Origin of the sequence: Ruminobacter sp. RM87 (assembly GCF_000701925.1) — a bacterium.
GTDB classification, from domain to species: domain Bacteria; phylum Pseudomonadota; class Gammaproteobacteria; order Enterobacterales; family Succinivibrionaceae; genus Ruminobacter; species Ruminobacter amylophilus.
Genome location: NZ_JNKD01000025.1, coordinates 1 through 41,959, shown reverse-complemented (window position 1 = coordinate 41,959; position 41,959 = coordinate 1). Strand labels below are relative to the sequence as shown.

The following is a 41,959-nucleotide window of genomic DNA, read 5'->3' as shown; positions in this document are numbered from 1 at the left end:
CTTATTTAACTTCACGGAGAACGGAGCCGATGTCAGTGCCGGATACTACACCATCATCCAGACAGCGATAGCCAACGGTCTGGCTCCGTACAAATATCTTGAATGGCTTCTTACGGAAATCAGTTCGGTAAGACCGAAGAACGTACTCAGCAACATGAGTCATCTTCTGCCGTGGTCAGACAAGGTTCCCGCAGACTGCAGGTCAAATAATCTGGAAGACCTGCGTAAGGCTGAAACAGCTTCCGAGGACTAATCCAATAAATCTTAAAAACTCACTGTGGTAGTAGCACAGTGAGCTTCAATTTTAAATAACCCTATTTGCTTACACGCATACGTTAAAAGGATACGGATTAAGAGGTGTAAAAAATCAAAAGTATTAAAAATATACTTAATATTTTTTAACCTGGTTCAAAAAATCAGTTTGTTTTTTAGATTGTTCAAAAAAATCGAGTATAATTATAGGTGCTGTGGCAGGAAACGGAGCCTGACAGATAATTCACGGATTTCCGAATCTTTTCCACGCCCCGCAGCAATCCTTATCATAACCAACAACAGTTTTCAGGCTCTTGAACGCGCTGATGCCGAATATGAGGACTATAGAGTAATCAAGTTTGACTACTACGATTACGACGTAATCGAATTAAGCAATCAGGGAGCACCTTTTATGAACTTACGGCTGACAAGCCCATGCTCCTGACTGTCCGCCAGATCCCCTTTCGTCTCTGACACTGTTTATGATTTACTGTTTACATAAGGATTTATCATGGAAAATATCAACACCGGCATTGGCAATATCGTTACCGTCAACGGCAAGAGATATCGCGTTATTTTCGAGGAAATCAAGGACGAGCACCTCAAGAGACTTCTCTCCATAAAGGAGGTATGCTCCATTTACGGCATTCCGCGAACCAAGATTTACAACATGATCCGCACTCATGCCTTTCCTGAAGGCGCTGTCGTAAAAATGGAAGGAAGAGCAACAAAATTCAACGCGGAAATCGTTAACGACTTCTTTGTAAACGAATACTAGTCCTCAAATGAAAAAAAGGCCGAGAAGGCCTTTTTTTCAACAGTTTACAGGAATAATAACATTTCTATCTTATTCCACGTTGTGAGTTTTTTTGAATACCCTGTATTCTTCAATCTTTTCCTCATTACCTGAAAGTCTGAGCGTTCTCTCAAGAATCTGAGTATAGAGCGGTCTGCCCTTAAGCAGGGCTGCAGTCTGCGTTGCCGCCACTACGGCTATCATCATCGGCAACAGGAACTGGAAATTATTCGTCATTTCACAAATCAAAATGATTCCGGTAAGAGGAGCTCTCACGGAAGCCGCAAAAAAAGCACTCATGCCTACGATTGCCAGAATTCCGGGATCGTAATTGAGGATTCCGAAATGAAGCATGCTCATGCCGAATACCGCACCGAGCAGAGCTCCGAGAGAAAGCGACGGTGCGAATATTCCGCCGGGTATACCGCAGCAGAAACAGAGCATTACCCCCATAAATCTCAAAAACAGAACACCGGCAAGCAGTTTCAGGGAAGAGGAAGTCATAATCCACTCACTGATAAAATGCATCCCGGATCCGGTCACCTGAGGTTCAATAATGGAAGCAACTCCGTATAATCCGCCCACGACGGCCACAATCATAACCGAGCGCCACAGTCTGCCCCTGAAGACAGCAGTATAGAAATCCTGCATCCTGCCCACTGCCCTGTTGAATACCACGCCTGCACAGCCGACCAGAATACCGAACATCAGGAAATCAAAGAAATTACGGATATTGACTCCGTCAAACATCGGCAGATCAAAAACAGGATCACTGTTACCGACTATAAATGATCTTGCTGCCGTGGACACGATTACCGCCATGGCAACGGCCTGCACTGCGGAAAACCTGTACTTGAACTGCGGACGCATTTCCTCAAGAACAAACAGCATACCGGCAAGAGGAGCATTGAAGGCACTGGCAAGACCTGATGCCGCACCTGCGGCCAGCATGACGTAAAAATCCTCTTTTTTTATTTTCAGGAGAGAACAAACTGCTGCCCCGAGATTACCGCCTATCTGAATGGATGGACCTTCCCTGCCGAGAACCATGCCTGAACTGAGAGAGAGAATTCCACCGAAGAATTTCACCGGAAGAACTCTTTTGTATCTTACCGGTCTGAGATCAACCATCGCACCTTCGATTTCCGGAATTCCCGAGCCGCCGGCTTCAGGTGCGTATTTTCGTGTGAAATACATGGCGATTCCGGCCATGATGAAACTTACGGCAAAAGCGGCAAGTGCAGCCGTAACCATTCCTGATTCATTGTCTAGCAGAGCTGAAAGCGAGGATGTTCTGTACTGATTCAGCATATTGGGTATCATCTCGAAGAAGGCACACACCATTCCCGTAACCCCGCCTATAATCAGTGAAGACAGCGTAAGCTTCAACGGTACATGAACATTGAATCTTCTCCGAAAAAACGCCGCTCTCTTCAGCCTGCTCATATATGTTTTAGGATTTCTCACAACCTGTTTCACCTCATGCCTGTCATGTTGTCCGCACTTTTACGCGTCACGGCATTATTTATTCTTTTTATCCCAGTGATTCTTACCTACATATGTCAGAACAATTCCTACCACAATAAGAAACATTTTAAAGAGAAAAAATCCGAGAAGGAAGCAGATAATCCCTGACAGATACCAAATTATACCGATAAAACCATCCATCTGACGATCTTTTTCCCTGTAGTAATCCAGTCCTCCGGGATTATCATGCGATTTATGTCTGTACTGATTTCCGGCGTAATAATCCCTGCCGCCATAATCCGTACCGCTGTTGAAATGCTGATCATTCTGCTGAGTCGCGGAATCTGTTTTTTCCACTGAATAACCGTCATCCCCATCAGAAAACTCATCCGACCTGTCGGGTACTGATTTATCAGTCATATCTGCCTGATTAAAATCATCAGTCTCAACGTTATCTGTTCTTTCAAAAGTTTCATCAGCATCATTTAATCTGTGTGCATCCTTTGCGGAGGAAACAGATTCATCTTTACCTGACGGAGTATCGTTCGAAACATTTTTCTCTGGAGAAGGAGGTTCCTGTGCAGCGCCGGGAACTGTGGCGGTGACGGCAGACGCGATCCCTGATGATGCTCCGGCATACGGCCAGATTTCATATACATAGTCAAACCCTAAAATTTCGGCCTTGGTATGCTGTTCATCCGTGAGAGTAAGCCCGTTTGGAAGATATACGGAACACAGATCCTGAACCAGCTCCTCAAACATGCATATCACGCCTTCGGAATTGACCGGGTATTTGCATTCGGTCTTATCGGCAAAACTGTAGGAATTTATTTCGGTAACCGTCCCGGTCTGACTGTTCAGGTATATTTCAAATTTTCTCGGGAAACTGAAAAAGTCGTATATGAATAGGTAATCCTCATCTATATGTATACCGCTGTCCCTGAATCCCAGAATATTCAGCAGCACTGCCGTTCTCTTTTTGAAATTCCTGTTTTTAAGTTCATTGAAAATACACTGAAACAGAATCAGCTGTGATTCTGATGCGGGAGAGAAGGTCTCAAAGGAGAAATTCGTATCATGGGAAAAACCGAAACTGCCGGAACTGACAAAGCGCTCTCTGTCGGATTTAAACGTCCCTGTTAGCTTGTCATGATTAAAGATATTCATGCCTTCAGCAGGTCTGTTTCCATCCTCGCTGAAATGAGCAATGCCGTAGTTTACTCCCGGAATTGCATATGAATAGGTGCTGCGCTGCTGTGCATTATAGTAGAACATTGTTTTCCTCCGACATTCTGCATTGACCGGGACAGAATAAACACTTCATCTTCTGCCTCGATACGCTTCGTGATTATATCATACGACGCCTGTCAGATATCACGACAGATACAGAGTTATCAGGAAAAGTGTGCCGTCTGCGAAGTTAAAACAAAAACGCCGTCATGTCAGACATAACGGCGCTATTTAAGGATAAGTACGGTCTTTACAGAAGTAAGATTGAACGCAACGGCAAGCAGTTTACAGACTTCCCAGTCTACAAGAACAATGCAGACCAGATTACACATGTGCTGAAACTCGAACATCTACATGAAATGTTTGCGAACGACCTGAAACGCATGAATGAAATGCACCTGACATTTGATGATGCAAATCAATCCAAGGACTTCACTTTCATGCAGAAAAACCGATTGAACATTATCAAGAACAAACTCTTCGAACAGTGCAATCAACTGATCTGATTTTTTAATAAGGAACAGGAGGAAATCCTGTTCCTTTATTCAGTTTTATTTAAGAGGATGGACTAATGAAATACATAAAAGACGATGCTGGAAATCTTTACGAAACATACAGCACTCCTGAATCTGAAGCTTGCTATGAAGCAATCAAGAATTATTTAACGCTTTAATCAACAAAAGGAGTAAAACAATGAATTACATCATAAGCAATGATGAACTCAAGCAGATTGTGGCTGAGATAGCAGTCAAGCAGCCGAAAAAGACCTGATTAAAAATGCCAATTCAATCATAAACGGAGCAACTGAGCATTTTGCCAATATCGTTAAGTCTGAAATTCAAAATATAGAAATACCAAAGGACAATATACTCAGACACACAGTATGGAGACTGGCACTATTAACTATTTTGAATTTGCTCCTGACGTTATTTTTAGTTTGTAAATTATTCCTAATGTAAAAAAAGCCATATTCTTTTTTGAATATGGCTTAATATTTTGAGAACCTAGAACAAGTCACTGTGTGTGCCTGTTCTAGTGAGATAAAGAATAAGCTCATTATCAGATACTTCATAGATCAAAAGCCAGTCTGGCGTGATGTGACATTCTCGACAGCCTTTGTAATTTCCTATTAAGCTATGGTCTTTGTGCTTATCTGCCAAACGTTGTCCATTGGCAAGAGTGTTAACCACATTACTTAGCAAAGATAAATCATATCCTCTCCTTTTGGCCAATTTCAGGTCTTTTTTGAACATTGAAGTGAGAACAATGCCGTACTTTGGTTGGCTACTCATCGTCTCCTAACTCCTCCAATACCTCATCGAACGAGCTGTAAACTTTCTTGTTCGGATCATTTTTTAAGGCATCAGCCTCCTGAATGGCTAATATAGTGTCAGCATTAGGGGTTTCATACTGAATAACGCTCTGCATATACTTTACAATACTTCCCTTGACGTTTTGTCCATGCTTGCTGATTATGCTCTTAAATGTATTGTACACATCTCTATCCATGACGAACGAGCAAGTAACTGTACTAGATTTCATATACTGTTCCTTTTACTTAGTAAGATTACTATGTTTACTAAGTAAATTATACAAAATAATTTTATGTCTTTCAAATCATAACTTACTAGTCGATGTTCCTTCTTTTGGCGATTACCAAATCATTAAATATTTTTTTGATAAACGAGAACAACAGTGTTCTTACAATTGTCTGTTATTGTTCCTGCTCTATTCTTATTTATTCCTGTTTTGTTCTTGTCTTATTCGTATTTTGTGCTTGATTGAAAGGCTTGTTCCTGTTGAGTTCTCTATTTGTTCCTACTCTGACACTTTGGTAGGCGTAAACGAGGTATGTAATTACTTCAAAGATAAGTGCTCAATCGTTGTATGGGAGAATGAATACTTCTTAATCATCCATGTACTTGACACCTACAATCAGATAGCTGACCATGGACCAGAGGGTAAGAACGGTGGCAATCAGCATCAGAACCAGGGAAAGGTTTGCCATCCAGTTGTCTCTGAAGATAAATACCTGGTCTCTCCAGATTAAACCTGCTATGGACATCATCTGAATTGCTGTTTTCCACTTACCGATCCAGCTTACGGCAACCAGCCCGCGTTTACCGATTTCAGCCATCCATTCCCTCAGGGCGCTGATTACTATTTCGCGTGAAATGATGATTACGGAACAGATGGTCAGAACAATTGAGAAACCTGAAAAGTATTCGGACTTGTGTGAACTGAACCAGCCTACCAGCATAACCAGTGCCACACATACCATAATCTTGTCCGCAACCGGATCCAGAAAAGCACCGAATTTGGAGCATACGTTCCACTTGCGGGCCAGATAACCGTCAAGAAGATCGGTAAAACATGCTATAACGAAAACCAGTGCTGCGGCCAGATTGCTCCAGTCATACGGCAGCAGAAAGAAAACAATATAAATAGGTATTAAAAAAACTCTCAGCAGAGTCAGAACGTTGGGGATTTTCTTAAACATTTTACAATCTGAACATCGAAATCTATTATTCAATATCACGGTCCGATACTAAAATCTTCTATAAAAAGGACATGAGAACCTTTCCATAACTCAATATTATAATAGTAGGATTGAATAAAGGCAAAGGAGGGAAGCAAAAATAATGGAAAATGCAAAAACAAATCTGTTTAAATGTTCATGTTTTGACTCATTCAGGGATTTCAGAACTGAAGAATAACACTCTGCACCGGCAAAAAGAACGGGCGGGTAATGACCCGCCCTGCCCGAAAAAAAGCTACTTTGGATTCAGCCACCATTTTTTCGCATTCTTTTTCGGCTCGCAGCCGTATTTTGCCACTGTTTCATTTGCCAGCTCATAAGCCTTTTTCTGCTGGGATTTGTCTACTTTGCCGTAATAATACCTCAGCTTGGATACGACATTGTCATATCCGCATGAAGCGTAGGCGGAAGACCAGACATATGCGGATAAATAATCCCCTGTGGAAGCCTTGAGAACAGACATGTTGAAAAGAGACGCATGATTACCGTTCTCTGCTGATTTGATATACAATTCCTCGGCTTTTTCAAGATTCTTTTCCACACCCAGACCATTAAGATAAATATTGCCGAGGTCGTTGTAGGCATCAATATTACCCTCATCGGCCACGTGGGTGAAAATACGGTGCGCCTTTTCAAAATTAGGAGATGTTCCCAGGCCATGCAGGTACATTGAACCAACAATCAGATTATTTTCAGCAAGTCCCGAGGTTACGGACTTTTCAAACATCTGAAGAGCCTTGGAATTGTCATGCAGCTCACTTTCATCCATGGCATAGATATCACCGAGTTCGCCGGCGGAATCAGCATCACTGTCGGATATAGGAAGAAGCAGCGCTTCAGCCTTTTTCACGTCTTTCGGCTGATCAAAGGCTCCGTAGGTGTATATGGAGGCCAGTGCTCTTCTTCCAGAAACCAGAGCCTCATACTCATAACCGTTTCTGCCGACAGTCTCAGGATCCACAGAGGCGATTCTGTTGAGATACTCAATGCCCTTGGCATAATCCACCGGAACGTCAGAACCGTAACTTGTCTTTCCTAGATAAATGAGAGCAACTTTGAACTGTGCCATAGGATCACCTGACTCGGCAACCTTTGAAATCAGATTGAAGGCTCCCTTGTACTGCTTTTCGGCATACATAACGTCGGAAAGTTTTATCGTGGCTGCGGAAATTCCCAGTTCGGAAGCCTTGTTCAGCCATTTCTTCGCTCCGGGAAGATCATTTTTTTCCAAATCATAGCTTCCGAGAATATATGCTGATTCACCGTCATTGTCACCTGCCAGCTCACGCAGTACAGTCAGTCCGTATTCGGTATCGGTATCCTTTTCCTTACTGTCCAGAAGCGCAACGGCATACTCTCTCAGTTCATCAACGGAAGCGACGCCGGATCTTGAACGGCTGGCGACAAGTTCCTTGAATCTGCTGATGTTTTCAGGTGATTTATCAACCATGCCGTTCATGAACATGGCGACCTGATAATACATGGCATCCAGATCTTTCATTTTTGAGGCTTCGTCAAGATACCGCCACGCCTTTGCATAGTCCGGCTCCGTTCCTCCCCACCCGTTTATATACAGGTTGGCAAGAGCACGATAATTCTGACTGTTCCTGAATTCTGGACTGTCTATGACTTTTTCAAAAAGATTAATGATTTTCTTTGCCTTGTCCGGATGCCTGCCGAGAAAATCACTGTCATTTGAGAGTTCTCTCAGAACATCCAAGGCATACGGATAGTCCGAAAAACTGAGTCCCGGTACAAACAGGAACCTGTAAAGGTAATCAAGACCTTCGTCTCTTTTGATTTCTATTCCGCCCAGACCTTCCGTAAGAATACGTCCCATAATATACAGGGCATCAGGCTGGCTTATCGCCTTGCTGCGCTGACAGTATTCCATGGCATTGCTGTAATCGGCTTCGTCATATGCCATGTTACAAAGTTCAATATCCGATTCGCCACAGGCGGTAAGAGTGGAGAAGACAGCCAGTAAAACGGCTGATGACAATACTTTAGGACTTTCCATAGCCATAACCTCAAATGTATGAGTTAATCCTAAAAAAGCTTGGTACCGAACATCCGTTCCACTGTGTACAGCACGGATATTGAAAGCCAAAAGCCTCTTTTACAGTCAGGACAGAGTCTGATTGTCTTAAGCGGCATTGATACTGAATTCACTGCAAGTGGTGGCCGGCGATATCAGAAGCTGACATGAACCGTACGTAAAGCTGCTGACATACATTAAAAAAACAGGCCGAATTTTTATCATACCGAAACCTGGACAATCAGTACGACTTATTAAGCACCGACACTTTCATTATAAGGCCTGCATGAAATTACTGTTGCGAGATAATTCATGTTTAGTGATTAAAATTTAGCTAAAGATGACATTTATCAGTCAGTATTGGACATAAATCACACAGATTTACAGAAAAATTATATAAGAATCATTAAAATCATTGATTTTTCTAAAGACGGAATAAAAACACGGCTTTAAAATTTCAGCATGAATGTCTCTGCCGGTATATCCGGCAAACGTGTTTTCATCAGCATGAGAGGGAAAAATTTTTCTTTCCCGGCGTTACTGTTCGGATGGTGTTTTTTCAGATGCTTCAGCTGTTTCGGCCTCAGCCTTCTTTTTTGAGGATTTCTTTCTGGAACTGATTCTGCCCAGTATTTCCATAATCTCCTCGCTGTGACGGGCAATCTGGAAGGATATTTCGTCCTTTATGTTTTCCTTAACTCCGTCCAGCTCCTTGATGCTGCTGAACAGGCTGAAGATTCCATCGGCCGCATCCAGCATGCGGTCGTATTTACGAGCTTCCTCAATGTCCTGAAATCTAGCCACTTCCTTACCTTCTTCATCCTTCAAAATGTATTCAACTTCTATAGTTCTTTTCATAATTTACGACTTTCCAAATAAATTTCTGCCATAGGACTGAATTCGACCGTAATAACAGCTGCACACATGTCTGATTTTTCACCAGAAACATACCGTACAGATTCATTATACCGCTGTAAAACAAATTCAAACAACAAATTATTTTTATAGCGTATATATTTTATTATATCAATATTTCGGTTGCGGTCAACATTTTTAATGCTCTGACCAGTAAGAAAAGCAGACTTTTTTGCCGCATCTGTCTTATTTATTTATCTTTTTTCTAGGTAAAATACATCAGCATACGGTTAATAAAACAGGAACAGGATGGCTGTACATAAACAGTCATCAGGGAAAAAAAAGGAAGAAAATAGAAATGAGCAGCAGCTACAGAACCGACGACTACACCCCGCAGAATCTTCGCGACGCGGCAATGTGCAGTTTCAAGTCCATGCAGCATACAAAACTGCCGGCATGTCCCAGATGCGGAAAAGTCGGCAGTTACAACCGCGGAATACTGGATTCGTCTTTTGGTAAAAGGATCAATGACGCATATCATGGACACGATATTTTAAGCCGCAGACCCGGCCCCGTGCTGCAGTGCTGTACAAAGTGCGGACAGATTTTCTTCAATCCCGCAAACAGAGAGATAGCCATTACAGGTCATCCTGACAATACGGCCGTGCTTCTCGGAGCATTTCTCTTGATGATTCTGACAGTGGCGGGATACGCTGCATATCTTTACTTTTCCGGAACCTACGTATGTCTGACAGGAGAATCGTCTCTGTGTACGTCACGCACTGTTTTTACCATCGTAACGGTCTTGTGTTCATTAAGTCTGATTTTTCTGGTTTATTATACCTCCAGATATACTGATGACGTCAGAAAGGAATTCGAACGTTCAGCGGCCAGACTTGGAAATACCGAGTATCTTAAAGCAATGGCAAGATTCGGCGTCAGACTGCCGTTAAAATACCGAAACCTTATAAATTCCAGAGATAATGCAGAACATGACATTGCGGCTTCAGGCCGTGATGAAAACCGCAATGACATCTATCTCACTGAAGACAACTGCTGCAGCTACTGCGGTTGCCTTCTTGACAGACATGCTCTTTTTGAAGACAGCATCGGACCTGCAGTAATCAGATGTCCTCAGTGTCACAGCAGTCTTTACAACGACAACGCGATTGAACTTGCGGCAGTTCCAGAATTACTGCGGTCATACAGATACCGCAGTTTCCGAAAATCCCAGATACGCGCAGTTATTTTATTTTCCGCACTGTCAGTGCTTTCTCTTGTGGTCATTTCTATCGCCGGATATTTTCTTAAGGACAGTCTGGAAGAACTGATTCATACAGGTCTGCGTTTCGGTTCCGGTTCGCTTAACTTTAAACTGATTGTCATTGAAACAGTAATGATATGCCTCGCCATACTGACGCTGCATAAATTCCTGACCGCCATATTCAGACTTCACAGGAGCGCTCCATTCCTGAAAAGCTTCGGTACACTTCTCAGTGAATCTGAACACAGAATGAAAAACTCAGGCTATGCCGAAAAGGTAAGTAAAGGCAGAAAACTCATGGAAGAAAGGAATAAGGAAGAAACATCACGGAAAAAATAAAAAATGGAACGCCGGAAGCTGTTTCCGGCATCTGATGACAGCCTGATGATTATTAGCGGAAACCTCTTTTCAATTTGTGAGATTAATCAAAATTCATCACTGTATCCCGCTTAAATGATATAATTGCCGGAACACGCAGTTTTACACACACGACGCGGTAAAGCAGCCTTATGCACCGCAGATTATCCACGGCAGATACAGTCATGATTAAATTCGTAAAAACCTATAAAGAAAATCTTATTCTCCTGCTGGCTCATTTTGCCACTGACATAAATCAGGGGTCGGTAAGCGCGGCTCTTACCGTCATGCTGAATTCCGGAGTTCTGCACAGCAAACAGGAAATGTCCTACCTCGTTCTGGCCTCAACTCTGGTTTCATCACTGATTCAGCCGATCGTAGGCTACATCAGTGACCGCAAGCCGAGACCTTATCTCATGAGTCTCGGAATCATCATCTCAGCCCTCGGCCTCATGTTCATAGGCTTTATCACGGATTTCTCCCTGCTGTTTCTGCTGCTTACCACCTCCGGCATCGGCGTGGCCATATTCCATCCTCAGGCCGGTAAAATAGCCAACAGCGTTTCCACCACCAACAAGGGAAAAGGCATGAGTATTTTCTCTGTGGGAGGAAATCTCGGCTTTACGGCCGGGCCCTGTCTTATATCCGGAACCACACTCCTCTGGGGACTTCCGGGAATCGTGGTTATCGGCATTCCGGCATTCATCATGTCAACATGGCTGATACTGCGCAACCGCAAGTATGTTGAATACACCAGAACAGAGGAAAAGAGACAGCAGCTCAACGCATCAGTTGAACAGGAAGACTACAGAGGCTTTGCCATGCTGACCGCCATGATATTCTTCAGATCCATGGTGCTGTTCGGCCTTACCACGTTCATTCCGGTATACTTCATTGAAACCTTCGGTCTAAATTCCCAGCAGGCTAACCTCAATCTGAGTCTTATTGCCGTCTGCTCGGCATTTGCCAGTCTCGCCGGAGGGATTCTCGCTGACCGCATAGGGTTCAAGAAGGTGCTTTTCTACAGTGCCGCCTCATCCGTGCCGTTCCTGCTGATGTTTAATCAGGCATCCTCAAGCATAGCAGCCTCCCTGCTACTTATTCCGGTAGCCTTCTGTATCTACGGCACGCTGAGCGTATCCATGGTTCTGGGACAGAAATTTCTCTGCCGCCACGTAGGCTTTGCTTCCGGCATAACCATAGGTCTCGGCATCAGCTTCGGAGGCCTCACCTCCCCGATACTAGGATATATCGCCGATACATACGGCATCGCCTACACCATGTACACCATCACCGCAGTAGCCTTCGTTGCCGCCCTGCTGGCATTTCTGGTTCCCGACATTGATAAAATCAGAGCTGACAGAAAGGCACGTCTGGAAAAAACCGAAGCCCCGGCAGAAAGATAAAACAGGAGAACAGATGAGCAATCAGGAAAAATCAGAAAGTCCGGAGCTTACTCCGGTTGCGGCTCCGGCTGATTATCAGACCGGAGAAAACGTCAGCAGGGTTGAACTGCCTCTGTCACTTGAAAAGGTGGCTGCGGGATTTCCGCTGCCGAACAACGGATATATTGACAGCTCACTGGATCTGAACGAATTCTGCATCCGTCATCCGGCATCAAGCTATATCTTTCAGGTGGAGGGAGAATCCCTGATTGATGCGGGCATCCAGCCGGGAGACTACCTTATTGTGGATCGTTCACTGCCGCCGAGAAACGGAGATCTGGTGATAGCCGCAATTCACGGGGAATTTACGGCCAAGTTTTTTAAGGACTACCCTAATCCCCAGCTGATACCGGCAAATCCGAAATACCGTCCTATTCCGCTCACTTCTGATCTGGAGTGTGAAATAACCGGAGTCGTTGTCACCTCCTTCAGAAAATACCGCCATTAAACAGAAAGCTCTCCGTCTTTATCAGAGGAGAGCTTCTTTGTTTCATAACGTCATTCTTTTTACGCCTGACAGACGATTGAGCTTCTGGTATCTCTGAATACCGGTTCAAGTCCGTTAAGACGCAGGGCATCGGTAACTTCCTTCACGGAACGGTCATCACTGATGATGAACTGCGGCAGGTCGTGTCTGTCCACCGCATACCCTCCTGGCTGAGTACTTGAAGCCGCGCTGATGGAGGTTATGGCAATCGGAGTAATCACGTCTCTGAATCGGGCGTTTTCCCTGGTGGAAATGGATATCTCCAGCATATTGTCAAAAAGACGCCATGCACAGATGGTCTGAATAAGATCCCTGTCCCCTATAGGATACTCCGGTTCAAAACCTCCGGCAGCAGGTCTGAGTCGCGGGAATGAAAGACTCATTCTGGTCTGCCAGTAATGTTTGCGCATGTACATAAGATGCATCGCCAGGGCAACGGTATCGGCACGCCAGTCATAAAGTCCGAGAAGAGCACCTATGCCCACCTTGTCCATTCCGGCATCACCCAGACGTTCAGGAGTTTCCATGCGATAGCGCATGTCCTTTTTCCTGCCGCGGAGGTGATTACGGTCATAGCATTCAGGATCATAGGTTTCCTGATAAACCATAACGGCGTCCACTCCCAGACGCCTGAGTTCAGCATACTCGTCAGTATCCATAGGCTGAACCTCCATCATCATGTATGAGGCATACTCGCCCACCACAGGAACCATTTCACGGAAATAGTCCATACCGCAGCGCTGGGCGTTTTCTCCTGAAACAATCAGGATGTTTTCATAACCCATTTTACGGATTGCCTCGCATTCGATTCTGGTTTCCTCAGCATTCAGAATACGACGCCTGAACTTGTTGTTGACGGCAAAACCGCAGTAACGGCACTGATTGGAACATGAGTTGGTCAGATAGAGAGGAACATACATGTTGACGGTATTACCGAAACGGCGACGTGTATACTTCTGAGCAAGAACAGCCATGTCTGAAATATACGGTGAAGCCTTTGGCGAAATCAGGGCCATGAAATCCCCGAGATCCAGCTGTTCGTCATTACGGCTTTTGGAGAGGGCCGCGTCAACTTCCCTTTCTGATTTATTAAGCACTTCGGCTGAGAGATCACTCAGTCTGTATCTGCCGATTTCATCAAAAAAACTCATGAATTTCTCCTATAAGTCGTAGTCCTTGAGGAACGCTTCCAGAGGGCTTGTGGCATGAGCGGTTTCGGAAACAGGACCAAGACCGGAGAGATAAGCCTTTCTGCCGGCCTTCACAGCCATGGCAAAGGCTTCGGCCATGGCTACGGGATCCCTCGCAACGCTTATGGCTGTATTGACCAGTACGGCATCGGCACCTATTTCCATGGCCAGAGCCGCATCGGAAGGTTTGCCGATTCCGGCATCAACAACAACCGGAACGGTCTTCTGAGCAATGATAACCTTCAGCATGGACATGGTGGTAAGTCCCTGATTGCTGCCAATAAGGGAACCGAGAGGCATTACGGCCGCGGCACCTGCATCTGCAAGCTTCAGACAGAGAACCGGATCGGCACTGCAGTACGGCAGAACGGTAAATCCCTGACTTACCAGAATTCTGGTGGCTTCAAGGGTTTCCACCGGATCCGGCAGCAGATAACGCTGGTCCGGGTGAACCTCAACCTTTATGAAGCTGGTTCCCAGAGCGTCACGGGCGAGATTGGCGGCAAACACAGCTTCCTTCGCATTGCGGGCACCTGATGTATTTGGCAGAAGATTCACGCCGGGAAGCTTTTTTAAAGCCGGCAGAATGGCATCCGACTCATTTCTGAAATCACATCTTTTAACAGCCATGGTCACCAGTTCGGATCCTGAGGCTGAAACAGCCCTGCTTAAAAGATCCGCAGTTGCGAATTTACCGGTTCCGGTAAACAGTCTTGAGGAAAAACTCTTTCCTCCGATTACTAATTCATCACTCATTTTAATTACCTGATATTCAGAACATCCGGAAAAAATCCGATACCGGATGTTTTCAGATATGTTAAGTACAATAATTCCGGTGCGGTGCAGGAGAAATTCTCCTCTTCTCCGTCTTCACTGAACAGGCGCCCCATTCAGTGAAGTATTCTCCTAACCGCCCTGCATAAAGGCGAAAACCGTAATACGATCGTTTTCCTTAAGCACGCAGGAGGCGTAGGTTCCGCGGGGTACAATCTCATCATTCACGGCAACGGAATAATATTCCGGAAGACCTTGAAGACCTGAAAGCAGTTCCTCAAGGCTGGATGCAGATGTTTCCACTTTTTCGTCATTTACAAAAACAATCATAAAACTCTCCGTCTAAGCGTTATCCTCTGATGTCTTTTCTGTCTTTTCCGACCGGCCTTTTCTCCGGGCTCTTTCCTTTGCCGAAGTTCCGGCGGCAGAGGCTGATCTGCCGGTTCCCGTCTTTTTTGCTGAAACCGTCCTGCTCTTTGATACACCGGTTTCAGATCCGGATGAAGTCTTTTTAACGGTTCTGCCCCGGCGTTCTGTCTTAACCGCAGGATCCGAAGAACCTGCTCCCACGGCATCAAGCCATTCCCTTACGGCCGCTGCGGGATCCGGAGCGGCGGTAATGGCGGTTATGACTGCCACGGAACCGACACCGGAAGATTTCACGTCACTTAGATTATGCAGCTTGATGCCGCCGATGGCCACGGTAGGATATGCCGGGTCCACCAGTGCCACGTAATCGGCAAGTCTTGAAGGTCCCTGAGGTCTGGAGGCCATAACCTTTGAACCAGTCGGATAGATATGTCCGAGAGCTATATAGCTTGGTTTCAGCAGACATGCCCTGGCGATTTCCGCATAGCCGTGAGTGGACACGCCCAGTCTTAAACCAGCTTCTCTAATCGGATTAAGCTTGGCGTCTATCAGATCCTCCTGACCGAGATGCACGCCGTAGGCCTTATGCCTGATGGCAAGCTCATAATAGTCGTCAATGAAGAGACGGGCGCCGTATTTTTCACAAAGTTTCACGCTCTTGGCGATTTCCTGTTCAAGCTGTTCGGATGATTCAGGCTTCTTGATGCGAAGCTGCATGGTTTTTACCCCGTTTTCGCAGAGAATACCAATCCATTCTGAACTGTCCACCACAGGATACAGTCCCAGATCGTGGGCACACGGTGCAAATCCACTGTTTTCCGCAGGATTGCAGATAAGCTCCAGTTCCGAAACGGTACGCGCCATATAAGGGAAATACTGCAGCATTTCACTGTTGTTTATATACCCGTGTCTGAACAGACGGCTTCTGGCTCCGACGTCCACCGAATTTTCAATGCCGCGTGTCATGTACGCCTTGGCATAGGCTATGGCATCGACGGCGTTGTATCCTTTGGCCAGCATGGCGGCAACGGCACTTGCCATAATGCATCCGGTACCGTGAACACCGGTACTGTTTGACGCACCGGCAAACCTGCCGCAGCCGAAGTAATAAACATCATTGTTCTCACCGCTGACGACGACATCATAAATGTAGGATGTCAGCTTTTCAAATTCGGAAACTCCCTGCTTTGACGACCTGCCCTTGGCGGTCTTCTCATCCTCGTTTATGAGAGCAGGCAGATGGCCGCCTTTAAGATATACGGTTCCGGCACCGAGCTTCCTGAAATAGAGAGACAGCTGTGTAAGACTGTCCATGCAGTTCTTAAGACCGGAGGTATCAACTTCAAATCCCTCACACAGAGCCAGAGCTTCGTTTAAATTAGGAGTGAACACGTCAACCAGAGGGAGAATGATGTGCAGCCACAGGCTGTAATTTATCTCCGAAAGCTCTCCGCCCGTCCCGGCAACAGCAACAGGATCCCATACCACAAGAATGTCGGGGTTGAGTTTTTTCTGCTCCCTGATAAAGGTAACCGTGGTTCTTAAAATCTTTTCGTTCGGGATTAATCCCAGCTTTATCACCTTGATTTTCGGCATGGAATCAGCTGAAAGAGCCTGCAGTTCCTTGGTAAAGATTCTGTTCTTGACAGGCTTGACCGCCAGAACCTCGTTCAGATTCTGGGCGGTAACCGCGGTAATGGCGGCAACACCGTATACACCGAAGAAATTAAGGGTGGCAAGATCCGCCGTGGTTCCGGCACCGTTTGAGCTGTCGGTTGCGGCAATGGTCAGTACTGTATCCAACATATTTATCACCGTTATCCTTGCAAAATCACCGGTTTATTTACCGGCGAGTTCTTTGATTTCTTTGCTTATGCGCATGGAGCAGAACTTCGGTCCGCACATTGAGCAGAACTCTGAAGCCTTGTGGCAGTCCTGAGGAAGGTCCTCATCATGGAAACGCTTGGCAAGTTCAGGATTGATGCTGAGTGCGAACTGATCATCCCATCTGAATTCAAAACGAGCCTTGCTCATTGCATAGTCCCATGCCGTACTTCCCGGATGTCCCTTTGCCAGATCAGCCGCATGAGCCGCTATACGGTAGGCCATGAGACCTTCACGAACATCGTCCTTTTTAGGAAGGCCGAGATGTTCCTTCGGAGTAACATAACAGAGCATTGAGGTACCGAACCATCCAATCATGGCCGCACCGATGCCTGAGGTAAAATGATCATATCCCGGAGCGACGTCGGTAACCACAGGACCCAGGGTATAGAAAGGAGCCTCATGACAGTATTCAAGCTCAAGTTCCATGTTTTCCTTTATGCGGTTCATAGGAACATGTCCCGGACCTTCAATAAGAACCTGAACATTCTTTGCCCAGGCACGCTGAGCCAGTTCTCCCAGTACTTTGAGTTCTGAAATCTGAGCTTCATCATTGGCATCATGAATAGATCCCGGTCTCAGACCGTCACCGAGTGAAATGGCGATATCATATTTCGCACAGATATCGCAGATTTCATCAAATCTTTCATAAAGGAAGTTCTGTTTCTTATGAAACATGCACCACTTTGCCATGATTGAACCGCCGCGTGATACCACGCCGGTAAGTCTTCTGGAGGCCATCGGAATGAACTCGCGGAGAAGACCTGCATGAATGGTGTAATAGTCGACACCCTGAAGAGCCTGTTCAATCAGGGTTTCCCTAAACACCTCAAAGGTGAGATTTTCAGCGATGCCGTTTACCTTTTCCAGAGCCTGATACAGAGGTACGGTTCCGATTGGTACAGGAGAGTTTCTGATAATCTGTTCCCTGGTTTCATGAATATACCTGCCGGTACTGAGATCCATTACGGTGTCGGCGCCGTAAATGGTACTGAACACCATCTTTTCAACCTCTTCCGCAATTGAAGAGGTAATGGCGCTGTTACCGATGTTTGAATTGATTTTCACCTTGAATCTGCGGCCGATTATCATCGGTTCCACTTCAGGATGATTCACGTTGGCCGGAATTACCGCCCTGCCGGCGGCAACTTCCTCGCGTACCATTTCCGGAGTGAAGAAATCCGATTTTGCACCGATGTTCTCACGGGCGGCAATATATCTCATTTCGTCGGTGATTATTCCCTTTCTTGCAAGAGCAAGCTGGGTCATGCAGCCTTCACTTTCACGGGTGATTTTGGCGGATGATATTCCGCACTTTTCGGAAGCTCCTTCAACAATCCTCAGATCGTCACGTTTTTTCAGCCATGATTCACGAACAAGCGGAGCCCCCTTTGTCACATCAATGACAGCCGAGGTGTCACCGTAAACACCCGCGGTATCATAAAGATCCACGCTTTCACCGTTGGTAAGACTGACTGTTCTTGAAGGAACGCTGTAATCCGTCCCGGGTACGGGAATGTATCTGCGTGCAGAACGCGGGTAGGCATAACCGCGCAGGGTTTTTAATCTTTTCTGAGAGGCCTTTTCTCTTTCTGAAAATATTTCTTTGAGTGATGGAGATGTTTCTGACATAAGACTGTTCCGGAGGTAACTATACAAAAACACCGGTACGGAATGGTCTTGAAGACCTGACGGTCCAGAAGATTATATCTGTTCCCTTCGCGGGCATTATCCCGGGCAGGTTGTACGGATTTCATAAAATGATCTCAGCCGCAAGGCACTCCGACAGGTGTATAAACTGACTACAATATTACTATTTTTTTCGTAAAATTCAAATTTTTCTGAAATGTCGTCTTTCACCGTGCATCATCCGAATCCATGCCGCGCGACACTGTTCAAAAAATGTTTACAGTCACAATTCTGAAACATCAGTAAAAATTTTTATTCTTGATATTCACGTGAATCATTTAATCTGATACGCGGGGCTGTCAGGAAAAAAGACGCATCTGATTCAGACGGTATTCGGACCTGACACGAAAACATAAACAAAACGACACGGGCAATATGTTAAAAGAACCGTATTACAGAAACAGGTTCTGGTTCTGACGACATGTCCCGGCAATACCGCAAGACAATAAAGCGCAAAGGATACTTCAATATGAAATTCAGCAAATCAACGGTTATGGCACTCGCATTCAGCGCCATGCTCACAGCAGCCTGCACCACAGCACCGGTACTTACTCCTTCAGACGTGATTCCGGCATCATACGGTCTGACAAACACTGAAATAAAGGACGAAATCATTGCCGCGGCTGTAGACAGAGACTGGACTGTAATCAATTCCAACGATCACGAGGTTGAGATAGCCTACTCCAAACCGGGTAAAATCGATGTAACCTCAGTTGTGGAATACACCGCAAACTCTTTTGAAATCAAGCTTAAGCACAGTTCAGGTCCGGACGCCTACAAGGACGGAAAGATCCACAGAAACTACAACAGATGGGTCAACAATCTCAAGAATGACATCGATTCAAGACTTAATCACAGACAGGCAGTAAAACACGCACAGAAAAAGAAGTAGGATCTGCAGCCCGCATCTTTCGGAAAACGGCAGTGCCGGTACGGTGAATCCGTCCTGACCCTGTCGTTGTCGTTCGGCCTCCCTCAGAGATTTATGCCTGCCACTTCACACCGGGATAACATCCTGTCTGAAAATCATCCGGCCCCCTCCTGATTACGATATATAGATATTTTATATAAAAAAGAACTGTATAATAAATTTTTTATAACAGCAAAAAACTGTCAAAAACGCTTTTAATGAAAAAATTATCGGAAGAAATTTCTGAAAAAAATTAAAAAATTTACTTTTTAAAATTTTCTAAACTGTTGTTTTTATGCACTTTTCGGAGATTTTTAAACGCAAACGGCAAAATTTTTTACAAGTTTTTTACATATATATAATAACTCGCACCATTTTATCAAACTTTTCAACAATATTCTTATATTTTCAGAAATGTAAATGATATAATAAAGTCATGTGAAAATCTTTTTCAGAAGTTTTCACAGGCATGGCATGTTCTTCCCGTAAAAAATCTCAAATATAAATAAAACAAAACGGAAGAGAAGCACAAGGATATGCGATGTAAATCTGTGGCAAGGAAGCCATGGATTTATACGTTTGAGGAATCTGATCCAAGTACATATCTTAAAGTTAAAGGGAAACATTTATTCTAGAGGAAATAAATAAATGAACATAAAGAAACTCGCGACTCTTACCAGTCTGGCATTAGGTGCATTCACTGGTACAGTACTCACTGATCTTGGAACAGCAAATGCAGCAGGTACATTTGCCTGGCAAAAAGAAGTAGTCTGCAAACGCAGTGTTCTGGCAACCCCTATTATGATCACACCTAGCAACCTGAGTTCCGACAAAAATGACGGACAGGGCTGCTTTAACGGTCCTGCAAAGAACTGTAACATGAGAATGTACCAGATCATGGTTGAAAGCTATCTTCACGGAGAAGGCGGAGCCATGGGATATGGTTACGCATGGGGCCCGAGCCAGCATGACGGCAACCTGAAGGGCATTATTGAAAACCTCAGCTACATCAAGTCCACCGGTGCAAATGCAATTCTTCTCACCCCTATTTTCAAAACCGAGGTTGCGCAGGATCAGGATGCTGAACTGTACAAGCTCGACGGTACCGGCTACTTTACTTCAAACTACTTTGAAGTTGACCCTAAGTTCGGTACAAAGGCAGAACTCAAGGAACTGGTTAACAAGGCACACGATCTCGGCATGCGCGTAATCTTCGACGCCGCATTCGGTCACTCAAAGATCAATGTTAACCCTGTAAGCCCTAGCGGTCACCGTCTGGTTGCAGACAAGCAGTGTCGTGACATCACCGGTAATCCTGACAACATGATTTTCACCTACGGTACCTGTTTTAACACAGCTCAGTCTCTGGACTTCCTCAAGGAAGTTGCCACCTACTGGGTTAAGGAAGCAAAGATCGACGGATGGAGACTTGACCAGACCTATCAGATCAAGCCTGAACAGTGGAAGGAAATCCGCAAGGCAATGGAAGCCGAATCTGCCAAGAGCAGCAATTCATACAAGCTGGGCAACCAGACTGTACAGCCTGCAGCATTCATGATGGCTCAGATGGCTTCATACAACATCAAGGACTATCAGAATGTAGCATTCGTAAACAACAGTCTTGAAAGTGCAATCAGCCTTCCTTCAAGAAACGCCATGATTCGCGTATTCGCAACCAAGGAATCTCTTTCAAACGGCGACTGTTCAAAGCCTGTTTCATTCCTGAACGAGGAAACCAACAAGCTGAACAATCTTGAAGTACATGCATCAATGACCAACTACATTTCCGGCCACGACATCGTGAGATTCGGCGACCTTCTCCAGAGAGCAGGTTACGAACAGGACGGCAGAAAGGGTGACTCATACTACAACGCCCATCGTGCAGTGTTCAGTTACATGACCGCCATGTCCGGTCCTATGATCATGTTCTACGGTGACGAAGTCGGTGAAGACATGCCTAACTTCGCCAAGCCGCCTGCATCAAAGTGCTACGAAGTCAACCAGTGTGATGACCATGTGGCAAGAACCCAGGCAAGAGCAAGCGGATTCAACTCTCAGGAACTCAACCTGAAGAAGGATATCGCAGAATATCTGAATCTCCGCGATACTCATAAGGCACTGCCAAACGGAAGCCGCCGTCACATCTACAGTGATGAAAGCGTATATATTGACCTGAAACAGTACCAGAACGACCGTGTACTCTATGTACTGAACATCGGTGAAAGCACCAGAGAAATTGCCATCAGCAATGAAGTCTGGAACACTCTGGGACTCGGAACCTGCAGCCTTACCAAACTTGTGGGCAAGGGAGCGGTATCTTCAGGCGTGATTGAAGCTCCGTCACTGTCGGGGACTTTCTTCAGTCTTAACTGCAGATAGTATCTGAAACCAGGTCGGGGAATAGAAATCACTTTCTATTCCCTGATGACTTTTAAGACCGGTACGATTTAACAAAATTAATCCAAGGTATTAACCGTTAATTCAACAGCAATGCAATTTTGCGCCGGCGGAATCAACATTTAAAAGGAAACGGAAATTCCCGTAGATAATAATAACGATTTATAAGAAACATTTAGCCGAAACTGATTTCTAAACTTTCTGAAAAGTACTGATAAATCAGTATATTTTTCCTAAACCGTCAGGATTAAGTATAAAAAACTTACATATATTAAGAACACTCTCATAAAATAGTTGTGAAATAACTTACAGGTATTGACACAATTATTCAGTATTCTTTGTTATATACCTGTCGATGTTTTAGAATCAAAATAGTATGAATACCTGAACATGCAGGGTTTTACATGCTGAAGGCGACATTCTTCTTAAATTATCAAGAGCGAAAAACAAAATGAGTACATTCAAGCAAAAAGGAAACACCTCACCTGCAGCCATAGCACTCGGTGTTGTAGCAACAGCAGGCGTAATCGGTGTAGGCACATGGGCTTATTTAAACGGCAGACCGGACAGCAGTGACGATGTTACGGACAATCTCCATGTTCAGGATGACCAGAAGAACAATCCGGTGGCAGTAGCAGCCGCCCTGTACAACTCTGTTCTGTCAGATGATTTCAGTAACGTTGAAAATCTGACCAACAGACTGAAGGCAATCAAGATTTCCGAACTGGAAGAACAGCTTCACAAGAAGAAGCAGAAGACCGAAAATCTCGACGATTTCGATCTTCAGGAAATCAATGCCATTGAATCTGAATTAAGCAAGTTAAGCAAGAAGAATGAAAGCGAAATTCTTGAAATTGATATCAGTCCGTATCTTTCCAAAGGTGCACTGGACAACATCAGAGGCAAACTCAAGAACATTTCCGAACAGCTGAATGCCAAATCAGTACCTGAAACCTACAAGTTCTACCTTGACGTTGCTCAGAATATATTCACCTTCTATAAGCCGAACTCTGTAGAAGAACAGGAACTCATGCGCTCAATCAAGGCATACAAGGCCTTCTCCAGAAACGCATACTACACCATAGAAGATATTCGCTCTCTCTATGGACCTATCGACGCTCTCAAAGTTTGCCGCTATCTCATCGGTGCTGATGACTACAGCCGAATTTCTCCATACGAAATGAGAAACTTCATGGTTCGTGAAATCAACATCATGATCAAGAAGGTTCCTACCAGCATCGGTGACAATCATGAATTCTTTACCAATGACGATTTTACCGAACTGAATGCCACCACACTTCAGGATCTGGCAAACCTCAATCACGTGCTGCCAAGCGTAATCTCCTACCCTGCCCTTGTTAAGCAGGGAATGGACGATGATCCTCAGGCCAGTGCAAATGAATACCAGAAGATTACCGAAAACTACGACAAGGCTGTAAGAAAGGCAGTAAATTTCGCAAACAATGCGGTTAATTTCTACGAATGTCAGATAAACACCACTGACAGCTTTACAGTAAACGGCGTAATCAACCGTGTTGTACCTACCGATAATCTTATTATCGACAGAATTCCGCTCGAAGTTTATGAAGTTTCTCTCAAGGAGAAAATTCCTGGCTGCACCAACGACACTATTTACGTGGCCGCACCTAAACTCAATGAATACAAGAATCTGATGAAGTCAGGCATGACCAAAATGAGTCAGAATGACATCAATGTCTATTCCGAAGACATCAAGCTGATGGAAAAGATTAACGAAAAGTCAAAAACTCCTATCAAGCTTGAACTTCTCGGTTCTGAACTTGCAGCGGTAGAAAACAAGCAGAAGCAGTTCCCTGAAAGAGGCTTCTATCACGGTAACAACATTGCAGGCAAACTGGTTAACCTCAACCTTCCTTCATACAGTCTGCTGAACACTCTTGATATCCGCCGCAATGCCGACTTAATCTTTATTTCAAGTCCGCTTCTTGCCGCAAAACAGCGTCAGGCTCAGGAAAAGCTCAAGATTGTAAGTTCATTCAAGACCATTGAAGAAAGCATGGTCCTGCTTGATTTTGAATCTCTGCTCAATTCTCCTTATGAATACTTGGCAACCAGAGAAAACTCAATCAACAAGCAGTTGGAAAATCTTTCAAACGTAACTCCTAACCTTCAGCTTCTGGCATCATCTCCTGCGGATCTGGACGTTGACGCCTTCTCCGTTGAGGATACCAATGAAGCAGACGACCTCATTGCCATTGCAAGTAACGATGAAGACACCATCGAGCTTGCCGTGAACACCACCTCTGAAGTAAAACAGCAGGAAGAAGCAGCATCCGAAGCTGCCCGTGCAGCTGAAGAAGCCCGTCGTGAAGCTGAAGAAGCAGCCAAGGCTCAGGAACTTGCGCATGCTGAAGCCGAAGCCGCTGCCAAGGCCGCCGCCGAAGCCGCTGCCAAGGAAGCTGAAGAAGCTGCAAGAGAAGAAGCCGCACGTCTGGAAGAACTGGCTAAGATTGAAGCAGCTAAAGCTGAAGCCGCTGCAGAAGCTGCACGTCTGGAAGCTGCCAAGGCTGAAGAACTGGCAAAACAGGAAGCTGCCAAGGCTGAAGCAGCCGCTGAAGCAGCCCGCAAGGAAGCTCTTGCAAAAGAAGAAGCCGCTGCAAAGATGGAAGCAGAACTTGCCGCTGCTGCTCAGGCAGAAGCTGAAAAGGCAGCCCAGAGCACTGAAGAAGTTCAGATGCTTACCAAGGAACAGCTGGCAAAGGCTGATTTCAAGACTCTCAAGACTCAGTCAGACGCGGGCAATCCTATCGCCCAGTATGAACTTGCTTCACGCTACATCAGCGGAAAGAAAGGCGTAAGGCGTGACATCAAGAACGGTAACGCCCTTCTCGCAAAGGCAGCTGAAGCCGGATATCCTGAAGCTAAATACATGCTCGGTTCCATTTACCTGCAGGGTAAGTACACCAAACAGCAGAAGCAGCAGGGTGCGCAGTATGTAATCGATGTTGCCGAAGCCGGTATGCAGGATGCAATGTATACTGCCGGTAACCTCTATCTTGACGGTTCAATAATTCCGCAGAATTATCAGAAGGCTGCCCAGTTCCTCAGTCTTGCTGCTGAAAAGAACAACACCGACGCTCAGTACAAGCTTGGTATGATGTACCTCGACGGCAAGGGAGTTCAGGCAGATCCTAGAAAGGCTGCAAGTTTCTTTACCAGTGCCGCCAAGAAGAACGGCAATGCAGCCTATCAGCTTGCAAAACTCTATGAAGATGAGAGCGTCAAGAACGTGACATCAGATGAACAGACCATCAAGGATCTGTATATATTCGCAGCCCGTCACAACGTCAAGGATGCCTACCGCAAGGCAGGTCTGGCTCTGATTGGCAACATGTCTACCAGCAAGGAAGCACTGAAATATCTTGATGAATACATGCACAAGAACGACAAGGACGTTGATACCGCCCTTCTCAAGTACTATGCAAAGACCAACAACACCAAGGAAATCTCAAAGATGATCCTTACTGCTCCGAAGGAAATTCAGGAACAGTATCCTGTTGAAATGGGTCTGCTGTATGCAACAGGCAACGGTGTTACCAAAAACCTGCAGAAGGCCGAGGAATTCTACAAGATTGGTATGGCAAAGAACATTCCTGACGCATTCTGTCACGCAGGTGACCTGTATTCAACCGATGCTTCAGGCAAGAGAAACCTGGCAACCGCAATGCAGTACTACAACAAGGGTATGCAGGCGGGTTCAACCAAGTGTATCGAATCCCTGATTCGTACCAAGCTCGCTGAAAACAAGCGTGACTACAAGGAAATCTTCGCTCTTCTGAACAGAGTTCCTGCAGACAAGCTCAGTGACGGCAGCAAGGTTATTCTTGCATCCTTCTACTTCTACGGTCGCGGCATTGAAAAGAATCCGGCTCACGCTTCAAGAATTCTGAAGAACGTGACCGCACCTAAAGCAAAGCTTGCAAGAGATATCCTGTTGGGTCAGAACGTTCAGACCTGCAGCCATTCAGTACTCATGGGTGAAACCGGTAAAGCAACCCACAACACCACCCTCCTGAGTGCCGCAGCTCTTATGAACCTGTTCTATTATGCCGAAGTTCGTAATCTCGGTATTGCAAACTATAATGATATCTTCAACAAGGCAAAGCGTATCTGTGGCAATAACCCTGGTCGTTATATTCTTCATGATGCCGACTCAAAAATCAAGAAACCTGCTTCATCAGAACCTACCGACGCAAAGGCTCAGTATAATCTGGCAATGAATTATTTCTATGAAGGCAATTATGAAAAGGCATTCGAATGGATGCACAAATCAGCTGCCCAGAAATACTTCAAGGCATACAACAACCTCGGTATCTTCTACCTGATGGGTATCGGTACCAACATTAACGCTGAAGAAGCCTACAGAAACCTTAACTACGCCGACTCTGCCGGTGACTATAAGGCTACCTTCAACTTCGCAGCCCTGCAGATGAACGGTATCGGCGGCAGCAAGAACCCTGTTAAGGCTCTGGGTAACATCAAGTCAGCTGCTCTTAAGGGCAACGAAATGGCTACCTACTACATCAGTTCTCTGTATGCGAAGGGGCAGGCTGACGGCAATGTTGATGATGCCATCAGAATTCTGTCCAACATTCTGTACTAACGGACGGAAATAAATTGAATTCCCCGTTATGCCTGAAGCATAACGGGGAATTTTTTATGGAACAGAAGTGAATTCGGTAGCTGTTTTTCAGATTAATCCGACATTCCGCAGTAGAAAACTGATATTTTAATTTTCTACTGCTTTTTTCATATTTTTAAGAGATTCCTTATTCCAAAAATACTTGATACATTTTTAGCCATTCGTCGCCAAGAATTTCCACCGTTCGTCGCTGGAAATCTGTAAGTCCAACGTATATGGATTTATCGTCAGTAATCATTTTGCCCCTTTGGTGAAGCCGTGCATCTTATAAGCATTAAGGATCAGTTCAAAATCCTTTCTATCCTGCTCCTCTTGAGCTTTTCGTGTTTGTTCAGCCTTTTTCCAGGCATAATAACCACTCCTTGAGACTCCTGCAATCTGGCAGAGCTCTTTCACGGATAATGACCTTGATGATGACTGCACTGTTTGGTCAATGATATCGAATACACTGGAGGAATCATGCATGATAATACCTCCTATTTCTTTGTATTTCTGATTGATGAAATTTTTTTAGAAACTCAACCTCCTGGGTCAGGTAGTCAACCTTCGTCTGAAGCTGCCGAGGACTGTTTTCGGTAGACTGCGATGGTGAAGCTGTCCCAGATGTACCAGAACGGATATCACTGAAGGAACAGTTTTTTTCGTATTCCTTCTTAATGCAATAAGGCATCAGATGTCATCTGGTCAGATGCTACTGACGAAACTCAGACCGTTAAAGGAGGTAAATAATGTCTTATCTTGAACAGATTAAATCGATGAAATTTAAAACAAATAAGGTTACCGTTGACGGAGTTGATTTTTATTTAAGAGAGCTCTCCGGCAAGGCCCGCATCGACTTTGAGAACGAGAAGGACTTACAGCTTCGTGTCCTTAAGATGATGCACGTATCCCTTTGTGACGCTGACGGGAATCTTACCGAAAAGCCGGAGGACTTTGATGCCTTTATGGAATCAGTGCCGAATAAGGTGCTGAACGCTTTGGTGAATGCCTTCTCGGCTCTCAACATCACCAGTGAGACCAGCTTAAAAAACTAATCCGGGGCAGTTTTGTATTCAGACTGGCGGTGAGAATTGCCCGGGAGCTTCGCCGCCCAATCTCTGAAGTCCTGGAATATCCCACCACCGAGTTTAACTACTGGGCGATGGTATTTCAGGAGGAATACTATGAGGCTCATCCGAAAGAAAGGCACAAAGCCGGAATGACGGATTGCGATTGTGCCAGAGAGGTTGAGAAGTTTAAAGAAATGATGAACAAACGGTAGCGTTATTGATGTACGACTTATCAACAGATTAGGCATCAGATAACAGTTGAATTATTTGCTGATACTAGTTAAATTACTGACATATGAACAGTACGGCTAATTGTTCACAGGAAGTTCCGTCCTGTATCACGGATAAAAAATCGGTGCTGTGATAAAATGACAGCCGATGATGTTGAGTTCGGGGGGAGGTTAAAATCATGGGAAATATTCTGAATCCCGACAAGGATAACAGCTTTATAAGACTTGTTAAATTCAAAGATACTGAAATTTTTGTAGATAAGACAGATTTTATAGAAAAGATGTCTGCAAAGATAAACTCTCAAAATTGTTTATTTGCTGTAACCCGTCCCCGCAGATTTGGCAAAACCGTAACGGCTCATATGCTTTCTGCTTATTATTCTAAAGGGTATGCCGGACAGAATATTTTTGACAAACTTGAAATAACTAAAAAGTCCAGCTTTGCAGAGCATCTTAATAAATATGATGTTATCTATATTGATATGAATACCATTGACGGTCTGTTTGATGGCTACTCAAGTAAAAAACAGAAAGTAGATGGCGTTACCGATTTAGTTGACTTTTTCGAGTACTCAATAATTAAAGAATTAAAATCAAGCAGTAAATTTTCCGAATGCCTCGAAAACAATCAAATTGGAAATACAGGACTTTTGGAAACTTTACTTGCGATTACTCAGGATTTGAATACCAAATTCATTTTTATTATGGATGAATGGGATCTGGTGTATCGGGAATATTGTAACAATGAAGCTCTACAGAAAAAATTTATTAAGCTGTTAAAAAATTTGTTTAAGGCCGATGGCGGACAGGTTTGCTTCGCACTTGCATACCTTACAGGTATTCTTCCGATCAAAAAATACAACTCTCAGTCTACACTCAACGGCTTTGATGAATATAACATGCTTTCCCCGGGAGATTATGCTCCTTACTTTGGTTTTACTGAAGATGAAGTAGCGAATATTGTAAAATCACCTAACTGTAAAGTGTCACATCATGATTTAAAGGAGTGGTACGAGGGTTATAAAATCAAAGGTGTGGATATTTACAACCCTAACTCAGTGTGTAAGGCAGTAACTAGAAATGAATGTATCAGTTACTGGAGCGGAACTTCTTCCAATGAGGAATTTGTACGTTTGATCAATATGGATTTTGACGGCATAAAGGAAGACATCATCAATTTAATCGAAGGTGATGAAGTTACTTTCAGCTGTGCCAATTTCCAGAATGATATGGTAACCATAAAAGATAAAAATGATGTCTTCAGTCTTCTGGTATGCCTCGGTTACCTTGGATGCGCCGAAACAAAAAATCAATATCGTAAAGTTGCCTATGTTCCGAATGCTGAAATCAAAGCAGTGCTGATGGATATTGTCAGAGAACAGAACTGGTACGAACGAATGGAAACCATCAGACGTTCAGAAAACCTGCTCAAAGCCATCAAAGAACTTGACGGAGCAACCGTAGCTGCAATTATTCAGGAAATCCACAATTCCTCAGCAGTATCTCTTCTCGATTACAACGATGAAGAATCTCTTACATACTGTGTGATGACCGGACTTTTATGGTCAACTCTTGATGATTACAGCTATCACCGGGAAGATCAGGCAGGAAATGGGCGTGTTGATTTAGTGTATGAGCCGATAACAAGGAGACAGCCTCTTATTCTGATTGAATTTAAGTATGATGACTCTGCCGAAGAAGCCATTAAGCAGATTAAGGAAAAAGAGTATTTCAAACGCTATGCCGGACAGTACAGAAATATCATACTTGTCGGAATAAATTACAGCACCAAGACCAAGGATCACCAGTGCCTGATTGAAAAACTGGATTAAATAGAAATGTATAAAATAATGAAAACTAAAATATTTTGTCTATCATTGTCATTCTGTCTGACGCTATTAAACATTTCACATGCCGGTGATTTTCCAAGATGTGAAGAATTAGCAAATGGGTATTTCAAAAGTTCAACTAACGGCAATGAAGAGCAAATCAATGACAAGGATTTATCATTATGTAGAACGGCATGTAAAGCTAATGATATTTATGGCTGTTTTGTTGTTTTGCATAAAGATCCATACCCGGAACTTGATTCTGATGCATTGCAAGGAAAAATCTGTAATTTGAGTAATTCAAATTTCCCAAACACAAAGTTAATGGGGTACATCTGTTTTGCTTCGGGGTTGGGTATTGCTCTAAATCATAATGAGGTTAAACAGAATTTAGATCTAGCTAAAACATTTATTGAAAAAGCATGTAACACATTTAATGATAGCCGTAGCTGTGAATTTATGGGGCAACTAGAAGAGACTCTCAATAAAGACATTGCAAAAAAATATTATGAAAAAGCCTGTAGCTTAGATGGTATTTCAGGGTGTTATGGTTTAGGTAAATTATACTTCTCCAACGATAAACAGCAGGCCAGGAAATATCTAGAAAAATCATGTGCTAAAGAACAACCTCTTGGATGTCTCTTGTTAGAAGAATTGAACAGACAATAAAATCCCAAAACAAAAACAATTTCCCATGAAGGATCTCCTAACCGAGATCCTTTTTTCGTTTTTAAGGAACTCAAAATGAACGACAGCACCATCAGGCTTTCTGCGCCACATCTGCTCTGCTGTTCAATTAAGGCAACAGCAAGTAAATATTTGTTTAACAATATGTAAAATATCCGTATAATCAACTGTCTCCCATAAAAGCAATAGCAAACATAACAGGATAAAAAATATGGACAAAAGATTACTGAGTCTGGCCGCTGTACTTGGACTAACATTAACGGGCTGTGGTGACAATGTGGCTGAAGTTTCTAATCAGTGCGAGGATTTATATAAAAATGAAAATTACACTGAAGCGTTTCCGATATGCAAAAAAGCATGCGACTTGAACAACGGCTATGGGTGCGCATACATTGGTGTCATATACCATGAAGGCAATGGTGTTGAACAGGACTACAGTAAGGCTATTTTCGCTTTAGAGAAAGCGTGCAACTTGAATATTGGCGGGGGATGTTACAACCTTGGTGTACTGTACAACATTGGCAAAGGTGTAAAACAGGACTTACAACAAGCTAATCAGTACTTCCAAAAATCCTGCGAACTGAAGGATAGTTACGGATGCGCCGCTCTAGGATATTCCTACAACGATGAACAGGATTATAATCAGGCTAAAATCTATTTTGAAAAAGCTTGCAATCTGGATAACGGTATCGGGTGCTCTTACCTTAGTGCCTTATACCATGACGGCATAGGAGTAAGTCAGGACTACAATCAAGCTAAAATCTATGCCGAAAAAGCCTGCAATCTGAATGACGGTAACGGGTGCTACAACCTTGGTAGCTTATACCAAGACGGCATAGGAGTAACTCAGGACTACAATCAAGTTAAAATCTATTTTGAAAAAGCTTGTAGCCTCGGTGAGAGTTCCGGATGCTATGATTTGGGGCATTTATATGGTCAAGGTCAAGGCGTAGAGCAGAACTACCAGCAGGCTAATCAGTACTACGAAAAAGCCTGCACTTTGAACAATGGTAGCGGATGTGTAAATTTAGGTGTTTTGTATAGCGACGGCAAAGGGGTAAAACAGGACTACATTATGGCTAATACCTTATACAAAAAAGCCTGTAATTTGAATGAGGGGACTGGATGCTATAACCTAGGAACCATGTACCTTTGGGGTCAAGGTGTAACGAAGGACGAGCAACAGGCATTTCCGTATTTTCAAAAAGCCTGTAATTTGAATGAGGGGGCCGGATGCTATAACCTAGGAACCATGTACCTTTGGGGGCAAGGTGTAACGAAGGACGAGCAACAGGCATTTCAGTATTTTCAAAAAGCCTGCAACTTAGATAATACTGGAGGTTGCTATAATCTGGGTGTTTCCTACCGAGATGGAATAGGCGTTAATCAGGATTTTCATCAGGCAGTTCAGTACTTCCAAAAATCATGTGATATGAATGATGCCACGGGATGTGGCAACCTAGGTAATTTGTACGACAATGGCGAAGGTGTTAAGCAAGACAAACAGAAAGCTATTCACTATTACCAAAAAGGCTGTGATATGAATGACAACACTGCCTGCTTTAACTTAGGACTTTTGTACGCCGATGGAACAGGCGTAGAACAGGACGAACAGAAGGCTAATCTTTACTACCAAAAAGCCTGTGATTTGAATTTGGGGGCGGCTTGCAATAATTTAGGAATTGCTTATGTGAAAGGTAAAGGGGTAAAAAAGGACCAACATAAAGCCTTTCATTACATTCATAAAGCCTGTGATTTGAATTACGGTTTGGCCTGTAAAAACGAAGGATTTTTTTACAAATATGGTAATGGTGTACGTCAGAATAAAATCACCGCTAAGGAGTCTTTCGGTAAAGCCTGTGATTTAGGGGAACAGTTAGGTTGTGATGAATACCGAAAATTGAATGAAAAAGGCTACTAACCGTTTCTGACAAATCAAATAATGAGTAAAAGGATCTCAATGTGAGGTCCTTTTTTGTTTTCAGGAGTTTCAAAATGAACGACAGCACCATCAGGCTTTCTGCCGACACGTCAGCTCTCACGGACTCACTCAGCCTGATTTCTGAGGTTCTTGAGTATCCGTCCACTGAGTTCAACTACTGGGCAGTGGTTTTTGAGGAGGAATACTATGAGGCAACTCCCCATGAAAGGTACCAAAGCGGTATGACTGAATGCGATTGTGCCGGGGAGATTGAGAAGTTTAAGCGAATGATGAGAAGACGATAAATACCGATGACATAAAATGCATATCGGTTTAATACTTAGCGGATAAACGTCAGATAAATGTTGAATAATCCGTGTATAGTCGTTAAATTAGATGGCAGAAAGTAAGGTTTTGACATCAGCGCCTTTTAAGTTCAATTGCATATCACGGATCAAAATTCTGTGCTGTGCAAAATGGGGATGTCATGAAGTTCGGGGGGGGGTTAAGTGTTATGGGCAATATTCTGAATCCTGGTAACGATAACAGCTTTATAAGACTGGTTAAATTCAAAGATTCTGAAATTTTTGTAGATAAGACAGATTTTATAAAAGAAATGTCTGCAAAAATTAATGCTCAAAATCGTTTTTTTGCTGTTACCCGTCCTCGCAGATTTGGAAAAACCGTAACTGCGCATATGCTCTCAGCGTATTATTCCAAAGGGTATGCCGGACAAAAGATATTTGACGGTTTGAAAATTTCAGAGAATACCGGTTTTGCAGATCATCTTAATAAATACAATGTTATTTACATTGACATGAATTCTATAAAGGACAAGTTTATCTCGTATAAAGCCGACAAATCTCTCTACATCGAAGATATTGATGATCTGGTGGATTTTCTCCAGTATATGGTTATTCGTGATCTAAAGGAGAATAAAGAATACGCTGAACAAATCAGCAACGATCCGTTGATTGGAAAGAAGTCGTTGTCATCGGCATTGGAAGTTATATTCAAATACACTGGTGAGCCATTTATTTTAATTATGGATGAATGGGATCTGATATGCAGAGAGTATCAAAATGAGCTGGCACTACAAGAAAAGTTTATAGAATTTCTGCGCGGTCTGTTTAAATCTGATGACGGTCTTAGCTGCTTTGCGCTTGCATATCTTACCGGTATTCTTCCTATCAAAAAATACAACTCTCAGTCTGCGCTTAACGGTTTTGACGAATATAACATGCTTGCTCCAGGCGAGTATGCGGCATACTTCGGTTTTACCGAGAATGAAGTTGCAGACATTGTAAAATCACCTAAATGCAAAGTGTCGCATCAGGAATTAAAGGAATGGTACAAGGGCTATAAAATCAAAGGCATTGATATATACAACCCCAACTCCGTATGCAAGGCCGTGAGCCGAAATGAATGTATCAGTTACTGGAGCGGAACTTCGTCCAATGAGGAATTTGTACGTTTGATCAATATGGATTTTGACGGCATAAAGGAAGACATCATCAATTTAATCGAGGGTGATGAAGTTACTTTCAGCTGTGCCAATTTCCAGAATGATATGGTAACCATAAAAGATAAAAATGATGTATTCAGTCTTCTGGTATGCCTCGGCTACCTTGGATGTTCAGAAACCAAAAATCAATATCGTAAAGTTGCCTATGTTCCGAATGCTGAAATCAAAGCAGTGCTGATGGATATTGTCAGAGAGCAGAACTGGTATGAACGAATGGAAACCATCAAACGTTCAGAAAACCTGCTCAAAGCCATTAAAGAACTTGACGGAGCAACCGTAGCTGCAATTATTCAGGAAATCCACAATTCATCAGCAGTATCTCTCCTCGATTACAACGATGAAGAATCTCTTACGTACTGCGTGATGACCGGGCTTTTATGGTCAACTCTTGATGATTACAGCTATCACCGGGAAGATCAGGCAGGAAAGGGGCGTGTTGATTTAGTGTATGAGCCGATAACAAGGAGACAGCCTCTTATTCTGATTGAGTTTAAGTATGACGACTCTGCCGAAGAAGCCATTAAGCAGATTAAGGAAAAAGAGTATTTCAAACGCTATGCCGGACAGTACAGAAATATCATACTTGTCGGAATAAATTACAGCACCAAGATTTTTTTGGCTTCGCAGAGTGAAACAAAATTAACAACCGCCCAATCCGACTTTTTTTTAGCACCAAAGTCAACAAAAAGTAAATACTTGTTTAACATTCTGTAAAACATTCGTATAATCAGCTGCCTCCTACAAAAACAATAGCCAATATAACAGGATAAAAAGAAGAATATATGAAAATCATTAATTTTGCGCTTGCCGCCACCGCATTTTTAGCATTGACTACTGCTTGTACAAGTAGCCATGACACCGCTGATAATACTGTAGTTGAACAGACAGAACAGAAAGATACACCACCAATTGATGAAAAAGCACGTGCACTTTACGTCAAATGCAGCAATCTAAACGATAGTGATGCGTGCTTTTATTTAGGGGTTGCATACTACAATGGCGAAGGTGTAAGACAGGATTACAGCATGTCCGCCACCTATTTTGAAAAAGCCTGTAACCTTGGTGATATCATCGGATGCTACAATCTTGGACTTTTATATGGTAACGGTCAAGGTGTAAGACAGGATTACCAAAAGGCTAATCACTACTACCAAAAAGCTTGCGATAAGAATCACAGCTCAGGATGCTATAACCTTGGGGTTTTATATGATAACGGTCAAGGTGTAAGACAGGATTACCAGCTGGCTAATCATTACTACAAAATAGCCTGTGATATGAATGACAACTCTGGCTGCTTGAACCTTGGGAATTTATACAACAATGGTGAAGGTGTTAAACAGGATTACCGTCAGGCTAATAAATACTACCTGAAAGCTTGCGATATGAATAACGGCTCAGGTTGCAACAACCTAGGAAGTTCTTATAACAATGGCGAAGGCGTAAAAAAGGATTATCATCAGGCCTATCAGTACTTTAAAAAGGCCTGCGACCTGAATAGTGGTGTTGGGTGTAAAAATCTGGGGATTTCTTACAGAAAAGGTGAAGGCGTAAAAAAGGATTATCATCAGGCCAATCAGTACTTTAAAAAAGCCTGCGACATGGATGACGGTGACGGTTGCAATGACTTAGGATATTCATACTCCCACGGTCAAGGCTCAAAACAGGATTTCCAGCAGGCCATGAACTACTACCAAAAATCCTGTGATTTAAAAAACGGAATGGGATGTAATAACGTTGGAGTTCTGTACAGCAATGGCAAGGGTGTAAAACAGAACAAAAAAACGGCCAAGTGGTACTGCGGTAAAGCCTGTGATTTTGGCTATCAGCAAGGTTGTGATAACTACAGAAAATTAAATGAGCAAGGCTACTAACCGTTTCTGATAAATCAAATAATATGTAAGAGGATCTCTAACGAGGTCCTTTTTTGTTTTTACGGAGTTTCAAAATGAACGACAGCACCATCAGGCTTTCAGCCGATACGTCAGCTCTCTCGGATTCACTCTCCAAAATTGCCGAAGAGATGACGGCCATGAAGGACGCTGTTTCATCCTCTGCTGCCGCCATGGGAGCAAACCTTGATGCCTCGGAAAAACAGGCAGAGGCCACCAATGCCGCCATTCACGGACTTGATGACAGCGTTAAGACCATAACCGATTCAATTCAGGCTCAGACCAAAACTGTTACTGACCTCGGTAGCGAGCAGAGCAGGGTAACAAAGGAAATCAGCAAGGCCTTAAATACTCAGAATACCCAACAGAAAGACGCCAACACCACTCTTGCTGAGCAGAAGAAAATCATGCAGGAGCAGGAAGCTGAAATCAAAAAGTTCACCAAAGCCGTGGACAGTCAGACCGGTGTTCTGCAGAAAAACGCCTCCGGCTGGAAAATGCTGATGACAGGCTTTGCCATTAAGTTTGCCTCCGAAATAGTGGACGGCTTTAAGAGCATCATCTCTACCGGACTTGAAGCCTCACGGGTTTATGAGGATATGTCAGCAAGACTGACTCCCCTGGTTGGTGATTTGGAAACAGCGCAGAAAACCTTCTGAAGCCTTAACGGTCTTGAGGATGAAACGGCAACTGCTACTGACAAACTCGCTAAAGCCTTTGTGGACTTAGGCAACAACGGGCTCACCAACTCAAACGAACAGCTTAAGACCTATGCCACCATTGCTCATGGCACCGGCAGAGACATCAACACCTTAACTGATGCGGTTATTGCCTTCTCCCAGGGCTCTACAAAGGCACTCCGGCAGTTCGGCATTACGGCAAAGGATAACGGTGACACCATTTCCCTTACCTACAAAGGCTCAACCACCGAAATTCAGAAGAACAGCAAGGCTCTGGATTCCTATCTCTCTGATTTGGCAAAGAACAATTTTGACGGCGTACTTGAAACCAAACTCAACACTGTATCTGCCGCTACCGGAAGACTGGATAATGCCTGGGGAACATTCTGCACGAGACTCATGCAGTCTGACGGAGGCTTCGGAGAACTCATCATCATGGGTAATGACTTTCTGGCCAATACCCTGAACGGCATTTCCGAATGGCTTGATGATCCGGCGGTTATTGAATGGTTCCACAATCTTGCAAAAACGGTACGTGAGACTTTCGAGGGAATACGCACCGAACGAAGGCAGACAGAACGGCATCCACGCAGGACAGCTTAAGAGCTACATTCAGCTTTGCCTAGCCTTGAGCGAGATGGCAAAGGAGGTAAGAACAGCAAGCCCTAAGCCACAGCAGCATGAGAATCCGAAATTCGCGATGAGAACCTGGCTTTTAAGACTCGGCTTCATCGGCGAGGAGTTTGCAACAGCAAGAAACATCCTTACCAGAAACCTTAGCGGTGACACGGCCTTCAGATTTGGCAGAGCCGCCTAACCCAAAGCGAGGACTTACCCTCCTCCTGCTGGCCCCTTAACCGGGGTTTCGGCAGTAGAAGGGTAAGCCTTCAATCAGAATAAGGAATTGAATATGGCAAAGAGATATTACATTGCTTACGGAAGCAACCTGAACACCCAACAGATGAGATTCAGATGTCCTGATGCAAGGGTTGCAGGCGTTTCAGAAATCCCCGATTACCGTCTGCTTTTCAAAGGAAGTCAGACAGGTGCGTACCTCACCATTGAGCCATGCCGAGGTCACAGCGTTCCCGTGGCCGTGTGGGAAGTAACAGCCAATGATGAACTTTCACTCGACCGTTACGAAGGTTATCCGCGATTCTACTACAAGGACGAGATGACACTTCCGGTAATCAGCATTGACGGTAGCAGAGTAAGAGAGCTTCCGGTGTTTGTCTACATCATGCACGAGGACAGGCATATCGGTGTTACGACCCGGTATTACCTCGACACCTGCCTTGAGGGATACCGCACATTTGGTTTCGATGAAGAGCATTTATCCGACGCACTGAAGTTAAGCATGGAGGAAGTAAGATATGCAGAATAAAGAACAGCGCACCTGCCCGATCTGCGGCAAGACCTATCACGATCATCCTGCCCTTTCCCGTACTGACGGCAGGACGGAAATCTGCCCCGACTGCGGCACCAGACAGGCACTTGAGGCTGTGGGAATTCCGGCTGAAAAGCAGGAAAAAATCCTCGAAGTAATCCATGAAAAGCTCGGTGAAAGAGAGGCATAATGCGGGATTGAATTGAACAACAGGAGGTTATAGATGCCTCCTTTTTTCTTCTCATTATTTGGTTATTCTTCTCATTTAGCTTGATTTGAGAAGAAACAAACGATTAATGAGAAGAAAAAAATAGTACAAAATAAGGCACTTATTGACTTGCTATACCTTTGGTACAGAGCGAATATACAGTCATCGAGAACAACAACGGAGACTTGAAAATGAGCAAGATGACAGAAAGAGCAAGAACCTACAGATTACCGAATCCATCCACTCCGGAGGATCTGGAATGCCGCTGGAGCAAGCCCCTGAGATACGGCGACAAGGTGATCCTGGCAGGCCACTACTGGAACGGAGCCGGCAAGCCATCCTACTACGGCGCGGTTTACGAGTTCCTCACCGACGACACCGGATGCGAAGGTGAAATCGGGATCCGCGAGGTAAGCGGTGTGGAATTCGAGGATGAAGGTCATGCCATTGAATGGGCGATGAAGAACGCCAACTGATACGGAGCTTAACGGCTCCTTTTTTATACCATGAAAGATCGCTTCGGCGGTCTTTTGTTATGGAATCTACATCAGTTGATCTGTTTGAAAAAGAATAGTAAAATGGTATTACTTCCATGAAACGGAACTAATACAAAGGATAAAACAATGATTTTGATGAAGCTGAAACTTGATAACTACATGGCTTTCAATGACTTTGAGATGTCCATGACTTATGCAAAAAAAATCGTTGGAAACCAGATGACTGAATGCCTTAAGGATCATCTGAATTTCAGGTATAAAAAACTGAACATTCTTATGGGCGCCAATGCCTCCGGTAAAACCTCCATCGGCAGAATGCTATTGAACATTCTTAATTTCATTGCCAGGAAGGAATATGCCAGTATCGCTTCATGTATAAATGACTCTAAGAAAGATGCGAAATTTGAGATCCAGTTTGTCGTAAACGATGACTTTTACAGGGTTTCCTCAATAATTAAAGGAAAAAAGGAAAGCAAAAACTATTCAAGCAGTGATTTTCTGATAAAAGTTGAGCAGACACAAATCGGCAAAAGCGACACCTACGAAAAGACACTGGAAAAACTGGATTCAAAATCAGACACCGGTTACTGCAGCGACTACATCAGGGAACTGGAAAAAATTAAACCAATGTCATGGGCTTTTGAGTTTCCACGGGACAGTGAAAATCTGGCTGCTAGCTATACCCCAAAAAATGAAGAGAGATATCTGCAGATTCTGAAAAATACCCTACAGGCTCTGGATCCCCTTATCACGGATGTCGAAAAAGTAAAGGAAGTGAATGATACCTATGTTATCAAGATTGGCGGAAAACAGGTGATAATCAAAAACGGGATCATTGTCGATGACGGGCTTCTTTCCAGCGGAACCAGAGAAGGTGTCAGTCTGGCAAATATGTTTGCAGCAATGGTAAGCGGAATGTATTCATTCTTTTATTGTGATGAAAAGTTCTCGTTTATCCATTCCGACATTGAAAAGGCCTTCCTGTCACTAATGGTGGAAAAGCTGGAAGGAGACAGACAGCTGTTCTTTACCACTCATAATACGGACATTCTTGACATGAATTTTCCAAAGCACAGTTTTAATTTTCTGCGTAAGGAGATATTCGACGGAGTCTCTTATATTTCCGTCATCAATGCCGGAGATTACATCAAGAAAAACAGAGATTCTGTGAAGACTGCGGTTCAGAATGATCTGTTCTCATCCGCCCCTATGTTGGAAAAAATATTTGCATTAACGGACATTTAAACGATGAAAGCTTCCGGAATATTTCAATACTTTGTAGAAGGCGATGACGAAAAGAGATTAATTGAAGTTCTTAAGACCGACATGCGCCTGATTATCCCTGGTAAAGTCCAGATTTTGAATGTCGTGCAGGAAAGATTGACTGATCTGAAACTGAGAACATTACAGGATGGAACAACTTTAGTTTTTGTTTTTGATACCGATGTGGGAGATCCTACAATCCTTAATGAAAACATCAGAAAGGCAAAAAAATCTTCAAACATAAAGGATGTTTATTGCGTACCGCAGGTGAAAAACATCGAAGATGAGCTGATTAGAGCCATGGGACTGAAAAACATTGAAGAGTTGCTGCATTCAAAAAGTAAAAAAGATTTTAAAAGAGATATGCTCAAGGAGCGAAACCTAAAGAGTAAATTTGAGACACATCATTTTGATATTCAAAAGCTCTGGGCTATGAATCCTGCAACGCCGTTTGATAAGATTACTAACCTTTCAAAGAAAATCAAACTCTAAATTAAACTACAACAGGAGCTTAACGGCTCCTTTTTTATACCCAGAGAGATCGCTTCGGCGGTCTTTTTTTATGCCTTAAAGGATGTGAGACAGAATGGCAATGCGGAAACTAAAAAAATACGTCCCCACCAGATTTCTGGCCAAAGGCTCAAAGTACGATAAGACTGCCGCTGATTATGCAGTGAACTTCATCGAATGTCTCTGCCACACCAAGGGAACCTGGTCGGGGAAAATTTTTGAGCTTATCGACTGGCAGGAGCAGATCATCCGTGACCTTTTTGGAACCTTAAAGCCGAACGGCTACAGACAGTTTAATACTGCCTATGTTGAGATACCCAAAAAACAGGGCAAGTCTGAGCTGGCTGCAGCCGTAGCACTTCTTCTTACCTGCGGTGACGGAGAGGAACGAGCCGAGGTTTACGGCTGTGCCGCAGACCGTCAACAGGCCACCATCGTATTTGATGTGGCTGCCGACATGGTGAGGATGTGTCCGGCTCTGAACAAAAGAGTCAAAATCCTCGCCTCGCAGAAACGCATCGTATACCTCCCCACTAACAGTTTTTATCAGGTGCTCTCTGCGGAAGCTTATTCAAAGCACGGCTTTAACATTCACGGAGTGGTCTTTGATGAACTGCATACACAGCCCGACAGAAAGCTGTTTGACGTTATGACCAAAGGCTCTGGCGATGCCAGAACCCAGCCGCTGTATTTCCTTATAACAACCGCGGGAACCGACACCAATTCCATCTGTTACGAGACGCATCAGAAGGCTAAAGACATTCTGGAAGGCAGAAAGATTGATCCCACTTTCTATCCGGTGATTTACGGCGCTGATGAATCTGACGACTGGACGGATCCGAAAGTGTGGCTGAAAGCCAATCCGTCCCTTGGCATTACCGTGGGAATAGATAAGGTACAGGCGGCCTGCGATTCAGCTAGACAGAATCCCGGTGAAGAGAATGCCTTCCGTCAATTAAGGCTGAACCAATGGGTGAAACAGTCAATCCGCTGGATGCAGATGGAAAAATGGGACGCCTGCTCCTTTGCGGTAAACCCAGATGAACTTGAAGGCCGTGTCTGTTATGGCGGTCTTGACCTTTCAAGCACCACCGACATCACGGCTTTTGGTTCCGGGTTGACCGGTGTAAGGATTAACGTTACCCTGAACTGACCAATTGTTATTGTGATAACCATCTCTTCCTGAACGATAATGAGGTGAAACATAGGTGCCATTGCTACGGTAGTAACCGTTTACATGTGATGACGACTGATAACCGCCTCGATGGCCACCGGCTTCCGCAGATGTAATAGAAATTGCTGCAATAATCCCTGCAACTGGACGTAATGTGATTTAGTAGGCCAGCTTTAACGAGAGTGAAGCGATTCCGTGTAAACCCTTGTTAAGCCCCTTTTGAAAAATTATCTAATGTACCTAGCTATCCTTGTGCTGGTTTCATCAAGACAGGATAGCTGGTTCAGAACCTTTGCCCAATTCTGTATTTTAGCATTGTTCCATTTCTTGGCAAGTTCACCCGTAATTCTGAGATAGAAAATTTTAAATACCGAATTTTCATTTTCAAAGAATCCCTTTTTAGTGACCTTTCTAAGGCTGGAATTTACAGATTCGATGGCATTGGTCGTATACATCACTTTACGTATGTCGGCAGGGTAATTATAG

Annotated in this window: 39 protein-coding genes, 1 pseudogene and 1 riboswitch; of the genes and pseudogenes, 26 read left to right on the top strand and 14 right to left on the bottom strand. The window is 43.9% G+C overall.

Annotated elements, in window-relative coordinates; genetic code table 11:
- Both T489_RS13530 and T489_RS0106320 read left to right on the top strand, forming a co-directional pair.
- A partial coding sequence (locus T489_RS13530; protein WP_051621848.1) for a transposase domain-containing protein occupies positions 1-253 on the top strand: 253 nt, incomplete at its 5' end.
- A gap of 510 nt (positions 254-763) precedes the next feature.
- Complete coding sequence (locus tag T489_RS0106320; protein ID WP_031579219.1) at positions 764-1,030, top strand: helix-turn-helix transcriptional regulator; 267 nt, start codon at positions 764-766, stop codon at positions 1,028-1,030.
- A 69-nt stretch (positions 1,031-1,099) separates the two neighbouring features.
- Here the strand turns inward: T489_RS0106320 and clcA are convergent, their stop codons facing one another.
- Positions 1,100-2,515, bottom strand: a complete 1,416-nt coding sequence (clcA, locus tag T489_RS0106315; protein WP_157608079.1) for a H(+)/Cl(-) exchange transporter ClcA — start codon at positions 2,513-2,515, stop codon at positions 1,100-1,102.
- Positions 2,516-2,569: 54 nt separating this feature from the next.
- Positions 2,570-3,790 (bottom strand): hypothetical protein, encoded by a 1,221-nt coding sequence (locus T489_RS0106310; protein WP_031579217.1) that lies wholly within the window; start codon positions 3,788-3,790, stop codon positions 2,570-2,572.
- Positions 3,791-3,954: 164 nt separating this feature from the next.
- Here T489_RS0106310 and T489_RS0106305 point away from each other — a divergent pair, with 164 nt between their 5' ends.
- Entirely contained in the window at positions 3,955-4,251 is a 297-nt protein-coding gene (locus T489_RS0106305) for a hypothetical protein (protein WP_031579216.1), read from the top strand.
- 498 nt (positions 4,252-4,749) lie between these two features.
- Here T489_RS0106305 and T489_RS0106295 read toward each other — a convergent pair whose 3' ends face one another.
- The 5 genes from T489_RS0106295 to T489_RS0106275 all read right to left on the bottom strand — a co-directional run bounded on the left by T489_RS0106295 (position 4,750) and on the right by T489_RS0106275 (position 9,180).
- Positions 4,750-5,037 carry a type II toxin-antitoxin system YafQ family toxin gene (locus tag T489_RS0106295; protein ID WP_031579215.1) on the bottom strand — a complete coding sequence of 96 codons (288 nt, stop codon included), beginning with the start codon at positions 5,035-5,037 and terminating at the stop codon, positions 4,750-4,752.
- Entirely contained in the window at positions 5,030-5,287 is a 258-nt protein-coding gene (locus T489_RS0106290; RefSeq protein WP_031579214.1) for a hypothetical protein, read from the bottom strand. Before T489_RS0106290 ends, T489_RS0106295 begins: the two co-directional genes overlap by 8 nt.
- A 364-nt stretch (positions 5,288-5,651) precedes the next feature.
- A complete protein-coding gene (gene pgsA / locus T489_RS0106285) occupies positions 5,652-6,245 on the bottom strand; it encodes a CDP-diacylglycerol--glycerol-3-phosphate 3-phosphatidyltransferase (RefSeq protein WP_031579212.1) in 594 nt (197 codons plus the stop codon).
- Between the two features lie 274 nt (positions 6,246-6,519).
- Entirely contained in the window at positions 6,520-8,304 is a 1,785-nt protein-coding gene (locus tag T489_RS0106280) for a tetratricopeptide repeat protein (protein WP_031579211.1), read from the bottom strand.
- 555 nt (positions 8,305-8,859) lie between these two features.
- A complete protein-coding gene (locus T489_RS0106275; protein ID WP_031579210.1) occupies positions 8,860-9,180 on the bottom strand; it encodes a YebG family protein in 321 nt (106 codons plus the stop codon).
- A 355-nt stretch (positions 9,181-9,535) separates the two neighbouring features.
- On the opposite strand from T489_RS0106275, the gene T489_RS0106270 reads away from it, so the two are divergent.
- From T489_RS0106270 to T489_RS0106260, 3 genes are all read left to right on the top strand, one after another.
- Positions 9,536-10,780, top strand: coding sequence for a hypothetical protein (locus T489_RS0106270; RefSeq protein WP_031579209.1), 1,245 nt, complete (start codon positions 9,536-9,538; stop codon positions 10,778-10,780).
- Between the two features lie 203 nt (positions 10,781-10,983).
- A complete protein-coding gene (locus T489_RS0106265) occupies positions 10,984-12,204 on the top strand; it encodes an MFS transporter (protein ID WP_031579208.1) in 1,221 nt (406 codons plus the stop codon).
- 13 nt (positions 12,205-12,217) lie between these two features.
- Positions 12,218-12,691: a LexA family protein gene (locus T489_RS0106260; RefSeq protein WP_084155428.1), complete on the top strand. Its 474-nt coding sequence runs from the start codon at positions 12,218-12,220 to the stop codon at positions 12,689-12,691.
- Between the two features lie 59 nt (positions 12,692-12,750).
- Here T489_RS0106260 and thiH read toward each other — a convergent pair whose 3' ends face one another.
- The 5 genes from thiH to thiC form a co-directional block, all read right to left on the bottom strand.
- The gene (thiH, locus tag T489_RS0106255; protein ID WP_031579206.1) at positions 12,751-13,881 is read right to left on the bottom strand and encodes a 2-iminoacetate synthase ThiH; all 1,131 of its coding nucleotides are present in this window, start codon (positions 13,879-13,881) and stop codon (positions 12,751-12,753) included.
- A gap of 9 nt (positions 13,882-13,890) precedes the next feature.
- Positions 13,891-14,676 (bottom strand): thiazole synthase, encoded by a 786-nt coding sequence (locus T489_RS0106250; protein ID WP_031579205.1) that lies wholly within the window; start codon positions 14,674-14,676, stop codon positions 13,891-13,893.
- 150 nt (positions 14,677-14,826) lie between these two features.
- Positions 14,827-15,024 (bottom strand): sulfur carrier protein ThiS, encoded by a 198-nt coding sequence (thiS, locus tag T489_RS0106240; RefSeq protein ID WP_031579204.1) that lies wholly within the window; start codon positions 15,022-15,024, stop codon positions 14,827-14,829.
- A 12-nt stretch (positions 15,025-15,036) separates the two neighbouring features.
- Positions 15,037-16,869 carry a thiamine phosphate synthase gene (gene thiE / locus T489_RS0106235; protein ID WP_051621846.1) on the bottom strand — a complete coding sequence of 611 codons (1,833 nt, stop codon included), beginning with the start codon at positions 16,867-16,869 and terminating at the stop codon, positions 15,037-15,039.
- A 33-nt stretch (positions 16,870-16,902) separates the two neighbouring features.
- A complete protein-coding gene (gene thiC, locus T489_RS0106230) occupies positions 16,903-18,579 on the bottom strand; it encodes a phosphomethylpyrimidine synthase ThiC (protein WP_031579202.1) in 1,677 nt (558 codons plus the stop codon).
- A gap of 65 nt (positions 18,580-18,644) precedes the next feature.
- Positions 18,645-18,742, bottom strand: a riboswitch (TPP riboswitch).
- Between the two features lie 363 nt (positions 18,743-19,105).
- Between thiC and T489_RS0106225 the strand changes: the two genes are divergently transcribed.
- From T489_RS0106225 to T489_RS14205, 3 genes are all read left to right on the top strand, one after another.
- On the top strand, positions 19,106-19,528 hold the full coding sequence (locus T489_RS0106225) for a hypothetical protein (RefSeq protein ID WP_031579201.1): 423 nt from the start codon (positions 19,106-19,108) through the stop codon (positions 19,526-19,528).
- A gap of 666 nt (positions 19,529-20,194) precedes the next feature.
- Positions 20,195-21,925 (top strand): alpha-amylase family glycosyl hydrolase, encoded by a 1,731-nt coding sequence (locus tag T489_RS0106220; protein ID WP_031579199.1) that lies wholly within the window; start codon positions 20,195-20,197, stop codon positions 21,923-21,925.
- Between the two features lie 469 nt (positions 21,926-22,394).
- Positions 22,395-26,585 carry a tetratricopeptide repeat protein gene (locus T489_RS14205; protein WP_051621845.1) on the top strand — a complete coding sequence of 1,397 codons (4,191 nt, stop codon included), beginning with the start codon at positions 22,395-22,397 and terminating at the stop codon, positions 26,583-26,585.
- Positions 26,586-26,858: 273 nt separating this feature from the next.
- Here the strand turns inward: T489_RS14205 and T489_RS0106205 are convergent, their stop codons facing one another.
- Positions 26,859-27,089: a transposase gene (locus T489_RS0106205; RefSeq protein ID WP_031579198.1), complete on the bottom strand. Its 231-nt coding sequence runs from the start codon at positions 27,087-27,089 to the stop codon at positions 26,859-26,861.
- 263 nt (positions 27,090-27,352) lie between these two features.
- On the opposite strand from T489_RS0106205, the gene T489_RS0106200 reads away from it, so the two are divergent.
- The 17 genes and pseudogenes from T489_RS0106200 to T489_RS0106120 all read left to right on the top strand — a co-directional run.
- Positions 27,353-27,658 carry a hypothetical protein gene (locus T489_RS0106200; protein ID WP_031579197.1) on the top strand — a complete coding sequence of 102 codons (306 nt, stop codon included), beginning with the start codon at positions 27,353-27,355 and terminating at the stop codon, positions 27,656-27,658.
- A gap of 29 nt (positions 27,659-27,687) precedes the next feature.
- Entirely contained in the window at positions 27,688-27,885 is a 198-nt protein-coding gene (locus T489_RS14610) for a hypothetical protein (RefSeq protein WP_084155427.1), read from the top strand.
- Between the two features lie 197 nt (positions 27,886-28,082).
- The gene (locus T489_RS0106190) at positions 28,083-29,735 is read left to right on the top strand and encodes an AAA family ATPase (protein ID WP_031579196.1); all 1,653 of its coding nucleotides are present in this window, start codon (positions 28,083-28,085) and stop codon (positions 29,733-29,735) included.
- A gap of 6 nt (positions 29,736-29,741) precedes the next feature.
- A complete protein-coding gene (locus T489_RS0106185; RefSeq protein WP_031579195.1) occupies positions 29,742-30,401 on the top strand; it encodes a tetratricopeptide repeat protein in 660 nt (219 codons plus the stop codon).
- A gap of 229 nt (positions 30,402-30,630) precedes the next feature.
- Complete coding sequence (locus T489_RS15395) at positions 30,631-32,340, top strand: SEL1-like repeat protein (protein WP_051621844.1); 1,710 nt, start codon at positions 30,631-30,633, stop codon at positions 32,338-32,340.
- Positions 32,341-32,414: 74 nt separating this feature from the next.
- The gene (locus T489_RS0106175; RefSeq protein ID WP_031579193.1) at positions 32,415-32,645 is read left to right on the top strand and encodes a hypothetical protein; all 231 of its coding nucleotides are present in this window, start codon (positions 32,415-32,417) and stop codon (positions 32,643-32,645) included.
- A gap of 182 nt (positions 32,646-32,827) precedes the next feature.
- Positions 32,828-34,579, top strand: coding sequence for an AAA family ATPase (locus T489_RS0106170; RefSeq protein ID WP_051621843.1), 1,752 nt, complete (start codon positions 32,828-32,830; stop codon positions 34,577-34,579).
- 68 nt (positions 34,580-34,647) lie between these two features.
- A complete protein-coding gene (locus T489_RS0106165) occupies positions 34,648-35,736 on the top strand; it encodes an SEL1-like repeat protein (RefSeq protein WP_051621842.1) in 1,089 nt (362 codons plus the stop codon).
- A 74-nt stretch (positions 35,737-35,810) separates the two neighbouring features.
- Positions 35,811-36,413: a hypothetical protein gene (locus T489_RS15390; RefSeq protein ID WP_031579190.1), complete on the top strand. Its 603-nt coding sequence runs from the start codon at positions 35,811-35,813 to the stop codon at positions 36,411-36,413.
- A gap of 60 nt (positions 36,414-36,473) precedes the next feature.
- Positions 36,474-37,037 carry a hypothetical protein gene (locus tag T489_RS15385; RefSeq protein ID WP_031579189.1) on the top strand — a complete coding sequence of 188 codons (564 nt, stop codon included), beginning with the start codon at positions 36,474-36,476 and terminating at the stop codon, positions 37,035-37,037.
- A gap of 34 nt (positions 37,038-37,071) precedes the next feature.
- Positions 37,072-37,251 carry a hypothetical protein gene (locus tag T489_RS0106150; RefSeq protein ID WP_031579188.1) on the top strand — a complete coding sequence of 60 codons (180 nt, stop codon included), beginning with the start codon at positions 37,072-37,074 and terminating at the stop codon, positions 37,249-37,251.
- 93 nt (positions 37,252-37,344) lie between these two features.
- Positions 37,345-37,818, top strand: coding sequence for a gamma-glutamylcyclotransferase family protein (locus T489_RS0106145; RefSeq protein ID WP_031579187.1), 474 nt, complete (start codon positions 37,345-37,347; stop codon positions 37,816-37,818).
- On the top strand, positions 37,808-38,011 hold the full coding sequence (locus tag T489_RS0106140; RefSeq protein ID WP_031579186.1) for a hypothetical protein: 204 nt from the start codon (positions 37,808-37,810) through the stop codon (positions 38,009-38,011). Before T489_RS0106145 ends, T489_RS0106140 begins: the two co-directional genes overlap by 11 nt.
- A gap of 209 nt (positions 38,012-38,220) precedes the next feature.
- Positions 38,221-38,505 carry an Nmad4 family putative nucleotide modification protein gene (locus tag T489_RS0106135; protein WP_031579185.1) on the top strand — a complete coding sequence of 95 codons (285 nt, stop codon included), beginning with the start codon at positions 38,221-38,223 and terminating at the stop codon, positions 38,503-38,505.
- Between the two features lie 147 nt (positions 38,506-38,652).
- Positions 38,653-39,771 carry an AAA family ATPase gene (locus tag T489_RS0106130; RefSeq protein ID WP_031579184.1) on the top strand — a complete coding sequence of 373 codons (1,119 nt, stop codon included), beginning with the start codon at positions 38,653-38,655 and terminating at the stop codon, positions 39,769-39,771.
- A 3-nt stretch (positions 39,772-39,774) separates the two neighbouring features.
- Complete coding sequence (locus tag T489_RS0106125; protein ID WP_031579183.1) at positions 39,775-40,281, top strand: hypothetical protein; 507 nt, start codon at positions 39,775-39,777, stop codon at positions 40,279-40,281.
- 100 nt (positions 40,282-40,381) lie between these two features.
- Positions 40,382-41,407 (top strand): annotated as a pseudogene (locus tag T489_RS0106120) (terminase large subunit); the annotation flags it as partial.
- Positions 41,408-41,700: 293 nt separating this feature from the next.
- Here the strand turns inward: T489_RS0106120 and T489_RS0106115 are convergent.
- The coding region (locus tag T489_RS0106115; protein WP_031579181.1) for a transposase at positions 41,701-41,959 on the bottom strand (259 nt) is incomplete at its 5' end.

What these genes read in the sequence shown, in the direction of transcription:
- T489_RS0106320 (WP_031579219.1), top strand. Translation starts at nt 764, where the DNA reads ATGGAAAATATCAACACCGGCATTGGCAATATCGTTACCGTCAACGGC.
- T489_RS0106310 (WP_031579217.1), bottom strand. Translation starts at nt 3,790, where the DNA reads ATGTTCTACTATAATGCACAGCAGCGCAGCACCTATTCATATGCAATT.
- T489_RS0106305 (WP_031579216.1), top strand. Translation starts at nt 3,955, where the DNA reads ATGTCAGACATAACGGCGCTATTTAAGGATAAGTACGGTCTTTACAGA.
- T489_RS0106295 (WP_031579215.1), bottom strand. Translation starts at nt 5,037, where the DNA reads ATGAGTAGCCAACCAAAGTACGGCATTGTTCTCACTTCAATGTTCAAA.
- T489_RS0106290 (WP_031579214.1), bottom strand. Translation starts at nt 5,287, where the DNA reads ATGAAATCTAGTACAGTTACTTGCTCGTTCGTCATGGATAGAGATGTG.
- pgsA (WP_031579212.1), bottom strand. Translation starts at nt 6,245, where the DNA reads ATGTTTAAGAAAATCCCCAACGTTCTGACTCTGCTGAGAGTTTTTTTA.
- T489_RS0106280 (WP_031579211.1), bottom strand. Translation starts at nt 8,304, where the DNA reads ATGGAAAGTCCTAAAGTATTGTCATCAGCCGTTTTACTGGCTGTCTTC.
- T489_RS0106275 (WP_031579210.1), bottom strand. Translation starts at nt 9,180, where the DNA reads ATGAAAAGAACTATAGAAGTTGAATACATTTTGAAGGATGAAGAAGGT.
- T489_RS0106270 (WP_031579209.1), top strand. Translation starts at nt 9,536, where the DNA reads ATGAGCAGCAGCTACAGAACCGACGACTACACCCCGCAGAATCTTCGC.
- T489_RS0106265 (WP_031579208.1), top strand. Translation starts at nt 10,984, where the DNA reads ATGATTAAATTCGTAAAAACCTATAAAGAAAATCTTATTCTCCTGCTG.
- T489_RS0106260 (WP_084155428.1), top strand. Translation starts at nt 12,218, where the DNA reads ATGAGCAATCAGGAAAAATCAGAAAGTCCGGAGCTTACTCCGGTTGCG.
- thiH (WP_031579206.1), bottom strand. Translation starts at nt 13,881, where the DNA reads ATGAGTTTTTTTGATGAAATCGGCAGATACAGACTGAGTGATCTCTCA.
- T489_RS0106250 (WP_031579205.1), bottom strand. Translation starts at nt 14,676, where the DNA reads ATGAGTGATGAATTAGTAATCGGAGGAAAGAGTTTTTCCTCAAGACTG.
- thiS (WP_031579204.1), bottom strand. Translation starts at nt 15,024, where the DNA reads ATGATTGTTTTTGTAAATGACGAAAAAGTGGAAACATCTGCATCCAGC.
- thiE (WP_051621846.1), bottom strand. Translation starts at nt 16,869, where the DNA reads ATGTTGGATACAGTACTGACCATTGCCGCAACCGACAGCTCAAACGGT.
- thiC (WP_031579202.1), bottom strand. Translation starts at nt 18,579, where the DNA reads ATGTCAGAAACATCTCCATCACTCAAAGAAATATTTTCAGAAAGAGAA.
- T489_RS0106225 (WP_031579201.1), top strand. Translation starts at nt 19,106, where the DNA reads ATGAAATTCAGCAAATCAACGGTTATGGCACTCGCATTCAGCGCCATG.
- T489_RS0106220 (WP_031579199.1), top strand. Translation starts at nt 20,195, where the DNA reads ATGAACATAAAGAAACTCGCGACTCTTACCAGTCTGGCATTAGGTGCA.
- T489_RS14205 (WP_051621845.1), top strand. Translation starts at nt 22,395, where the DNA reads ATGAGTACATTCAAGCAAAAAGGAAACACCTCACCTGCAGCCATAGCA.
- T489_RS0106205 (WP_031579198.1), bottom strand. Translation starts at nt 27,089, where the DNA reads ATGCATGATTCCTCCAGTGTATTCGATATCATTGACCAAACAGTGCAG.
- T489_RS0106200 (WP_031579197.1), top strand. Translation starts at nt 27,353, where the DNA reads ATGTCTTATCTTGAACAGATTAAATCGATGAAATTTAAAACAAATAAG.
- T489_RS0106190 (WP_031579196.1), top strand. Translation starts at nt 28,083, where the DNA reads ATGGGAAATATTCTGAATCCCGACAAGGATAACAGCTTTATAAGACTT.
- T489_RS0106185 (WP_031579195.1), top strand. Translation starts at nt 29,742, where the DNA reads ATGTATAAAATAATGAAAACTAAAATATTTTGTCTATCATTGTCATTC.
- T489_RS15395 (WP_051621844.1), top strand. Translation starts at nt 30,631, where the DNA reads ATGGACAAAAGATTACTGAGTCTGGCCGCTGTACTTGGACTAACATTA.
- T489_RS0106175 (WP_031579193.1), top strand. Translation starts at nt 32,415, where the DNA reads ATGAACGACAGCACCATCAGGCTTTCTGCCGACACGTCAGCTCTCACG.
- T489_RS0106170 (WP_051621843.1), top strand. Translation starts at nt 32,828, where the DNA reads ATGAAGTTCGGGGGGGGGTTAAGTGTTATGGGCAATATTCTGAATCCT.
- T489_RS0106165 (WP_051621842.1), top strand. Translation starts at nt 34,648, where the DNA reads ATGAAAATCATTAATTTTGCGCTTGCCGCCACCGCATTTTTAGCATTG.
- T489_RS15390 (WP_031579190.1), top strand. Translation starts at nt 35,811, where the DNA reads ATGAACGACAGCACCATCAGGCTTTCAGCCGATACGTCAGCTCTCTCG.
- T489_RS0106150 (WP_031579188.1), top strand. Translation starts at nt 37,072, where the DNA reads ATGGCAAAGGAGGTAAGAACAGCAAGCCCTAAGCCACAGCAGCATGAG.
- T489_RS0106145 (WP_031579187.1), top strand. Translation starts at nt 37,345, where the DNA reads ATGGCAAAGAGATATTACATTGCTTACGGAAGCAACCTGAACACCCAA.
- T489_RS0106140 (WP_031579186.1), top strand. Translation starts at nt 37,808, where the DNA reads ATGCAGAATAAAGAACAGCGCACCTGCCCGATCTGCGGCAAGACCTAT.
- T489_RS0106135 (WP_031579185.1), top strand. Translation starts at nt 38,221, where the DNA reads ATGAGCAAGATGACAGAAAGAGCAAGAACCTACAGATTACCGAATCCA.
- T489_RS0106130 (WP_031579184.1), top strand. Translation starts at nt 38,653, where the DNA reads ATGATTTTGATGAAGCTGAAACTTGATAACTACATGGCTTTCAATGAC.
- T489_RS0106125 (WP_031579183.1), top strand. Translation starts at nt 39,775, where the DNA reads ATGAAAGCTTCCGGAATATTTCAATACTTTGTAGAAGGCGATGACGAA.